Source organism: Thermococcus sp. M36 (genome assembly GCF_012027355.1).
In the GTDB taxonomy this organism is placed as follows: Archaea; Methanobacteriota_B; Thermococci; order Thermococcales; family Thermococcaceae; genus Thermococcus.
Window position 1 is genome coordinate 443395 of the sequence record NZ_SNUH01000002.1, and the last position, 57671, is coordinate 501065.

General features: G+C 54.5%; 50 protein-coding genes and 2 tRNA genes (1 of these 52 running past the window's edge). 15 read left to right on the top strand and 37 right to left on the bottom strand.

Features of this window, described 5'->3' with window-relative positions; all coding sequences use genetic code 11:
- The 5 genes in view from rpiA to psmB are tightly spaced (at most 54 nt apart) and all read right to left on the bottom strand, a layout consistent with a single transcriptional unit that may run on beyond the window.
- A protein-coding gene (rpiA, locus tag E3E36_RS10210) for a ribose-5-phosphate isomerase RpiA (RefSeq protein WP_167895268.1) crosses the window boundary here: on the bottom strand, positions 1-441 show its 5' portion. 243 nt of this gene lie to the left of the window's left edge; 441 of the gene's 684 nt are visible here — the first part of the coding sequence; it begins with the start codon at positions 439-441; the stop codon falls past the left edge of the window.
- 4 nt (positions 442-445) lie between these two features.
- Positions 446-790, bottom strand: coding sequence for a hypothetical protein (locus E3E36_RS10215; protein WP_167895269.1), 345 nt, complete (start codon positions 788-790; stop codon positions 446-448).
- A 54-nt stretch (positions 791-844) separates the two neighbouring features.
- Positions 845-2179 (bottom strand): pyridoxal-phosphate dependent enzyme, encoded by a 1335-nt coding sequence (locus E3E36_RS10220; protein ID WP_167895410.1) that lies wholly within the window; start codon positions 2177-2179, stop codon positions 845-847.
- 17 nt (positions 2180-2196) lie between these two features.
- Positions 2197-4143, bottom strand: a complete 1947-nt coding sequence (locus E3E36_RS10225) for a beta-CASP ribonuclease aCPSF1 (RefSeq protein WP_167895270.1) — start codon at positions 4141-4143, stop codon at positions 2197-2199.
- Positions 4144-4153: 10 nt separating this feature from the next.
- A complete protein-coding gene (psmB, locus tag E3E36_RS10230) occupies positions 4154-4765 on the bottom strand; it encodes an archaeal proteasome endopeptidase complex subunit beta (RefSeq protein WP_167895271.1) in 612 nt (203 codons plus the stop codon).
- Positions 4766-4883: 118 nt separating this feature from the next.
- On the opposite strand from psmB, the gene E3E36_RS10235 reads away from it, so the two are divergent.
- Positions 4884-6050, top strand: a complete 1167-nt coding sequence (locus E3E36_RS10235; protein WP_167895272.1) for an AAA family ATPase — start codon at positions 4884-4886, stop codon at positions 6048-6050.
- Positions 6051-6155: 105 nt separating this feature from the next.
- Here E3E36_RS10235 and gdhA read toward each other — a convergent pair whose 3' ends face one another.
- The gene (gene gdhA / locus E3E36_RS10240; RefSeq protein WP_167895273.1) at positions 6156-7415 is read right to left on the bottom strand and encodes a glutamate dehydrogenase; all 1260 of its coding nucleotides are present in this window, start codon (positions 7413-7415) and stop codon (positions 6156-6158) included.
- 609 nt (positions 7416-8024) lie between these two features.
- Between gdhA and E3E36_RS10245 the strand changes: the two genes are divergently transcribed.
- Complete coding sequence (locus E3E36_RS10245; protein ID WP_167895274.1) at positions 8025-9581, top strand: sodium-dependent transporter; 1557 nt, start codon at positions 8025-8027, stop codon at positions 9579-9581.
- A 152-nt stretch (positions 9582-9733) separates the two neighbouring features.
- The gene (locus tag E3E36_RS10250) at positions 9734-10468 is read left to right on the top strand and encodes an alpha-glucosidase (RefSeq protein WP_167895275.1); all 735 of its coding nucleotides are present in this window, start codon (positions 9734-9736) and stop codon (positions 10466-10468) included.
- A 13-nt stretch (positions 10469-10481) separates the two neighbouring features.
- On the opposite strand, the gene E3E36_RS10255 is transcribed toward E3E36_RS10250, so the two are convergent.
- Both E3E36_RS10255 and E3E36_RS10260 read right to left on the bottom strand, forming a co-directional pair.
- A complete protein-coding gene (locus E3E36_RS10255; protein ID WP_167895411.1) occupies positions 10482-10799 on the bottom strand; it encodes a P-II family nitrogen regulator in 318 nt (105 codons plus the stop codon).
- 70 nt (positions 10800-10869) lie between these two features.
- Positions 10870-12921 (bottom strand): 1,4-alpha-glucan branching protein, encoded by a 2052-nt coding sequence (locus E3E36_RS10260; RefSeq protein WP_167895276.1) that lies wholly within the window; start codon positions 12919-12921, stop codon positions 10870-10872.
- Positions 12922-13277: 356 nt separating this feature from the next.
- Between E3E36_RS10260 and rqcH the strand changes: the two genes are divergently transcribed.
- Positions 13278-15230, top strand: a complete 1953-nt coding sequence (gene rqcH / locus E3E36_RS10265; RefSeq protein WP_167895277.1) for a ribosome rescue protein RqcH — start codon at positions 13278-13280, stop codon at positions 15228-15230.
- On the opposite strand, the gene nikR is transcribed toward rqcH, so the two are convergent.
- Positions 15227-15643: a nickel-responsive transcriptional regulator NikR gene (nikR, locus tag E3E36_RS10270; RefSeq protein ID WP_167895412.1), complete on the bottom strand. Its 417-nt coding sequence runs from the start codon at positions 15641-15643 to the stop codon at positions 15227-15229. The genes rqcH and nikR overlap by 4 nt on opposite strands.
- 79 nt (positions 15644-15722) lie before the next feature.
- Here nikR and E3E36_RS10275 point away from each other — a divergent pair, with 79 nt between their 5' ends.
- The gene (locus E3E36_RS10275) at positions 15723-16169 is read left to right on the top strand and encodes a hypothetical protein (RefSeq protein WP_167895278.1); all 447 of its coding nucleotides are present in this window, start codon (positions 15723-15725) and stop codon (positions 16167-16169) included.
- On the opposite strand, the gene E3E36_RS10280 is transcribed toward E3E36_RS10275, so the two are convergent.
- Positions 16166-17167, bottom strand: coding sequence for a TIGR00341 family protein (locus E3E36_RS10280; protein ID WP_167895279.1), 1002 nt, complete (start codon positions 17165-17167; stop codon positions 16166-16168). The genes E3E36_RS10275 and E3E36_RS10280 overlap by 4 nt on opposite strands.
- A gap of 116 nt (positions 17168-17283) precedes the next feature.
- On the opposite strand from E3E36_RS10280, the gene E3E36_RS10285 reads away from it, so the two are divergent.
- Together E3E36_RS10285 and E3E36_RS10290 are read left to right on the top strand one after the other, a co-directional pair.
- Positions 17284-18630, top strand: a complete 1347-nt coding sequence (locus tag E3E36_RS10285) for a hypothetical protein (protein WP_167895280.1) — start codon at positions 17284-17286, stop codon at positions 18628-18630.
- Positions 18631-18880: 250 nt separating this feature from the next.
- On the top strand, positions 18881-20206 hold the full coding sequence (locus E3E36_RS10290) for a TrpB-like pyridoxal phosphate-dependent enzyme (protein ID WP_167895281.1): 1326 nt from the start codon (positions 18881-18883) through the stop codon (positions 20204-20206).
- Here the strand turns inward: E3E36_RS10290 and E3E36_RS10295 are convergent.
- A complete protein-coding gene (locus E3E36_RS10295; protein ID WP_167895282.1) occupies positions 20170-20898 on the bottom strand; it encodes a Ribonuclease P protein component 3 in 729 nt (242 codons plus the stop codon). The genes E3E36_RS10290 and E3E36_RS10295 overlap by 37 nt on opposite strands.
- Entirely contained in the window at positions 20895-21350 is a 456-nt protein-coding gene (locus E3E36_RS10300; protein WP_167895283.1) for an RNA-binding protein, read from the bottom strand. The genes E3E36_RS10295 and E3E36_RS10300 overlap by 4 nt, the downstream gene beginning before the upstream one ends.
- A 117-nt stretch (positions 21351-21467) precedes the next feature.
- Here E3E36_RS10300 and E3E36_RS10305 point away from each other — a divergent pair, with 117 nt between their 5' ends.
- Both E3E36_RS10305 and E3E36_RS10310 read left to right on the top strand, forming a co-directional pair.
- A complete protein-coding gene (locus E3E36_RS10305) occupies positions 21468-21686 on the top strand; it encodes an AbrB family transcriptional regulator (protein ID WP_342764406.1) in 219 nt (72 codons plus the stop codon).
- Complete coding sequence (locus E3E36_RS10310; protein WP_240911842.1) at positions 21683-21913, top strand: hypothetical protein; 231 nt, start codon at positions 21683-21685, stop codon at positions 21911-21913. The genes E3E36_RS10305 and E3E36_RS10310 overlap by 4 nt, the downstream gene beginning before the upstream one ends.
- 172 nt (positions 21914-22085) lie before the next feature.
- On the opposite strand, the gene E3E36_RS10315 is transcribed toward E3E36_RS10310, so the two are convergent.
- From E3E36_RS10315 to E3E36_RS10330, 4 genes are all read right to left on the bottom strand, one after another.
- Positions 22086-22550, bottom strand: a complete 465-nt coding sequence (locus E3E36_RS10315; RefSeq protein ID WP_167895284.1) for a hypothetical protein — start codon at positions 22548-22550, stop codon at positions 22086-22088.
- 10 nt (positions 22551-22560) lie between these two features.
- On the bottom strand, positions 22561-23811 hold the full coding sequence (locus tag E3E36_RS10320; protein WP_167895285.1) for a PQQ-like beta-propeller repeat protein: 1251 nt from the start codon (positions 23809-23811) through the stop codon (positions 22561-22563).
- 12 nt (positions 23812-23823) lie between these two features.
- Positions 23824-24879 carry a hypothetical protein gene (locus tag E3E36_RS10325; RefSeq protein WP_167895286.1) on the bottom strand — a complete coding sequence of 352 codons (1056 nt, stop codon included), beginning with the start codon at positions 24877-24879 and terminating at the stop codon, positions 23824-23826.
- 258 nt (positions 24880-25137) lie between these two features.
- Positions 25138-25722 carry a 50S ribosomal protein L15e gene (locus tag E3E36_RS10330; protein ID WP_167895287.1) on the bottom strand — a complete coding sequence of 195 codons (585 nt, stop codon included), beginning with the start codon at positions 25720-25722 and terminating at the stop codon, positions 25138-25140.
- Between the two features lie 127 nt (positions 25723-25849).
- On the opposite strand from E3E36_RS10330, the gene E3E36_RS10335 reads away from it, so the two are divergent.
- Positions 25850-26920, top strand: a complete 1071-nt coding sequence (locus E3E36_RS10335) for a Xaa-Pro peptidase family protein (RefSeq protein WP_167895414.1) — start codon at positions 25850-25852, stop codon at positions 26918-26920.
- On the opposite strand, the gene E3E36_RS10340 is transcribed toward E3E36_RS10335, so the two are convergent.
- On the bottom strand, positions 26907-28523 hold the full coding sequence (locus E3E36_RS10340; protein WP_240911843.1) for an amidohydrolase: 1617 nt from the start codon (positions 28521-28523) through the stop codon (positions 26907-26909). The two genes, E3E36_RS10335 and E3E36_RS10340, sit on opposite strands and share 14 nt — an antisense overlap.
- A gap of 218 nt (positions 28524-28741) precedes the next feature.
- Here E3E36_RS10340 and leuS point away from each other — a divergent pair, with 218 nt between their 5' ends.
- A complete protein-coding gene (leuS, locus tag E3E36_RS10345) occupies positions 28742-31645 on the top strand; it encodes a leucine--tRNA ligase (protein WP_167895289.1) in 2904 nt (967 codons plus the stop codon).
- A gap of 130 nt (positions 31646-31775) precedes the next feature.
- On the opposite strand, the gene E3E36_RS10350 is transcribed toward leuS, so the two are convergent.
- The 3 genes from E3E36_RS10350 to E3E36_RS10360 all read right to left on the bottom strand — a co-directional run bounded on the left by E3E36_RS10350 (position 31776) and on the right by E3E36_RS10360 (position 35027).
- Complete coding sequence (locus tag E3E36_RS10350; protein WP_167895290.1) at positions 31776-32969, bottom strand: hypothetical protein; 1194 nt, start codon at positions 32967-32969, stop codon at positions 31776-31778.
- Positions 32970-33199: 230 nt separating this feature from the next.
- Positions 33200-33757, bottom strand: coding sequence for a hypothetical protein (locus E3E36_RS10355; RefSeq protein WP_167895291.1), 558 nt, complete (start codon positions 33755-33757; stop codon positions 33200-33202).
- A 4-nt stretch (positions 33758-33761) separates the two neighbouring features.
- Positions 33762-35027: a hypothetical protein gene (locus E3E36_RS10360; RefSeq protein ID WP_167895292.1), complete on the bottom strand. Its 1266-nt coding sequence runs from the start codon at positions 35025-35027 to the stop codon at positions 33762-33764.
- Positions 35028-35352: 325 nt separating this feature from the next.
- Between E3E36_RS10360 and E3E36_RS10365 the strand changes: the two genes are divergently transcribed.
- Positions 35353-36162: a class I SAM-dependent methyltransferase gene (locus tag E3E36_RS10365; RefSeq protein WP_167895293.1), complete on the top strand. Its 810-nt coding sequence runs from the start codon at positions 35353-35355 to the stop codon at positions 36160-36162.
- A gap of 3 nt (positions 36163-36165) precedes the next feature.
- Here the strand turns inward: E3E36_RS10365 and E3E36_RS10370 are convergent, their stop codons facing one another.
- The 7 genes from E3E36_RS10370 to E3E36_RS10400 form a co-directional block, all read right to left on the bottom strand.
- Entirely contained in the window at positions 36166-37194 is a 1029-nt protein-coding gene (locus tag E3E36_RS10370; RefSeq protein ID WP_167895294.1) for a polyprenyl synthetase family protein, read from the bottom strand.
- A 70-nt stretch (positions 37195-37264) separates the two neighbouring features.
- Entirely contained in the window at positions 37265-38587 is a 1323-nt protein-coding gene (locus tag E3E36_RS10375) for an RNase J family beta-CASP ribonuclease (protein WP_167895295.1), read from the bottom strand.
- Positions 38588-38699: 112 nt separating this feature from the next.
- The gene (gene fni / locus E3E36_RS10380) at positions 38700-39824 is read right to left on the bottom strand and encodes a type 2 isopentenyl-diphosphate Delta-isomerase (protein ID WP_167895296.1); all 1125 of its coding nucleotides are present in this window, start codon (positions 39822-39824) and stop codon (positions 38700-38702) included.
- A gap of 58 nt (positions 39825-39882) precedes the next feature.
- Complete coding sequence (locus E3E36_RS10385; RefSeq protein WP_167895297.1) at positions 39883-40677, bottom strand: isopentenyl phosphate kinase; 795 nt, start codon at positions 40675-40677, stop codon at positions 39883-39885.
- Positions 40674-41678 (bottom strand): mevalonate kinase, encoded by a 1005-nt coding sequence (locus E3E36_RS10390; RefSeq protein WP_167895298.1) that lies wholly within the window; start codon positions 41676-41678, stop codon positions 40674-40676. Before E3E36_RS10390 ends, E3E36_RS10385 begins: the two co-directional genes overlap by 4 nt.
- A 52-nt stretch (positions 41679-41730) precedes the next feature.
- Complete coding sequence (locus E3E36_RS10395; protein ID WP_167895299.1) at positions 41731-42609, bottom strand: MEMO1 family protein; 879 nt, start codon at positions 42607-42609, stop codon at positions 41731-41733.
- Between the two features lie 35 nt (positions 42610-42644).
- Complete coding sequence (locus E3E36_RS10400; RefSeq protein WP_167895300.1) at positions 42645-43709, bottom strand: pyridoxal-phosphate dependent enzyme; 1065 nt, start codon at positions 43707-43709, stop codon at positions 42645-42647.
- 69 nt (positions 43710-43778) lie between these two features.
- Between E3E36_RS10400 and udp the strand changes: the two genes are divergently transcribed.
- A complete protein-coding gene (udp, locus tag E3E36_RS10405) occupies positions 43779-44615 on the top strand; it encodes a uridine phosphorylase (RefSeq protein ID WP_167895415.1) in 837 nt (278 codons plus the stop codon).
- 82 nt (positions 44616-44697) lie between these two features.
- On the opposite strand, the gene E3E36_RS10410 is transcribed toward udp, so the two are convergent.
- Positions 44698-44772: transfer RNA gene (locus E3E36_RS10410), tRNA-Cys, on the bottom strand.
- Positions 44773-44793: 21 nt separating this feature from the next.
- Positions 44794-44879: transfer RNA gene (locus E3E36_RS10415), tRNA-Ser, on the bottom strand.
- Positions 44880-44990: 111 nt separating this feature from the next.
- Here E3E36_RS10415 and E3E36_RS10420 point away from each other — a divergent pair.
- Positions 44991-46256: an Nre family DNA repair protein gene (locus E3E36_RS10420; RefSeq protein ID WP_167895301.1), complete on the top strand. Its 1266-nt coding sequence runs from the start codon at positions 44991-44993 to the stop codon at positions 46254-46256.
- Between the two features lie 66 nt (positions 46257-46322).
- Positions 46323-47447 (top strand): alkaline phosphatase family protein, encoded by a 1125-nt coding sequence (locus tag E3E36_RS10425; RefSeq protein ID WP_167895302.1) that lies wholly within the window; start codon positions 46323-46325, stop codon positions 47445-47447.
- Between the two features lie 70 nt (positions 47448-47517).
- On the opposite strand, the gene E3E36_RS10430 is transcribed toward E3E36_RS10425, so the two are convergent.
- The 8 genes from E3E36_RS10430 to E3E36_RS10465 are packed head-to-tail and all read right to left on the bottom strand — an operon-like array spanning position 47518 to position 56915.
- Positions 47518-48165, bottom strand: a complete 648-nt coding sequence (locus E3E36_RS10430) for a 30S ribosomal protein S7 (protein ID WP_167895303.1) — start codon at positions 48163-48165, stop codon at positions 47518-47520.
- 5 nt (positions 48166-48170) lie between these two features.
- Positions 48171-48614, bottom strand: coding sequence for a 30S ribosomal protein S12 (locus tag E3E36_RS10435; protein WP_014788295.1), 444 nt, complete (start codon positions 48612-48614; stop codon positions 48171-48173).
- Positions 48615-48624: 10 nt separating this feature from the next.
- Positions 48625-49062, bottom strand: coding sequence for a NusA-like transcription termination signal-binding factor (locus tag E3E36_RS10440; RefSeq protein WP_055429057.1), 438 nt, complete (start codon positions 49060-49062; stop codon positions 48625-48627).
- Complete coding sequence (locus E3E36_RS10445) at positions 49062-49367, bottom strand: 50S ribosomal protein L30e (RefSeq protein WP_167895304.1); 306 nt, start codon at positions 49365-49367, stop codon at positions 49062-49064. Before E3E36_RS10445 ends, E3E36_RS10440 begins: the two co-directional genes overlap by 1 nt.
- A 13-nt stretch (positions 49368-49380) precedes the next feature.
- A complete protein-coding gene (gene rpoA2 / locus E3E36_RS10450) occupies positions 49381-50556 on the bottom strand; it encodes a DNA-directed RNA polymerase subunit A'' (RefSeq protein WP_167895305.1) in 1176 nt (391 codons plus the stop codon).
- A 1-nt stretch (position 50557) separates the two neighbouring features.
- A complete protein-coding gene (locus E3E36_RS10455; protein WP_167895306.1) occupies positions 50558-53275 on the bottom strand; it encodes a DNA-directed RNA polymerase subunit A' in 2718 nt (905 codons plus the stop codon).
- Positions 53276-53280: 5 nt separating this feature from the next.
- Positions 53281-56649, bottom strand: coding sequence for a DNA-directed RNA polymerase subunit B (locus E3E36_RS10460; protein WP_167895307.1), 3369 nt, complete (start codon positions 56647-56649; stop codon positions 53281-53283).
- A gap of 17 nt (positions 56650-56666) precedes the next feature.
- Complete coding sequence (locus E3E36_RS10465) at positions 56667-56915, bottom strand: DNA-directed RNA polymerase subunit H (protein WP_088865748.1); 249 nt, start codon at positions 56913-56915, stop codon at positions 56667-56669.
- Positions 56916-57671 lie beyond the last annotated feature (756 nt).

A 57671-nucleotide genomic window follows, 5' to 3' on the forward strand; every position in this document is an offset into this window, starting at 1 on the left:
GGCTATGGCACGCCATGCGGCCGGGATGACCTCGATCGGGACGGGCACTCTCTGACCCAGCCTTTCGACAAGCTTGCTCTCGTCCACGAGGACGAGGAAGGTGCCGGCGCGGTACTCTATTATCTTCTCCATCGTGAGGGCAGCGCCGCGGCCCTTTATGAGGTTGAGGTGGGGGTCAACCTCGTCGGCCCCATCAACGGCTACGTCTATTGCGTCAACCTCATCCAGGCCGAGGACGGGGACACCGTTCTCAAGGGCAAGAAGCCTCGCCTGGTACGAGGTGGGGATGCCGTAGACGTCCTCAAGCTCCCCCTCCATGATGAGCTTGCCCAGGTACTCAATAAAGTAGGCAGTGGTGGAGCCTGTGCCGAGGCCGACGACCATGTCGTCCTCTATGAACTTGAGGGCCTCACGTGCAACTGCCTTTTTTAGCTCCTCCATAGGCTCACCCCGCCACCGTGCCGTTGTGGGTAAGCTGATAAAGGAGGCTCTGGTTCGAGTAGAACTGGGGCTGGAAGTTCGTGAGCACAGTGTAGCTCAGCATCGTGAAGTACAGCCAGAACAGGAACCATCCGAAGAACGCCTTTCTGAGTATGAGGCGCTCCTCTTCGATGTCGGGCGGAAGCTCCTTTATTATCGCCATGACCACCTTGTCCACAACAAGAAATAGGGCCAAGCCTACCACCCAGCCGTACTGAAACCTAGCCGCAGCCGCACCGCTGATGAGCCCGGTGATTAGTCCCCACATGTATACTGAGAGCGAAAACTTATGCTCGATAGCAAGCTTCACGTTCTTCACCTACGGTTAGCTTTTAAAGGAGCTTTTAAAATCTTTTCCGTCCCATCATTCCGAGAGCGTCTCAAGGAACCTCCTGCCCTTCTCTGTCAGGGTGTAGTAAACCCTCCTTCCCCGCCTGTACGCCTCCCGTATCAGGCCGAGGCTCTCAAGCTCGCGGAGATGCTGATACACCGCCTGATACTTAAGCGGCTTCCTGAGAGACTCCCACACCTCGTAGCCGTACATGGTTCTCTCGCCCAAGAGGCGGAGTATTTCCAGCTTCGTCCCCCCGATGGCAAACTTCTCCCTGGTCTCGGCGTAGTGCCCCTTGAGGCCAGAGCTAGTTACGATTAGGGCTATCCTGTCGTCCTTCTCGAAGTAGCCTTCCTCGGCCAGCTTGAGCAGGGCCGGAACTATCACCGCCGAAGCATACTCCGCGAATATGCCCTCCCTGGCAAGAAGCTTCTCACCGAGGTCGAGCTCGTCCTCACCGACAAGGACTGCAGTCCCGCCGCTCTCGTGTATCGCCTCAAGGGCAAGCTCCTTCATGACAGGGTTCTTAACGTAGAGGGCCAGGGCCTTCGTGGGCTCGGCCTTCGGTTCTGTCCCGAGAACCTCGCTCGCTATCGGGGAGCACTTCTCAGCCTGAACGGCGATGAGCTTTGGCATCTCCTCCAAGAGCCCGAGCTCCCTGAGCTCAGTAAAGCCCTTGTAGATGCTGTACAGGTTGCTTCCACTCCCCGTGGGAACCACGACGTGGGTCGGCTTCAGCTCCTCCCAGAGCTCGAAGGCGAGCGTCTTCTGTCCCTCAAGACCTATCAGGTTGCTCTCCGGGGTGACGTTGTACAGCCCCCTCCCCTCGGCGAGGCCCTCGGCATAGCTTATCCCTTCGTCGACGCTCTCGCCGTAGCGTAGAACCTTGGCCCCGAAGGCGACTACCTGGTTGAGCTTCCCGGACTCTATCATCTTCGGTACTACCGTGTAGGCCTTCCTCCCGGCTCTGGCAGCATAAGCGGCGAGGGAAGCTGCCGCATTGCCGTTGCTCGCAACCACAAAACCGTTTTGAGCGTAAGGAAGTCCGTAGGAGACCGCCACAGTGATGAGCCTGTCCCTGAATGAGCCCGTCGGATTCCTCGTCTCGTCCTTGATGAAGACTTTGAGACCGAGCTCTTCACCGAGCTTGGCCCTGAGAAGGGGCGTCCCCCCCTCGTGGAGGGTTGTTACCTCGGGGACGTTCGGGAGGAGCTCCCTATACCTCCAAACGCCGGGTTTTCTTTTCTCCCACGCTGAAACTTCAACGGAGTCGTAATCGTAGGTTATCCTAAGCGGCTCCCCGCAGGAGCACCTGGGGGGAATAAAGGAGGAGTAGAGCCTGCCACAGGAGGGGCAGCGAACCTCCATTCCCATCACTCCAGGGTTCACTTGAGCCTTATGGCGTCGAGGTTGTTCGGGGCGCGCGTTGAGATGCCGAACTTCTTGTGGATGCTGGTGCTCAGATCAAGGCACTTGTGGGGCTCCCCGTGGACGGTTATCACCCTCTCAGGCCTCGGCCTCAGCCTGGCTATGTAGCTGATGAGCTCCCTCCTGTCCGCGTGGCCGGAGAAGCCGTCTATGGTGTGAACATCCATGTTGACCTTGACGACCTCGGTCTTTCCGCCCTCTCCAACCAGCGGTATCTCGCGCAGGCCCCTCTGCACCTGCCTTCCGAGGGTTCCCTCTGCCTGGTAGCTGACGAATATTATGCTGTTCTTTGGATCGGGGGCGAGCTGCTTGAAGTACTCGACGCTCGGTCCGCCGACAAGCATGCCCGAGGTCGCTATGATTATCGCAGGTTCGCCGGAGTCTATGATGTCCTGCCTCTCCCTGCTGTTGGCGACCGGTTTGAATATCGGGTTGAGGAACGGGTTGTAGCCCTCGTGGAATATCTGCTCGCGGAGGTGCCTGCTGAGGTACTCCGGATAGGCAGTGTGTATGGCGGTGGCCTCCCATATCATTCCGTCGAGGTATATCGGAACCTCTATACCCCCAACGCGAGCATACTCTTCAAGAACCATCATTATCTCCTGTGCCCTGCCGACGGCCATGGCCGGGATGAGAACCTTACCCTTCCTCCGTATCGTCTGGTGGATGACCTCTATGAGCCTCTTCTCCGCCTCCTCACGCGGCATCTGGTAGTCGTTGCCCGCACCGTATGTGGACTCCATGACAAGGGTTTCAAGCCTCGGGAACCTGCTCACAGCCGGCTCGAAGAGCCTCGTCGGGATGAACTTAAAGTCTCCGGTTACGGCTATGTTGTGCAGTCCATTTCCAATGTGGAGGTGGACTATCGACGAACCGAGGATGTGGCCCGCGTTGTGGAGGGTGAGCCTCATATCAGGGGCTATATCGCGAACCTCACCGTAGTCGAGGGTTATGGTGTGCTTGATGACTTCCTTTATGTCCCTTGGTCTGTAGAGCGGCTCAACACCGTTCATCTGCTGGATCTCTATGAAGTCCTGCTGGAGGAGCACCATGAGATCCCTCGTCGGCGGCGTCGTGTATATCGGCCCGTCAAAGAGCTTGTAGCGGAAGAGGTAGGGGAGCATTCCGCTGTGGTCAAGGTGGGCGTGGGTTATGATGATTGCGTCGAGTAATCCAGCATCGAGCACGTAGCGGAACTCGGGGGCGTCAAAGTGCGGGAAGGCCTTCTTGGGGTCGCGCAGAGCGGCTATGTTCACGCCGAAGTCCACCAAAACGTAGCTCTCGTTTGTCTGAACCAGAAGGGCGCTCCTTCCGACTTCCCTAAAGCCCCCTAGGCCGGTAATCCTTATCCACTCGCTCTTGAGTTCCGGCTTGCGGTAGATGTTCCTGCCGACCTGCCTGAGGAACTTCCTCCTGTCTTTGGCTTCCGCCTGGAGTATCTGTCTTATCGAGTAAATCGTCTGGCTCTGGAGGGGAGGAGTTCTTATGACCCTAGGGGCCCAGTGAACCTTCTGGGTTATGAGCCTCAGGGTTTCCCCGTTCTTACCGATGACAAGACCCGGCTTTCTGGCCTCTATGAGAACCTCACCGACGGAGGGGTCAAAGCTTATGTTGGTTATTTCAGCCTCAGGAGGGACGAGCTGTTTAATCATCTCCTCTGCCCTCTCCGGAGGGAGAAGAACCTCCGGGTCGGGGCGGACGCTGATGCGCTTTTTTAGAACCTTGGCGAGGTTCTTGATGAGTTCACCGTCCCTCATTATTGCCTCTGGGTTCTTGACGTATATCACCAGCTCTGGTCCCTCGAACTCCACCTCTGTTATCCTGGCCTCCCTGGGAACCATCTGGCTTATTACTGCCTTTATATCACGCAGAATGTCATCAACAAATGTCTCTCTCCTTATCAAAGTCACCACCTCACTTTAGAAGAGCCTCTATCTCCTCCTTGCTCAACTCCCTGTAACCGTCTTTTGTCACGGTAACGAGGGTTATTCCATCACCAGTGAAAACATCACGCCTCGTGGCTATCTTTATCGCCCTGAGGGCAAGCCTGACACCCTCTTCAAGCTCTATGTCTTCGCTATACCCATCCTCAAGAACCGCGAAGGCAAACTCCATTCCCGAGCCTGCGGCGGTGAACCTGTCCTCGGTAACACCGCCGGACATGTCTATCGAGTACAGCCCGGGCTTCTTATCATAGCCCGCTATGAGAAACCACCCAAAGTAGGGCATAAACCTGTTGCCGTGAAGGATGTTAGAAGTCAGCGTAGCAAAGGCCCTGACGCTCATCTCCCTGCCAACCTTGGCCCTGTAAAGCCTGGCCTCTGCCCTCAGGAGCCTCACTAGCGAGAGTATGTCGCCGACGCTCCCTGCACCTGCCAGGGCAAGGTGGTCGTCTATCTGGAACACTTTGGTAACTTCCTTTGAAAGCACCATGTTGCCGAGCGATGCCCTCCTGTCCGCCGCTAGGACCACGCCGTCTTTACATACAATGCCGACCGTAGTCGTTCCCTTTAGCTGTTCAGCCAACTACAACACCCCTGGAATTTGGTTTTTTTAGAATAGAAGAACCCTACACCCGCAGTTTAGGGGAATAGTATTTAAAGGTTTCGTCCAGAATGAGGTCTGGATCAAGCGGGGTGGTATAATGAAGAAAGAGGTAATACTCCTCACGGGGCCGCCGCTCAACGGCAGGGACGAATACATAACTGAGGCATTGAATCTCGCCGGCGGGGAGAGCTATGCCTACTACCACGTTTTTGACTACATCAGGGAAGTCGGCAAGGAGAGGGGCGTTAAAATAACCCGAAAGAACGTCCTCGACTTCGCAATAAACCACCAGGATCTTATGAACGAGATACGCGATGAGGCCTTTGAACGGATAAGAAAGGAGATAGACGGGAGCGATAAAAGGTATCACCTCGTCTCAACCCCCAGTTTGTTCCGGTGGGGGAGTGGGAGCGTCATAGGGTTCACCCTCAGCAACCTCAAGCTTATCCAGCCCAACAGGGTGATAATAGTCCTTGACGATGTCCTCTCTGTCAGGAGAAGGATAATCAACGACCCCGAGTGGTTCGAGCGCTTTGGGAAGAATCCCGAGAACATAAGGCTGACCACCCTAGTCATGTGGCGTGAGGATGCCATCAACCACGTGAAAACTCTCGTCCACGAGCTGAAGAAGGATGGCTTTGAGGTTCGCTACGTTCTCCAGTTCGGCATAAGGCATCCCCCTGAAGTTTTCCTTGACCTGCTGTTCCATGAGGACGAGAAGCCCCTCGTCTATCTCAGCTACCCAATGACGGGCCACGAGGAGGAGTACTACCACAGGGTCAGAGACTTCTACAACAAGCTCACAGGGCACTTCACCGTCCTCGACCCCGGCGCTCTGGACGACTGGTGGGTGGTTGCCGAGTACGACGCCCAAGTCAATGCCAACCCATCAATAAAGCGCATCAGGATAAAGCACCTGCTGGACGGCGAGGAGGTTGAGGAGCTCGACAGGGAAGACATAGAGCAGGCGACGGACATACTGAGGAGGCAGCTCGTCGAGAGGGACTTTAACCTCGTTGATGTGAGCAAGGCCATAGCGGTTTATCACTACGCGGAAGGCGTCTCGGCTGGTGTAATCAGTGAGATGGCAGAAGCTTACAGAACTTTAGCGGCCATATACCTCTACTACCCATTCGAAAGGCGCCCAAGCCCGTTCATGGAGTTCTACGGCATGCAGAATCCCTCACGCAGGACGATGTTCAAGGATGAAGACGAGATGATAAAGGCCATGGTCGAGGAGAAGGACTACTGGGCTAAGGTCTGACCGGGACGTTCATTCTTTAATAATATATTAATTTTTTATATAACCCTCAGGACGCGCCGACATGAATTAAGCGGAACAGAAACGAATTAGAAAAAGGGGAAGAAATCACTTCTTCACCCATCCGCGCCACTTCATGGCGTCGTAGACCCTCTGGACGGCAACGACGTAGGCGGCGTCACGCATGTTGATGTTCTTGTCCTTGTGGGTGTTGTAGACGTCCCAGAAGGCCTTGGTCATCTTCTTGTCGAGCTTGGCCCTGGTGGTCTCGGTGTCCCAGTAGTCGCCGGTTATGTTCTGGACCCACTCGAAGTAGCTGACGGTAACACCACCGGCGTTACAGAGGAAGTCCGGTATGACGAGGACGCCCTTCTCGTAGAGTATCTCGTCGGCCTCCGGGGTGGTCGGGCCGTTGGCGAGCTCGGCGACGATCTTGGCCTTGACATTGTCGGCGTTGTCCTTGGTGATGACACCCTCAATGGCGCTCGGGGCGAGGACGTCGACCTCAAGCTCGAGAAGCTCCTCGTTGGTGATGTTGGTGGCTCCCGGGAAGTCCTTAACGCTGCCGTTCTTCTTCTTCCACTCGAGGACCTCGTCGGCGTTGAGGCCGTCCGGGTTGTAGATGCCGCCCTTGCTGTCGCTGACGGCGACGACCTTCATACCGTACTCCTCGCTCATGATCTTGGCCATGTAGTAGCCGGCGTTACCGTAACCCTGGATGGCGATGGTCTTGCCCTTGAGGTCCATGTCGAGGGCCTTCGCAGCCTCGCGAACGGTGTAGCTGGCACCCCTGGCGGTGGCGTCCATCCTGGCGACGATACCGCCGACTCCGGGCGGCTTGCCGGTGATGATGCCGAAGCTCGGGACCTTCCTCCTGCTGATGGCCTCGTACTCGTCCATCATCCAGGCCATGATCTGCGGGTTGGTGTAAACGTCAGGAGCCGGAATGTCGGTGTACGGGCTGATGACGTCGTAGATGGCCCTTATGTAGTTCCTGGCGAGCCTCTCCTTCTCCCTCTCGGAGAGCTCCTTCGGGTTGACGATGATACCACCCTTACCTCCACCATAGGGGAGGTCAACGACGGCGACCTTCCAGGTCATCCAGGTGGCGAGGGCCTTAACGGTGCTGAGGGTCTCGGCCGGGTGCCACCTTATACCACCCTTGGTCGGACCGCGGGCCCAGTTGTGCTGAACACGGAAACCGGTGAAAACCTTAACAGAACCGTCGTCCATCTCGAGCGGAACGCTGACCTCAACGATCCTCATGGGCTTCTTGAGCCACTCGAGAGCCTCTTCGCTTATGTCCATAAACTGGGCAGCCCTCTCAAGCTGCTGAACGGCCATCTCAAACGGGTCAATCTCGACCATTTTTCCCACCTCGGGTTTCGGTAATTTGCGAGATACCCTTAGGCATTTGCATATATAAACCTTTCGCCAAAGAAGCCCGGAGAACGCCGTGTTTTAAACAAAAAGTTATATACGGAAATTTTCGGCGAAAAGAAAAAATCTGCCGAAATTTTAAGACAAAACCAGGGTTGTACATCCAAGATTTTCAATACATTGATGTCCATAAACATGCACCGCTGTATCCGGAAATATCAGGGAGGGTCTGGGTGCCGCCCTCAGCGAGAAGTCGGTCATCATCCCATCAGCTCACTCTCGTTGCAATCATCGGGCGTTCCCACTTTGCCCCTCCACCAGTTAAATCTTTCTTCATTTTTTCGCCCCTTTGTTTGTCATTATGATTTATTATCTAGTTATTAATTGTCAATATGTTCCCACAACGCTTACGTTAGCCTGACGTACTGAAAAAATGACGAGAAAGAAGGAACCCAACTTTTAAGTTCGAGTAAATCGTCTTTTGTCGAAAAAAAGCTATTAGAAAGCTTTTTATAGAATGCATTTCCTTATACCTAATGCCCCACAGCCATACACGGGGCGGTAGAGCCCATACATTTAAGAACGGGGGTGAATATTGTGGAACAGAGGGATCAATGGGCAACTAAAATTGGTTTGATTTTAGCGATGGCAGGCAACGCAGTCGGACTTGGAAACTTCGTCAGGTTCCCGACTCAGGTTGCTGGCAACGGCGGCGGAGCGTTCATGGTTCCGTACTTCATAGCGCTGTTCTTCCTCGGCATACCGGTGATGTGGATTGAATGGGTTGCGGGTCGCTACGGTGGCAAATATGGCCACGGTACCCTCGGTCCCACCTACTACCTGATGGCCAGAGAGAGCCTGAAACCCAGGAGCGCCCTGTGGATGGGCGTCATAAGCGGTATGCTGGCGTTTTCCCTGACGGTGCTCCTCAACAGCTACTACCTGCACCTCATAGGCTGGTCCGCCGCGTACTCCTGGTTCAGCATAACCGGGGCCTACTTCGGCCAGAACACCGGTGAGTTCTTCGGGAACTACCTGAACAACCACGCCCAGGTTATGCTCTTCTGGGGCATAACTGTCATCCTGCTGGCAATAGCGGTTGGCCAGGGTGTAAGCAAGGGTATCGAGAGATGGGTCAAGATAATGATGCCGCTGCTCTACGTCTTCGCAATAATCATGGTTCTTTACATATTCATTAACAGAACCCCAATAGACCCCAACTGGAGCACAATCCAGGGATTTGAGTTCATATGGAGCCCCAACTGGACGTACCTTAAGGAGCACTTTGCGGCGGTCATGCTCGCCGCCACGGGACAGATATTCTTCACCCTGTCCCTTGGTATGGGTATCATCCAGAACTACGCGAGCTACCTCGGCCCCGATGACGACGTCGCCCTCTCGGGCATAGCAACAGTCTCCCTCAACGAGTTTGCAGAAGTGGTCCTTGGAGGTTCAATCGCCGTTCCCCTCGCCGTCGCCTACGCCCCCAGGATCGTGCCGCAGGACGTTCTCGGGCAGGGACGCGACGCTGTGCTTTCGTACATATCTCAGAACTTCGGACTCGGGTTCTCCTACACCAGCCTGCCCAATGCGTTCGTGAGCATGGGAAGCGCAGGAAAGTTCTTCGGAGCACTCTGGTTCCTGCTGCTCTGGTTTGCAGGATTCACCTCCGCCATAGCCATGTACAACTACCTCACCGCGCTCCTTGAGGAGGATCTCGGCATAAACAGGAAAGTCGGCACCTGGGTAGTGTTCCTGATATACCTCCTTGCAGGACTGCCCGTCATATACATCAGCGGATACCTTGACCAGGTTGATTCGTGGGTCAGCTTCCAGCTGACACTGCTGGCACTCTTCGACATAATAGTTGCAGTGTACCTGTTCAAGCCGGACAACTTCTGGGACGAACTCCACAAGGGTGCCTACATGACGGTTCCCGGATGGTACAAGCCAATAACAATGTACATAGCCCCAATACTCCTGCTCATACCGCTCGTCGGCATGGCAAAGGCCTTCGCAACAACCGCCCTCGGAACCCCGGCAAAGCTCGCAATAGTGTTCTTCATGCTCGTGGGTGCAGTGGAGAGCTACTACTCGATCAAGAAGAAGTACAAGGAAGAGCTAGAGAAGAACGAAATCATCATAAGGGCATGAGGTGGTGAAGATGGGAAGCTGGGCAATCTACATGCTACTGGCATGGCTTGTGATATTTGCCATGATGTTCTGGAGCATCGGAAAGCTCCTGAAGGCTGAGAAGGAAGGGGTTTAAATACCCCCACCACTCAATCTTTTTTGGAGGTGTCCCCGTGAAGAGCCCAGGAATTCTTCTGGATACCGCAGAGGTTGTGGAAACTACAGTGCCACGCGTTGAGGACCTCACAGTCCTCAGTGACAAGGAAAAGGAGAAGGTGAAGAGGCTCCTTATGGAGGCGGCCAAAAACTTCAAGGAGCTGTCAGAAAACGTCAAAAACGACAACGTCCAGCTTGCCGAGTTCTTCTACAAGAGGGCCAAAGAGCTGAAGAACAGCACCAGCGACAAGGGTATAGAGAAGATAGGGAAAAAGGCCTACATGAACCTCGTCAAGAAGATGAACCTCTATTCCAAGTCGGGGATATACGACTTTGACCCGGACATGCTGAAATCCCTGAAGAAGGCCTACCGCACGTACCTGTTCGGCATGACCGCGTTTTTTGTGCTTGTTGGTGTTTACATGAGCACGGTAATGGCCATTACGGCCCTTATCCTCGCAATACCCATAATCCTGTCCATGCTCTCCCTCCAGAGAAGGGGTTACATGGGACTTCTGCTGGCGTTTTCAGCCGCTCCCGTCCCCATAATACAGGGTGTTATGGGGGCGAGTTACGGAATCAGGGCCCTAAACGATCCCGCGGTCATAGAACAGATAGCCAGAGAGATGGGCAAAAGCATATCCTTCGTCCAGGGGTACCTTGGGTTCATGGTCGTACTGAGCGTGGTCGAGCTGTACCTCATCATCAGGGGATTGTACCTGCTCTACAAGCACAGGCACGCGTTCCTGTGAAAAAAGAAAGCCCTCAGTAGAGGGCTTCGTTCCCCCTTTCCCCCGTTCTTATCCGCACAGCATCCTCAACGGGAATTATGAAAATCTTCCCGTCACCCGGCGTCCCGCTGCGGGCGTTCTTTACTATGGTATCCACGACCTTTTCCACGTCCTTGTCCTTGACGACTATCTCAAGCTTCATCTTTGGCAGCAGGTCGTAGGGAGGCACACCTCCCTGAACACCGCGGCCCTGGACGGGATAGGCAGTCAGCGGGATTATCCCTATCTGCTTCAACGCGTTCTTAACGCGGTCGAAGTCATTCCCCCTAATAATCGCCTCGATCTTCTTCATGGACATCACGGCGTAATATTGGTCAAAGTTAAGAAAAGGGTTTCGAAAATTAAATAAAAACGCGGAACGCTCACTGAATCTGCTCAACGAACTTCCTCAGCCTCTTCAGAGAGATGCGGGTTCTTCTGGCAAGCTCTTCAAGGTCCGCGTTCTTCAGGTCGGTGACGGTGTAAACCCCCGCCCTCCTCAGCCTCGCGAGGGTCTTCGGCCCGATGCCCTTTATGGCCAGGAGGTCGCTTCCGGCTCTGGCCCCCGTTGTCTTTCCGGATTTTATCGGTTTCTCATTCCTGCTTTTCTCAGGAGTCCCCCCAATTCTGGGCTTTCTCCCGGGTCTTCCTGCTCCCCTCGAAGTTCTCATCGGCCCCGGCTCACCCTTGATAGCAACTTCCTTGACAATCTCGGTGGCGTAGGCCCTCTCGGGCATCTCCTCCCTGGGCCTCTCCAATTCCCCCTCTTCCCCGCTGGGCTTCTCGGACGGCACCTCTGGCGGTTCGACGTACTCCTCAAGCTCGGGCGGGTTTTCGCTCACGTAGTAGGCCGCGATAACCGGTCTAAACACATTGTCCCTATCCTCCAGCTCTCCGAGCAACTCGATGTTGAACTCACCGGTTTTGATGTACTTCACCAGCTCGTTTGCCAGCCTGTGGAAGTCCCTGCTGTGGACTAAAATCCTCCTCTTCCCGTACTCCTTAGCCTGGCCCGTCGTTATGAGGAACCCCCAGTCGCTCGCCTCCAGTATCAGAAGCTCCCTCGCGAGCTGTTCAATGGCTCTGTCCGCTAGTGCATCCCGGCCGTAGTAGCGGCTCGCTATAGCGACCATCCTGTCCTCGGCGCGGTAAACGTGCCCCCACATCCACTCCGTTTCCTCGTTCCACCAGGTCGAGTGGTCTGAGTTTGCCCCCCAGGAACCTTCGGGAAGCTCTATCTCGTGCCTCTCTCCGGAGTAACCCTCGAGAAACCTTGAGAGGGTTGTTGTCTCTATCCCCCTTAGAGACATCAGCTCCAGAACCCTTCCGAGCCACTTAATCCCTTCGAACCACCAGTGGCCGAAGAGCTCCGTGTCGTAGGGCGAGACGATTATTCCCTTCTCACCTGTCCTCTCCTCGAACTCCCACAGGAGTTTCTCCACCAGGCTCACGAAGTGCCGCGCATGCTCCTCAACGCGCTCCATCGCTTTATCGGGGTCGTAGAACTCCTTGTCGCCGAGCTCAACGTCCTTTCCCGTTATCCTCCAGTATTGCCCCCCGCTCTCCGGGGCCTTCCTGTGGAACTCCCGGTACCAGAAGTCGCCGGGGTAGCCGTGGCGGGCACTCCAGACCTGGTGGCCGGTCTCGCGGTTGCGGGCGAAAACTGCAACCTTCGAACCCCTTATCCAGTAGGGCCTGAGCGTGCTCTTTTCGCCCACGTAAACATCAATCCCGCCGTACTCCTTCGTTACCGGACCCTCATCAACCAGCCTGCTCTCGACAAAGAAGTACTCGATGCCGAACTCCTCTAGGAACTTCTCAATACCCGTCCGCCTGATTTTCTTCCCGCCGGGAAGCTCCCAGTCTCCAGAGGGTCTGTAGGCGCACTCCGGGAGCCATATCCCTCTCGGCCTTTTCCCAAAGTGCTTCTCGTAGGTCGCTATTCCGTTCGCTATCTGGGCCCTTATAGCCTCGTCCCTGCCGAGGAGGGGCAGGTATCCGTGCGTTGCCGCGGAGGTTATTATCTCTATGTAGCCCCTATCCTGAAACTCGCGGAACTTGCCAATGATGTCGCCGTTTATCGCCCTCCAGTAGTCGTAGACACTCCTGAAATGGTCGAGGCTCGCCCTGACTGCTTCCTCGTCGTACTTCCCCGAGAGGAGGTCTTCCTCAGTCTTCGCTATCTTCCTCTTCAGGTATTTCTCAAACTCGCTCTTTATGTATTCATCGACAAGCTGCTCGGCCAGAACCGGAGTGATGTTCATCACGAGCTGGAACCTGACGCCAGCAGCGGCCAAACGCTCGAACTCCATCAGAAGTGGCAGGTACGTCTCGCTCATCGCTTCGTAGAGCCATTCTTCGCCGAAGGGCCATTTGCCGTGTTTCCTGACGTAGGGGAGGTGAGTGTGCAGGACAAAGGTGAAGTAGCCTTTCATTGTATATCACCGGGGGTGTTATGGTGCTTGGGGTATTTAACCTTAGTGAGTCCATATGTGGTCTTATGTCTTCATATGTGCATTGAAGCGAGCCGGTGCTATTGCCGTTGTGCTCCTTGAGCCCTGCTGTCGGTTCTGTCCTCGGGCCTTGGAACCTTTTCAAAGCTCGCCTGGATTATCTATGACATCGGAATAGCGAACCTTTCGTAGGGGCTACTGAACGAGGCCCTTGACGATTCCAATTCCGATGTCCTGCGCGTGGGTATGACCATAACGGGTAGGCTCGTTCTTGTGCTCGGCCTCAGGTTCCTGTGAAAGCTTTTAACCTCCCCCCCCCAACTTTTCTCGGTGGGAGAATGAAGGAGGAGATGAGCAGCGTTGACATACGCTACATCGTGAGGGAGCTTCAGTGGTTAATAGGCTCTCGCGTTGACAAGGTTTACCACGACGGCGACGAGATAAGGATAAAGCTCCGCACGAGAGAGGGAAGGGCAGATCTAATCCTCCAGGCTGGCAAGAGGTTCCACCTCACCAGCTACGTCAGGGAGGCGCCGAAGCAGCCCTCAAGCTTCACGATGCTCCTCAGGAAGCACCTTTCAGGGGGTTTCATTGACGCCATTGAACAGTACGGCTTCGACAGGATAGTAAAGGTCAGGGTGGGGAACTACACGCTCATCGGCGAGCTCTTCAGGAGGGGAAACATCATCCTGGTCAACTCGGAGAACAAAATCGTCGCCGCCCTGCGCTACGAGGAATACAAGGACAGGAGAATAATGCCGAAGGCGGACTACCAGTACCCCCCAGCCAGGGAGAACCCCCTTGAGGTTTCGAAGGAGCGCTTCCTTGAGCTCATGAGAGAAGATGGGGAGCTAGAGCTCGTCCGTGCTTTAGCAAGGAAGCTTAATATGGGGGGCATGTACGCCGAGGAGATATCACGGAGGGCAGGGTTTGAGAAAACCACTCCAGTCAAAGAGCTGAGCGATGAGGATTTGATGAGGGTCTACAGGGCAATGATAGCCACCTTCAACGACGAGCCAAAGCCCAACATCGTCTTCAAGGACGGAAAAATGCACGACGTCGTTCCAATCGAGCTGAAAATCTACGATGGGCTTGAGAAGCGCTATTTTAAAACCTTCAGCGAGGCTTTGGATGAATACTTCGGAAAGATCACCATTGAAAAAGCCCGGATGGAGCAGACGAAGAGACTTGAGGCCAAGAAGAGGCAGCTCCTCATGACGCTTAAAAAGCAGGAGGAGATGCTGAAGGGCTTCGAGGAGGGGGCGAAGGCCAACCAGGAAATAGGCGACCTTATCTATGCGAACTACGCCCTCATCGAGAGGCTTTTGGAAGAATTCAGGAAAGCCACCGAAAAGCTCGGCTGGGACGAGTTCAGGAGGAGGATAGAGGAGGGCAAGAAGGCAGGAAACAGGGTCGCGCTCATGGTGAAGGGCACCGACCCGAAGGAGAAGGCAGTGACGATAGAGCTTGAGGGGAAGAAGGTGAGGCTGTATCTCAACAGGAGCATCGGCGAGAACGCGGAGCTCTACTACGAGAAGGCTAAGAAGTTCCGCCACAAGTACGAGGGGGCACTTAAGGCCTACGAGGACACGAAGAAGAAGCTCGACGAGGTGGAGAAGCTCATCGAGGAGGAAATGAAGAAGGAGCTGAACGTCAAGCGCATAGAGAGGAGAAAGAAGAAGTGGTTCGAAAAGTTCCGCTGGTTCGTGTCGAGCGAGGGCTTTCTCGTATTAGCGGGCAAGGACGCCAGCACCAACGAGATCCTCATCAAGAAGCACATGAGCGAGAACGACCTCTATTGCCACGCTGACGTTTACGGCGCTCCGCACGTCGTCATCAAGGACGGGCAGAAAGCGGGAGAAAAGACCATATTTGAGGCCTGTCAGTTCGCGGTTTCGATGAGCAAGGCGTGGAGCAGGGGGGTTTACAGCGAAGATGCTTACTGGGCGTATCCGGACCAGGTCACCAAACAGACCCCAAGCGGCGAGTACCTCGGCAAGGGGGCCTTCATGGTCTACGGCAAGAGGAACTGGCTTCACGGGCTACCTCTCAAGCTTGCCGTCGGTGTAATCAACTATGAGGGCGAAGACTTCGTTGTCTGCGCGCCGGTTGAGGCCATAAAAGCCCACACGGACAGGTACATCGTAATCCGCCCGGGTTCGCTGAAGAAGAGCGAACTTGTAAAGAAAATCAGGCACATCCTCGAAAAGTGGGGCTACAAGGTGAGGGAAGAGGACGTAATGTCCGTCCTGCCGCCGGGGAACGGCGATATAGTGGAGGTAGTGGACTAGACCAGCTCCCTCCCCGTTCCCGTCATGACGAGCTTGCCGTGTTTGACGCCCTTCAGGCTCAGGAGCCTGTCCGCTATCGCCTTTATCCTCTTCGCCTTTCCTTTGACTATTATGACCTCAAGGCAGTTGTGCTCGTCCATATGGACGTGGATGCTCGATACGATCTCGTTGAGATAGTCATGCTGAAGGTCGAGGAGCTCCTTCACAACCTCCGCCTCATCGTGGTTGTAGACCATGGTTATCGTCCCCGCCACTTCCCCCTCGCCTTCCTCCCACTCGTGTCTGACTATAAAGTCCCTCATTAGATCCCTTATCGCCTCGCTCCTGTTGACGTAGCCCTTCTCCTCGATTATACGATCGAACTTCTCAAGCAGTTCATCAGGAACAGAGACGCCAAAGCGCGTGATCTTCATGTCCACCACCGTAGAATCTTCACTTCAATCGTTAAAAACCTGACGAAACCCTTTTATTGGCCCCTGAGAAGGCACTTCCATGCCGATGGAAGAGCTGTACGCCATAGCCCAGAGCGAGCTGGCGAAGGACCTTGTTTTTGAGATAGATGAGGAGCCGGTGACGGTCTCGATAAGGGGCGTCCTCCTCGCGAGGACTGATTCAAAGACGTACAACTTCTCGTTTTTCGAGCTGAGCGAGAGCGAGTTCATCCTCGCGGTTCAGATGAAGGGCTTCGTCGTTTACCTTGGCTTGGAGGCCGACGAGGAGATAGAAGAGGAGGCCCTTCCTGAGCTCGTCAGGATACTGCTTCAGGGACTGACACCTGCAATAGCACTCCTAATAACCAGGGCCGAGAAGGACTACGCCGGAAAGGCTGACCTTCTCCTCGACGACGACATGAGCCCCGACTTAAAGGAGTTCTTCTACGGCCTGCTCGTCAAGCACAGGCAGGGAAAGCCGGTCTACGAACAGACTGAGGTGGCCTAACTCATGAGTTCCACAAGGACGAGAGCGGCAAGCATGAGGGCAAGCACGAACATCGTTCTCTTCGTGTAGAGCTTCGCCGCCCTCCTTTCATAGTAGCTCCTTGGAGAGACGTTGAGGACGTAGAGGCCGAGGAGAGAACCGCTGAGAAGGCCAAGCACGTTTTCAACCGTCAGTACAAGGGAGCCTCTGAAAACCTCCCACCACCCCATGGCCAGAGAGATCCCTATTACCGTCGTCGGTGGAACAAGGGCGGCCGCTATGGAAACCCCCGCGAGAATCTCCGGAATTCTGCTCACTATAGCAACTATCCCAGCGTAGCCAAGGATTATCGCTAGGAGAATGTAGACGAGGCCAGAATCGCCGCGGACGAGTATCTCGTGGGTGGGCTCGGCCGGCATCGAGCCGGCAAACTTGAGAGCCAGGGACACCAGAAGGGCCGAGAGAAATATGACACCGAGAAGCTTTAGGATTGAGGAAACTGCATCGAGGGCATCCCTGCCCTTGCCCATGACGATATTGAGAGAGAAGCCGTAGAGCGGGCCGAGGATTGGCGAGAGGAGCATGGCCGAGATTATCATGACTATGCTGTCGTTGATGAGGCCAAAAAGGGCTATAACCGAGGCCACCGCACCGAGGGTGAGCTGGATCGGGTCAACCTGGGCCTGGTTGTTGGCATTCTCAATGAGCCCCTCTATGGCCGCCAGGGTCCAGTGGCGCTTGAACTTTTTAAGAGACTTTACCGAGTTGGCGTATTTCACGGACTTCCCGCTGACGGGTGCCCAGGTTATCGATGAATGCCCCTTCCGAAGGTCAACTGCCTTCATCAGCTCGTCGACGACGTCGTTAATCACGAAATCCGGCACGAGAACGGTGAATTTGAGCGCCCGGTGCTCGTTGCTCTGCACTTCCTCGGCGTAGAACTGAAGGCTCCACTTGGTCAGAACATCCCTGACCTTCTCACCCTCACCCTCGTCGCAGTAGATTTCCAGCCGGAGCATGGCCCATCGGAGGGACTACGGGCCCGGCACTAATAACCCTTGTGGAAACACTTCAGGATAATTTGAAGCGATTGTAAACCTTATAACCCTCTACGACGTAGAGGTTATGGAGGAACATGGCGGGCAAACTGGCTGTCTCCATCGCCATCTCGGCGTTGCTCTCTTTCCTCGCGTGGATACTTCTCCAGCTCAACCACTTCCTCGGAGTCCTCCTCTTTATCTCCGCGGTTATCATACCTCCAGCGGTTTTCAGGGACTACTACAGCAAAAGGCCCCTCCAGCTGGCACCGTTTTTGATAATCTCGCTCGTCTTGATGGCCATCCTGACGCCCCCGCCCGTGACCAGCCCAAACGTCGAGTTCGGCCTCTACTTTGCTACGGGCTGCTGGGAGAAAGGGGGAGATACCTGGCCGCTGAGGGGTGGGGAGCTTACCTACTCCTGCAACGGGACGGTTGCGTACTCAACAATCCACGTCAGCGGGGCTGCTTGGAAGTCCTCAAGGGTCAGACTTCCCCTCCTCGGCCGTTCTGTAACCCTCTATGAACCACGTGGGAAGGCTAATAATGCCTACCGCGAGGCCACGGAACGCGTCGAATCGGGGGGCTACCTAAGGCTCGTGGAGAACTACGTCACCGACTCCGACATCATAGGCGATGCTCTGTTCGTTAAGGGCGAGGAATGCATATATCTGGCCGAAACAAGGATTCTTGGGGGAGGTATCGCCGTTATCTCGGCACGGGGCCCCTGCAGGGGCGTCAAGGGGTTTGCGCTCCGCTGGCACGACGATTACCTCTGGAACGCGAGCGAGCCGCCGACTTTCGTGAGGTACCGCTTCAACTGGAGTACAGAGGACGGCATCGGGGTCGGAAGGTTTCTGCCCTCGGACTGGCCCGGCGAGTGGGTTAAGAACACCTACAAAGCCATAGAAATCGAGCTCAAAGGAACCGGATACGTCAAGCGGATGGAGAGAAAAAGCGGGGACTGCAGGTGGTCTCTGTGGACGCGGGGAGGGGAATCAATCTACGTTTCCCTCCGGGAAAAAGAAATCATTGTGCTGAGAGGGAAAATGGAAGATGTTGAAAGGACCGCGAAGGAGCTTCTATGCGGGCTGAAGAACGGCCGGGAAGCTAGAGGGCCGGCGCCTGAGGAGGTGCTCAACGCCGTAATAGGGGAGCTCAACGGGAGCTTTGTCATGAAATCCTCAAGAGAACCCACCCTCTGGGCCCTCGCTGGAAAGGAGTTTTTGACATCTGTGGGTGAGAAGAACGTCAGCGTGACCCTTCTCGTGTACGGAATTCGTGGACAGTGCGACTACGCCCGCTACCTGCTCGACACTTCCGACGGAAGAACGACCTCCATCTGTCTTGAACGCGGAGGGTATTTCGTCGCCGTGGCGGTTAAGGGGAGCGTTGAAGACACCAGCTTTGTCCTATCATCAACGGCCAGACCGAAAGGCTCTTAAACAATGCGGCGTTCCATACTCCGATGCCCCATGCAATACAGGAGTGATTGTTTTTGGCTGTCCTGAAGGTTCCCTGAATCCCAACGCTAGCCCACAGATTCTCGGGCGGGATTGCTTTTGGCGGCTTTAAACTGAGGGGGCTCGTTTTTGGCGAGGCTGATGAGCCTCAGAAGGATTCAGGGTTAGTTCTTACTCTGATTATTCCCTCGTTTTTGGGACACATTTTTGAATCGTTAGAGGAGGTGTTAGAATGAAAGCCGTTCTGCCGGATGGAAAGATACCCAGGAAATGGTACAACATACTGCCAGACCTTCCGGAACCCCTGGCACCGCCGCTTGACCCGGAAACCGATGAGCCCATGGAACCGGAGAAGTTGCTGAGGATTTTCGCGGAGGAGTTAGTAAAGCAGGAGATGAGCACCGAGCGCTACATTGAGATTCCGAGGAAGGTCCGTGAGCTCTACGCCAAGATAGGGCGGCCGACACCTCTCTTTAGGGCCACAAACCTCGAGAAAGCCCTGGGAACTCCGGCAAGGATTTACTTTAAGTACGAGGGTGCAACGGTGACGGGAAGCCACAAGATAAACACCGCCTTGGCCCAGGCCTACTATGCCAAGGAGCAGGGGATTGAGAAGCTTATAACGGAAACCGGAGCCGGACAGTGGGGAACGGCTTTAAGCCTGGCCGGGGCGCTGCTTGGACTCAAGGTCAGGGTTTACATGGCCCGCGCCAGCTACGCCCAGAAGCCCTACAGGAAGACAATAATGCGCCTCTACGGGGCGGAGGTCTATCCAAGCCCGAGCGAAAGGACTGAAATCGGGCGGAGATTCCTGAGGGAGGATCCCAACCATCCAGGGGGCCTTGGAATAGCCATCAGCGAGGCCATAGAGGACGTTCTCCGCGATGGGAATGCCCGCTACGCCCTCGGGAGTGTCTTGAATCACGTCCTCATGCATCAGACCGTCATAGGACTCGAGGCCATGGAGCAGATGAGGGAGTTTGAAGAGCCGGACGTTATAATCGGCTGCGTTGGCGGTGGAAGCAACTTCGCCGGCTTGGCATATCCCTTCGTTAAGGAGGTCCTCGAAGGGAAAGCCGACTACGAGTTCATAGCGGTCGAGCCCAGGGCAGCCCCCACAATGACCAGGGGAGTTTACAGGTACGACTTCGGGGATTCCGGCGGCTACACACCAAAGATGAAGATGCACACCCTCGGTCACACCTACTACGTGCCCCCGATCCACGCCGGGGGACTGCGCTACCACGGCCTCGCCCCAACGCTCAGCGTCCTCATAAACCACGGAGTAGTCACTCCGGTGGCCTATCATCAGAACGACGTTTTCCGGGCGGCGGAGCTCTTTACGAGGACCGAAGGAATAATCCCGGCCCCAGAGAGCGCCCACGCAGTAAAAGGAGCTATAGGCCAGGCCATAAGGGCAAAAGCGGAGGGAAGGGAAGAGGTCATCCTCTTCAATCTCAGCGGGCATGGACTCCTCGACCTCAAGGGATACGAGGACTACCTCGATGGAAAACTCGAGGACTACGAACCGGAGCACTTTCCGGCGCTTGGGGGCTGAGCCCCCCAAACTTTTTTCAGAAGCCTCCTCGGATAGAAGTTCAGGCTCGCCCTCGCCCTTGGGGCGTCCATGCCTATGTTTCTCCCGAGACCCATCAGATCACCGGGTCCGCGAACCTCCCACCTCGTCTCCGCGGAGCTCGTGATGAACCTCGGCACACCGTATTTGTCCACCAGCTGCCAGGTCTTCGTCATGAAGCGGAGGATCTGAACCCTCTCGTAGGGGCCCGCAGAGAGCAGGGGCGCGAGGGAGAACCCTATGGCGACTCCCCTCCTGGCGGCCATTCCCGCAAGAGTGTGGTCAAATCCCGGATCCTTTCTCCCGAACCAGGGGCTTATGAGGGCATCAACACCGTTCTCAATGGCAAGGCGGTTCACCCTCATATCGCCGCCCTGAACGTAGAGGAGGGCACGGAGGTTTCTCTTCTTTACCTCCTTTATCAGACCCGGCCTGCTTGTAACGAGCAGGAGGGCGACCTTTTCGTACCTCTCACGGAGGAGCCTGAGCTCATCCTTGAGCTCGCCCCAGTCGGGGGGACCATCAAGAACGAGCTTCCTCGTGAAGACGACCTCATCAAACCACTCACTGGCCAGCTCGTAGGCTTCCTCGCTCCTCACGTCCATCTCAACGAAGTGGTCGCGGGAGAAGGATACCTCCCCCTCCCCATCCTCAAGGGGCGTCCCGACGCTCATTCCTCCAGCCACTCCCGAACGGCTCTGACGACCGCTTCCTTCCTCATGGGGAAGGCCTTGACCTTTATCCTGACCTGCACCACGTCCGACCCCTCATCTATTTCCGACTCGCCGAGATACGCTTTCTGCTTGTTGAAGCGGACGTAGAAGGTTCCCTCCTCATCGACCTTCTCATCAATGTGGTCCAGGAGGTAGCGCCTGTCCCCCTCGCTCAGCAACTCTTTGAAGTAGTCTATGAACAGCCTAACGGCCTTGCTCCGCTTGATTTCGACGTTGACGACCTTAATGGGGTTGCCGAAGAACCCCGTGGTCTCGTCGATATCGAAGATTATGTCCTCCTCATCTATCTCCTCGGGGATGAAGGTCGCTATCGCCTCAAGAACCTTGTCCTCGTCCTCGGTGGCGTGGATAAACGTGGTAATTCTGATGTGATGCGCCCTTATCTTTGCCATTTGTTCTCACCGGGGTTGATTCGACGCCGTGCTTTAAAAGGTAACTCACGAAACTGTTAGGCAACAATTATAAACTTGTCCCACTAAAATGATATTGGTGGGAAAACGCTGGCGAAAGTGGATTCGAAGAGGAGGTTATACATCTCGAAAGAACTGAGGAAGAGCCTTCCTCAAGAAGTCTATCTCATCAGGGTCGAGGACGGTATTCTCATAATCCCCAAACCGGACGATTCCCTAAAGGAGCTCGAAGAACTGGGTAAGAGGCTCCCCAACTTGACACTTGAAGAGCTAAAGAGGGAGATAATAAGGGAAGTCGAAAAGCTCGCAGGTAAGTGAGATGGTCTAACACCAATACCGATTTCTTCCTCGCCCTGCTGAAGCCCAACGACTGGCTTAAGGACAACGCCAAGAGAATCTACGAGAGGTATAAAGGAGATATAACTACCTCAGAAACAACCTTTATAGAGCTCCTTCTCCTCGCCAAAAGGTTCAATCTCGATCCGGTAAGGATCACCGCCGACTACATGAAGGAGCACAACCTCAACCCCCTCAATGCCTTTTAGGCCACTCACTGCGAGGGAACGATAATCAGCCCGGACAAGGCCTTCGACAGGGTGGGGATCAAAAGGATAAAGCTCGAAAGTTCGGAAGAATAGTGAATGCAGTTCAGTCTCATAGGGATATTCTCAACACCCAGCATGAGATTCAGCTAAAAAGGCCAGGAGGGTGTTAGAGTCACTCCGAGCCCCCGCCGGTATTGCCCCCGGTCACTGCCATTGCCCAGCCGATTATGAGCATCATTGAAGCACCAGCCGTAAGCGCTATAGGCAACAGGTATTCCTCGGGAAGGTATGGAGCCCTTTGGCATACTCCTTCAGGAGAGACTTCCCAGGGAGTTAGAATCGCATCTAAGGGCGTGGAGAGGGGGAGTGTGAGGAAAAACGAGAGTACCCATACTGGAAGTCCAATGCCCACAAAGCTATCTTTGCCAAGGAGCCTTCCGAGGAGGTATCCGAGGCAGAAGAAGATTGCCGAGGGAATCAGAAGGCCCAGGTGCAGGCTTCGATAGGTGGAGGCAAAATCTGATGTTCCTGCTTTTCTCATCTCGTTCATGGATATCGAGACCACTGCCCAGCCAATCACAGAGGAGGAAATAATCAAAGAGAGTGTCAGGATAAGCAACACCCTTTGGCCTCTCATACAATCACCTCTACGACTCACGTTTGGCCAACATTAGAGTGACCACGAGTATTACCGCGATTAAGGGCGCAATACCCACGTATTCTCCATTGTTCCACCGTTTCTCGGATCGGGGTTTAAATCCGGAATGTTCTTCACCAGAACGTTCCGTTCTCTGCACTACCAGCACATTCAAAGGGACGTCTGGTGCACTGAACTCCGCAGGGCGAATTTCCACTTGAACCGGCATCTCACTGAAAGGTACCAACCCCATGTAACACTTTCCTGCTTCGGCATTTTTTTCAGGATTAATCTTAAGCAGAGCCCCGTTTGAGAGAACACGTAAGGAGCCATCAACGATTTCTGCGACCTTCCCGGTAGTATTGAGATACGCTAAGGGGGTTCCATTTTCATCAATGACAAAAGTCCCCGTCGTGGTTCCAAGAGCGCACATCTTTTCGTTACAGGATACACCCCGTACTTTTATACTCCAGAAGTCGTCCCAATCTTCCTCGCGGGGACATTGATAGGAATTAAACCACTTAATTTCACCGTCCGAAGAAACCTGCAGGACAAAGTAATCGGCTATCCACGGCGCATCGCTTCCACCGCCGTAGACACCTGCAAAGACGGCATAACCCCCCAATGGTGATGATTCCTCAGGCCTATCATAATAACCCGTGTTGAGGACTTCGGCCCAGTTGAGAGTCCCGTTTAACGAAATCACCGCGAGGAAAATGTGAGACTTGGGGTCTTCGGAAAAACTGGCGGTTCCCGCTACGATGATTATCTTTTCAATGTATGTTATGGTGGTTAGTTGTACACTTCCACTGGACAATGATTCGTTGATTCGCCCCAGTGTAAGCCGGCCGGTCCATAGAACGTTCCCGTTTGAGTCCAGAACCCCAACAATGTTTCCACGGGTAAACGCAACGTTTCCATTTGGCAGAGCCGTTGCATCATCCACGCTCATGTTTTTTGCCCAGATGAGGTCCCCATCTGTACTGAACTTGGCTAGAACTTCATCGCCTACAAGAAGAACGCCATCACTGGCCGAGACAATGTTAAGAACATGAATTTCGTCTGGAATTTTGATGGTCCATTCAGGAATCCCGGTAAGGGTCATCTTTACTATGGTGCCGTTCTCTGTTAGAGCGTACATTCCCCCCTCTGAAATCACGGCATCTCCGAGCGTCCAGTTTTGAGCGAGCGCATTGTCCGGATATGTGGTGGTTAAAATCATAACAACAAAAAGAACAAAGATAGAAACTCGTCGGTTCACCTCATTTCCCCCTCAGGACTTATACTCTCTCACGCCCTTAGGGTTGACCTCAACTCCGAATTTCAGCGTATCCGTTGGGATAATCATCCAGTTGGCAACGTTGAACTTCGCTTGGGCCTCAAAGGATAGCCTGGCAGTGTTCCGCTTGGAGACAACGATAACACTGGGGTTTGCATCGAGGATTATTCCATAAGCAGGTCTTGATAGGCGTCCACTTCCAATCCTCTTTACAAAGTCGTAGTGGACGAACTCAACATTCCTTCCAATCTCACGACTCTTAACCTTCCATCTGAACGTGACACCATCGTTGGTTTCTTCACTCGTTGATGCTGAGGCTGAATAACTGAGCAAGTTCCCCTCCACGTTTATTGTTGAAGTGTATGAGTAGTATTTTTTGGGTCCCCCATCCATTTTGGGTAGCCACTTGCTTATCCATATCTCCGAAAGGGGTATTCTGGTTGGGACACTTACATCGACGGTCATTTCATCAACGGCTATGTCGCTCCTCTTGGGATTGCCAGACTGATGGATTTCCACAAGGTAGTATGTCATCCCCGATGTCGTAGAGACGTAGCTAAATTCTGCCGTTACTCCCATCTCCATTGTGCTCCCAATGGAAGCCTTTTTCCATGTGACTGCCCCAATGTCAGTCCAATCCCTGGTTCGCCCCATTACCGATATCTTCCTGCATGTTGGTCTCTGCGAGAAGTGCTTTGCGTTTTTAATGAAGTCCCTCAGGACGGTCTCCTTTTTTACGGGCCCTTCTACGATGTAGTAATATACTCTACCGTTGGTATCCCTATATACTCCCACGAACGTTACTTGAGATAACCCATGGCTGGGGACTATTCTCAGCGTCAGGTTTTTGTGATCCATCTCTGTTAGAGCCTTCACCGCATCATCTCCATAAAAGTACATCATTTTGCCCATTGGAGTTGGCAGGAGTTCAATGTCCAGCGTATCGTTGTCAGATTCCTTTGCCCCCTCCGTTGATATATTTGTTCCAGCCGCCGTCACCCCAACCATCAGCAGTCCAAGCAGGACTGCCATCAACGGCTTCCACTTCACGGGGTTCACCTCACCAGGGTTTTGCATTATGTTCTAATCAGCTTATTCTTATAAATCTTTCCTTTTACTTAACGTAAAAATTCTTTCTTTTTTTCGAGTATAAATTCGTTCCGAGTTGAGTTTTCCTGTTAGAATGAACCAAAAGAGGCCCAAGTAAAAGAGTTGCATAACGATGCAACGGATTGGAATCAAAACCTGAGGAAGGTTCAATCGGACTTTAAGCTGTTAACAGGGAGGCAATTAAAAGAATAGAGGGCATCACTTGCCCCTGCCCTTGTTGGCCCTTATGCTGGGCCTGACCTTCTCGGCGCCCTTACCCTTGTTCCCAAGTCCCCTGCTCTTCCTGCCGGCGCTGGTGAGTCCACGGAAGACCCTGCCCTTGTGGGCCTTTCCGGCTATCCAGTTGATCTTGGGGTCAGCCTTGATGACCGGGTGGTGTGGGTCGACCATTATGACCTCAAACCACCTGTACATTCCGTCCTCGCCGACCCAGTAGCTGTTGAGGACCTCAAGGTTGGGGAACTTGCGAGCGGCCTTCTCCTCGGCTATCCACTGGAGGCTCTTCTTCGGGCTGTACTTGACCTGACCCATCTTGCTCGGCTTCCTTCCGCCCTTCCACCTGGGCCTCTTCCTTCCGCCTTTCCTCACGCGAACGCGAACCATGACGTAGCCCTGCTTGGCCTGGTAGCCGAGGTTCCTAGCCCTGTCCAGCCTGGTCGGCCTCTCGATCCTCACGACGACCGGCTCTCTCCTCCACTTTATCATCCTAACCTTGAGAAGCTCCCCGACGTAGCTCTTCTTGGGGCTCTTCCAGGCTTCCCTAATGTACTTGTACATTCCCATCTTGCTCCCTCCTTCCGTGTTTGTGGTTCTCCCTTACGGGAACATCCCGCGGGCCCAGCCCGCCCAGTCGGTCGAGGTTCGAGGTTGAGTTTTTAAGCCTTGCGGAGTAGTTAACATGGTGAAACCGATGCGCCTTCAAAAACTCGTATCCCTCATGAAGGAAAGGAACTTCGACGGTGCTCTAATAAGCCCCGGAACGAACCTCTACTACCTCACGGGGCTGAGGATACACGAGGCAGGTGAGAGACTCACGATTTTGGTTGTAAGTGCCGACGGCGATTACAGGCTCCTAGCTCCAAGCCTCTACGAGAACGTGGTCAGAAACTTCCCGGTTGCCTTCTGGCGCGACGGAGAGAACCCCTACGACAAGCTCGCCTGGATCCTGGCGGAGCTCCACCTTTCCAACGGCAGACTTCTGATAGAGGACACGATGCGCGCTGACTGGCTGATAAACGTCATAAGGCTCGGCCCCTTCGAGTTCTATCCCCTGAGCTCGCTCGTGAGGGAGCTCCGCATGAGGAAGGATAAGCACGAGATAGAGATGATGGGACATGCCGCCAAGGCCGCCGACAGGGTTTTCGAGGAGATTCTGAGCTGGGATTTGGTGGGAATGCGCGAGCGGGAGCTTGCCCTGAAGATAGAGCTCGCCATCAGGGAGCTCAGCGACGGGATCTCCTTCCCGCCGATAGTAGCGAGTGGAGAGAACGCGGCCAATCCCCACCACGAGCCCGGTGAGAGAAGGCTCAGAAAGGGGGACATGGTAATACTCGACTACGGAGCGAGGTGGAAAGGCTACTGCTCGGACATCACAAGGACAATAGCCCTCGGCAGGCCGAACGAGAAGCTCGTGGAGATTTACGAGGTCGTCAAGGAGGCGCAGGAGAGAGCTTACAGGGCTGTCCGTGAGGGAGTTGAGGCTAAAGAGGTGGACAGAGCGGCAAGAGAGGTCATAGAGAAGGCCGGCTACGGCGAGTACTTCACCCACCGGACGGGACACGGCCTTGGCCTGGACGTTCACGAGGAGCCGTACATCGGCCCGGACGGAAATGTAGCCCTCAAAAATGGCATGACCTTCACTGTGGAGCCCGGAGTGTACCTTCCCGGCCTCGGAGGGGTTCGCATAGAGGACGACGTCGTCGTTCACGATGGGAGAGGAAAAAGGCTGACAAGAGCGGAGAGGGAGCTCATCCAGCTTTGAAGACCCTCTCGCCAGAGACGTAGGTTTCGAGCACCCTTATTTCCCCCAGCCTCTTTTCATTGACCTCAAACGGATCGTCACTCACGATTATGAAGTCCGCGAGCTTTCCTTCCTCAAGAGTTCCGAGTTCATTCTCAGCGTGAAGTGTGTAGGCCGAGCCGTATGTGTAGGCGTGGAGCGCCTCCTCAATGGTTAGACACTCGTCCTTCGTGTACTCATAGGCATCCACGCCCTCATACTTTCCGCGGGTTACGGCCGCATACACAGTCTCCCAGGGATTTGCCGGTTCTATCGGCGAATCAGTGCCAAACCCAAGGACAACCCCGGCTTTAAGAATGCTCCTAAACGGGTATATCCAGTGCGCCCTCTTCTCCCCAACCCTTTTCATCACCCACCAATCGGTTATCACGAAGTGGGGCTGGACAGCAGCGACAATCCCCAGCTCGGCCATTCTCTCAATTTGGTCCGGCCTTAGAATCGAGGCGTGCTCTATCCTGTGCCTCATCCTTTCGGAACCGTTGAGCGAAGAGTAGACGTCCAGTATCATGTCTATGGTGGCATCGCCTATACCATGGACGGCCATCTGAAGCCCAGCTTCGTGAGCTTCCCTCACGATTTTTTCGAGAAGTCCCTTCGAGATGTTGGGGTAGCCTTCCGTCTCGGCGTCGCTGTAAGGTTCGCTCAGCCATGCGGTCCTCGCTCCGAGAGAACCGTCGGCGAGAACCTTTACCCCGTTTATCCTGAGCTTCCCTCTTCCGAAGCCCCTCCTGATTCCGAGCTTCCTGAGGGCCTCAAGGACGTCAAGGTTCCCGAACATGGAACCTTCTTTTACCTCCCTCTTCCCAGGGTCGAGGTAAGCGAAAACCCTTATCTTAAGCTCCCCGCGCTCCTCAAGGTTGGAGAGAGCTTTGAGGGTTTTTTCTTCCACGCTGACTGTTCCAACGGCTGTTATTCCGAGGGAGGCAATATAATCTGCCGCCACCTTCACGAAGTGCTCGTAATCCTGGAGCGTCAATGTCTCCTTGAACTTCTCGCGGGCGAGCTCAAAGGCCTCCTCCTTGACGACGCCTGTAACTTCGCCGTCCCCGTCCCTAACAACGCCCGGAAGCTCCGCATCAAGGAGGCCCGCCATCTCCATGGCCTTAGTGTTCAGCACCGCCGCGTGTAGACAAACACGCGATAACATGACCGGTCTGTCTTCGACGACTTCGTCCAGATCCCAGCGCGTCGGCCACCTTTTTTCCTCAAAGAGTTCCTGATCCCAGCCGTGGCCGAGTATCCACGTGGTCTTGGCTTTTTTTGCGTAGCTCCCAAGTTTCTTCTTCAGCTTGGCTATGCTCCTTACGGCCCTCAGGTCAAGGGTTTCGAGGTACATTCCAAGCTCCTCAAGGTGGAGGTGGGAGTCGATGAATCCCGGGAGAATGACTTTGCCCCGAAGGTCAATAACCTCTCCGTTGAGCTCCTCTGCGAGTTTCCTGGCTTTCTCGCTCGAACCCGCGTAGATGACCCTGCCCGAGTCGACCAGAATAGCGTCAGCGACTTTCAGCGGTTTAAAAGAGACGTAGATCCTTCCATTGACGAACGCCTTCAAATCAACCACCATTAAAACCTGCATCGAAAGGGTATAAAAAGCCCGCGGGACGCCAAAAACCTTAAATACCCAACTCCTTTACCAAAAGCGATGCCGATGAGGGGGGAGTGTCTTCTCCATCGCTGGAATCGCATCGCTGATGGCGCCGAGGCGCCCTGATTTCCCAGATAATCCCCCTATTCTGGAGTATCGCTCACGCTCTTTTGAAAAAATTTTGAGGAGGTATAGCCATGGCTGAGCTTAACTTTAAGGCCATTGAGGAGAAGTGGCAAAAGCGCTGGCTGGAAGAGAAGGCCTTCGAGCCGAAGGCGAATGAGAAGCCCAAGGAGAAGAAGTTCTATATCACGGTCGCCTTCCCGTACCTCTCGGGCCACCTTCACGTCGGCCACGCGAGAACCTACACGATCCCAGACGTCATAGCGCGCTTCAAGCGCATGCAGGGCTACAACGTGCTGTTTCCCATGGCATGGCACATCACCGGAGCGCCGATAGTCGGAATCGCCGAGAGGATAAAGCAGCGCGACCCCAAGACGATACACATCTACCGCGACGTCTACAAGGTGCCGGAGGAGGTACTCTGGAAGTTTGAAGACCCAAAGGAAATCGTTAGGTACTTCATGAAGGCCGCGAAGGAGACCTTCATCAGGGCAGGCTTCTCCGTTGACTGGACGCGCGAGTTCCACACGACGAGTCTGTTCCCGCCCTTCAGCAAGTTCATAGAGTGGCAGTTCTGGACGCTCAAGGACAAGGGACTGGTCGTCAAGGGCGCCCACAGGGTCAGATGGGACCCCATCGTCGGAACTCCCCTGGGAGACCATGACATAATGGAGGGTGAAGACGTTCAAATCCTGGACTACGTCATCATCAAGTTCATCCTGGAGGAGAACGGTGAGGAAATCTACATGCCCGCCGCGACGCTGAGGCCGGAAACGGTCTACGGCGTCACCAACATGTGGCTGAACCCCGAGGCAACCTACGTGAAGGCCAAAGTCAAGCGCGGCGAGAAGGTCGAGACGTGGATAATCAGCAAAGAGGCAGCGTACAAGCTCTCCTTCCAGGACAGGGAGATAGAGGTCATCGAGGAGTTCAAGGGTGAGAGGCTGATCGGAAAATACGTGAAGAACCCCGTCACCGGCGACGAGGTCATAATCCTGCCGGCTGAGTTTGTAGACCCTGACAACGCGACCGGAGTTGTCATGAGCGTTCCGGCCCATGCCCCCTTCGACCACGTGGCGTTAGAGGATTTGAAGAAGGAGACCGAGATTCTGCTGAAGTACGACATCGACCCGCGCGTGGTCGAGGAAATAAGCTACATCTCTCTGATAAAGCTTGAAGGCTACGGAGACTTTCCGGCGGTTGAGGAGGCGGAGAGACTCGGCGTGAAGAGCCAGAAGGACGTTGAGAAGCTCGAAGAGGCCACCAAGAACATCTACAAGGCCGAGTACCACAAGGGAGTCTTCAAGATAGAGCCCTACGCTGGCAAGCCCGTCCAGGAGGCGAAGGACCTGATAGCGAAGGAGCTCCAGGAGAAGGGCATCGCCGAGATAATGTACGAGTTCGCCGAGAAGCCGGTCATCTCGCGCTTTGGAAACCAGGCGGTCATCAAGATAATCCACGACCAGTGGTTCATAGACTACGGAAACCCCGAGTGGAAGGAGAAGGCGAGGGAAGCGCTCGCGAACATGACTATCTATCCAGAGAGCAGGCGCACACAGTTCGAGGCGGTAATAGACTGGCTCGACAAGAAGGCCTGCGCGAGGAAAGTTGGATTGGGAACCCCGCTCCCGTGGGATCCCGACTGGGTCATCGAGAGCCTGAGCGACTCGACTATTTACATGGCATACTATACGATAAGCAGGCACATGAACAAGCTGAGGGAAGAGGGCAAGCTCGACCCGGAGAAGCTCGACAGGGAGTTCTTCGACTACCTGTTCCTGGAGGAGTTCAGCGAGGAGCGCGAGAAGGAACTTGAGGAGAAAACCGGAATCCCGGCCGAGGTTATCCACGAGATGAAGGAGGAGTTCGAGTACTGGTACCCGCTCGACTGGCGCTGCTCTGCCAAAGACCTCATCCCGAACCACCTGACGTTCTTCATCTTCAACCACACGGCCATATTCAGAAAGGGGCACTGGCCAAGGGGCATCGCCGTCAACGGCTTCGGAACGCTGGAAGGCACCAAGATGAGCAAGAGCAAGGGCAACGTGCTGAACTTCATCGACGCGATAGAGGAGAACGGTGCGGACGTCGTCAGGCTCTACATCATGGGACTGGCCGAGCACGACAGCGACTTCGACTGGCGCAGGAAGGAGGTCGGAAAGCTCCGCAGGCAGGTCGAGAGGTTCTATGAACTGATAAGCGAGTTCGCCACCTACGAGGCCAAAGATGACGTCGAGCTCAAGGACATCGATAAATGGATGCTCCACCGCCTGAACAAGGCCATTGAAGGATCCACCAAGGCCCTGGAGGAGTTCAGGACGAGAACGGCCGTGCAGTGGGCGTTTTATTCAGTCCTCAACGACCTGCGCTGGTATCTAAGGAGAACCGAGGGCAGGGACGACGAGGCAAAGCGCTACGTGCTGAGAACCCTCTCCGACGTATGGGTCAGGCTCATGGCTCCGTTCACACCGCACATCAGCGAGGAGCTCTGGGAGAAGCTCGGCGGAGAGGGCTTCGTGAGCTTGGCGAAGTGGCCCGAGCCGAACCCGGCCTGGTGGAACGAGACCATCGAACTGGAGGAAGAGTACGTCAAGAACCTCATCGAGGACATCAAGGAGATAATCCGCGTGGCAAAGATAGAGGACGCAAAGAGGGCATACATCTACACGGCTCCAGAGTGGAAGTGGCGCGTTGCTGAGGTCGTCGCTGAAAAGAGGGACTTCAAGGCAGCCATGTCCGAGCTCATGAAGGACCCGGAGATGAGGAAGCACGGCAAGGAGATAAGCAAGATGATACAGCGCCTCATCAAGGAGCGTGCCTTCGACGTGAAGCGCATCGACGAGGAGAAGGCTCTCAGAGAAGCCAAGGATTTCATCGAGAAGGAGCTTGGCATCGAAATAATCATCAACCCAGAGGAGGACAAGGGCGGAAAGAAGAAGGCCGCGATGCCGATGAAGCCGGCGGTGTTTGTTGAATAAGTTTTCTCTTTTCTCTGTTTTCACACTCTCAAATCCAGAGAACGCTGTATGTCGACCTCAAGCATTACACAAGTTCCCAAGACAAAAAGCAAAAAGAAAAGGGAAACACAGTGTTGTTATCAAAGCCACATCACTTTCGGTTTATAAACCACGGGTACATCTCGACGGTGAACTCAATTGGTGGGGCATCCACACTCTTTTCTTCGTGTAAGATAACACAGCCCCCATAACGCAATCCGCAGACACGAGCTGAATCTTCATAGAAGAAGGTAGATTTTGCCTGTATTCGGATATCACCCTCATGGAATGGAGTTCCTGACTCAACGTGAACTAAAACAACCGGGTGAGATATGAAAATCTGCCCCCAAGCTGGGGAATCGCCGAACCATTCCCTCTTTTTGAGGTCGTAGAACTCGAATTGGATCTCTGAATTTGGATCAATGTCATCTGTGTACCACTTAAAAGTCAATCCTTTGGTGTAACTTTCGCTGAAACCTGCCTGTGCATTGGGCAGGGGTCTTCCATTGACATCAATACCCACATTAAGACCCCACGTTATAACGGGGTTAGATGATGACCCGCTTCCCTCAGGCCTGAAATTTCCGAGACCTATAAACGCATGCTGGGTGTTCAACACAGTTACTCTCTCCTTGACTTCCTTAACTGCCACTTTAAAGTTTCCCGGAAAATCCTTTTCCTTCGGGACTTTGGCTTCATGAGTTAAGTAGACGTAATAAACGTATTGTCCGCTGGTACTCGAAGTCACCCAAAAGTCCCCGCCAATCTCATTGTACACCATAACGGTATCTTTTTTCAATGTTTTGATTTCCAATGATGTCCGTATAGACCGTATTCCCCCAATATACTTCCAGTTCCTTGATGGTTCATCCGCAAGGGCGCCCGTTACTTCAAGGGGCACGTCTCCAAATTTACTGGCCTCAGAGTAAAAGCTCCTCGTGAGGGTCTCAACATCAAGATTCCTATCCTCCTGCCCAAAGTAGTACAGAGGCACATAGGCACCCGTTGGAAGACGTCTGAGCGCAATTCCAACAAAAGTCGCGTTATTGAACTCGTCGAAGTCTATGCGGAGGGTAAGCTTGTCCTGGTATCGTTGAATGAACAGCTCTGCTGAACGAAGGCTAGACTTACCCGTAAAGGTTTTCACTATGATATTTCCTGTGTTGGGAGGTAAAATTGGAACTTGAATGTTTTTATCCGTTGATAGGTTCATAGGACTTCCAGTTACGGCAATGTTTGGAATATCTCCAAGCGTCCCCACCATCAGCAGTCCGAGAAGGACTGCCAGCAGGGACCTCCACTTCATTGAGCTCACCTCCGATAATGTTTTGCAAAATGATTACGAATTTGTATGTTTATAAACTTTTCTTTTTTTAAAGTAAATTTGAAACAATTGTAAAGAATTACTATTGACACGGACATGATAACCAGAGAAAACCGAGATAACAATTCAGAGCCTTATAAAGCACGTAAACAGGAGTAAATACCGCTGAAGCCGGCGGTGTTTGGGGAGTGAGTTCGAGATTATTTCCTCCTCTATTTTTTCTGCGTTCTGTTTGCCTCCTGAAGTAACCTCCGGCATTCTTTATTCATATCACTCAATCCTTGGATGATGTTCCCATAGGTCGGAGGGTACACACGGGTGAAGTTTATTATTGTATCGAGGCCGTTAGAGGCAAGAAGAACGTCCTCGTGAGTCATGTTCTCGCTTTGGACTGTGTAGTACACCACTTCGAGAAGCTCCACACAGTCCCCACCGGAAGGAAAAAGGCTGTCATTTTCATACCCCAACCAGGCACCCAAGTGATCGACATCCCTTTCCAGCCTCGAAAGCGAATATTTTGTATTGTTCAATTCAATGAGCAAGGCAAGTTTGGATTCAGTATCGAGGGGAGTGTCCATAAGGGCATTCGTTAGTTTTGCATGACGCCTTAACTCGAAAATTTCATGTATAAGCTGAGAAGTCACAAGAGTTTCCTTTATACTCTTCTGTTCTTCTCTCAAACGCCCGTTTTCGTGCGAGACTGACCAAAGCTGTGCAATCAAAAGAAAAATAATGAAAAGGTACAATGCATCCCTTACCCCAAGCTTCATAGTATCACCCATGTGTTACGTATATTGGTATATTAGTGTTTATAGTCCTCACCTTTGTGGCATAAATGTATTCCCAGTAAACTGGAACCTTGTAAAATGCATAAACTGGCGCCATGCCGCCGTCCCCTTCTTGGTATTCTATTATGACACCCTCAACGTTTATTCTATTGCCCGTATCCGATAATTCAACATTGTCAAATATAAATCTAAATGAATTAGACTCCTCTCCGGGGAATATATGAAACTGCAAAGGAAGGGGTGCCTCAGAATCCGGGATAATTAGTGACAAGGGATTAGGAACCCCTATGTACCAAGTCAATAAGTCAAATCCCCACTTTAGCAAATTAGGGGAACTTGGCTGGGGAGGTATATCTATAGGTCCAGCGATCCGATACACCCTGTCATGCACTGTAGAAGTCCATGGTGCAGTAATACCGATTTCTATCGGGTCATTGTAGTTCCCAAGTGTGAGCGGAGTTCCCATGCTAACTAATGAAAAAGAAGTTCCTCTGTCAATGTACTTCCCCTCATCCACGATTTTGATTGCCACCTTGTAGTCACCATAATCGTTTATATTGGTAGGTCCTTCGAATATGCACCTTACCCAGATATACCACTGCTCCTCATATGGTTCCACCCACTGATACGTAACTATAATGAATTCATCATCACTACGGATCACACTCTCAGTACCACCTAAAGCAATAACTTCAGAGTCTCTTGGCTTCAAGATTTTGACTTCGGGAGGTACAACCAATGGCAACCAGTAGTTCTTGTCGATGTCTATAACAGGTGGATTCATAGACTTAAAAAGTCTAGGTGCATATTCGTTGGTTGTGCTTAAAGCATATAATCCACCTTTGATATCTTTAATGAATATCTCTACCTTACCGTCATCATAAACATTGCCCTGTAGGATAGTGGCTTCGTCTTTTTTCGAGTTATTAACTAAGAGCACGTAACCTTTAAAATACTTAGATCTAAACACTGAAAATCTCTTTTTAACAAAAAGTCTAGACCTTCCATTAAAGATTATAACACTAATTGTATCTGTGCCTAATCGAATTAGCCCCGTGACATTTTTCTTTATCTCGATATTTTTAGAAGAGTATGATTTTGTGTTTATGCTAGGAGTCGGATCGTACAGTCCTTTAGCAGTAATAGTTATACCCTGGCTTTTTGAAGGCACCTCCAGAGCTGTTGCACTCTCAGCCATCACCCCAACCATCAGCAGTCCCAGTAGGACTGCAAACAACAGCTTCCACTTCATATGGTTCACTTCCTCTGTAGTTTTGCACTCATTTTTAGAGCGAACTCCTTTATAAGTTTTATTATTAGTAAAAGTAAATAGAAAAATTAGCAAAGTAATTTAATTAATACCACTTAAATTTGGACTTTCTAAGAGAAATAGAGTCGGAGTAAAGGAGTTGCATGATTATACACACAAACAAAAATGCATCCTCATAGAGCTTTACTGGAAAAGCAAAAAGACACCTAGCGGATTTCGACCTATTATAAACTCGACCCTAACTTATAAAACTTTTTCTCCGAAAACGCCTTAAAGAAAAGAGCTTTAACCATTTTCGGTGTTTTCCATGGCTCTTACTGAGGAAGCATTTAAAGAAAACGTCCTCTCAAAAATTCCGCCCCGGGACGAGTACCCACTCCCTCCAGACCGGCTCCATATCGAGATACTCGAACGCTTCCGCGTCCTCCAGCACGCACCGCTGAGGAGGGGAATGAACGTCCTTGAAATCGGGTGTGGTGCGCACGCATTAACAACAGTCCCCCTGGCTTACTTCGTCGGCGAGACCGGCAGGGTCGTTGCCGTTGATCTGAGCAGGTGGCGCTTCTTTGAGGAGATATCCTCCGTAGCTGGCCTAAAGCATAGGATAATCCCCTTCAAGGTGGACGCGAAGGAACTGCCTTTTCCGTTTAGGGCCTTCGATTTAGCCGTTCTCGTTCATGGAGTTAGAAGCCTGAAAAATGAGGAAACGATGGTTAGGGTCTTCTCCGAGATGCTCCGCGTGGCAAACATGGTTTTCATAGCGGAGAGCCTTCCCATAGCGAACAACGAGAGGCAAAGGGCACATCTTGAGCTCTACAACCTGCGCGAGGATATCTTTGAAGCGCTCTTCGGCGAGAAGGACGACCTGCACTATCTCCCGCTGAAGAGGCTGAGGGAGCTGGTGAAAACGGCAGGTGGAGAGATAATTGAAAGCGGAACCTTTGAGCCGGGCCTGCCGCACTACTTAGCTTACATCCCGCGGGAATATGTGGAGCAGATAAAAGACGGGAAAAAGCGCGCCGAACTTCTGGAGCGGTGGGATATGGCGTATGAAAAATGGAAAGCTGGTGCGGAGCATCCGCCAGTGGGATGGGTTCTGGCGGAAAAAGATGAGTAAAGCTCAGAACTCCCTCTCAACGAGGAACTCGGCGAGGAGCTCCAGATCCCTGCGTGCTTCGCTCTCGGGAAGGATCTTCAGAGCATCGTTGGCCTCCCTGACGAGGTTCTTAGCGTATTCTGCGGCGTAGTCTATGCTGCCATACTTCCTGAGGAGCTCGATGGCCTTAGCCACTTCCTCCTTAACGTCCTCATGAATCAGAGCATCGTCTTTGGCGTCGCCTGCGTACTTTCCAAAGACTCTCATAAACTCAGCCTTGTCCTCTTCGCTGGCGTTCTGGAAGAAGTGGCTGACTATGAGGGTCTTCTTGCCCTTCCTTATGTCGCTGCCGACGGGCTTGCCGAGCTTTTCCTCGTCGGCGATGAGGTCGAGAACGTCGTCCCATATCTGGAAGGCTATTCCAACGTTCCTGCCCCACTTCGAGAGCGCCTGAATGTACTCCTCTTTGTCAGTTCCAACGATAGCGCCGATCGTTGCGGAGCCGTCGAAGAGTGCTCCGGTCTTGCCGCTTATCATCTGGAGATATTCATCAACGGTGACCTCTTCCCTCGTCTCGAACTCGATGTCGAGAGCCTGTCCCTCGCACAGCTCGTTGGAGGTCTGGACGAGGACTTCTAGAATCCTCGCTTTCTTCTCGGGACTGACCTCGGCCTTGGCAACAGCCTCGAAGGCCTTGCTGAAGAGCAGGTCGCCGGCGAGGATTGCCATGTTGATACCCCAGACCTTATGGACGGTCGGCCTTCCGCGCCTGAGCTCGTCCATGTCCATTATGTCGTCGTGGACGAGGGAGTAGTTGTGTATAAGCTCGACCGCGGCCGCTGGATAGAGTGCCTTGCTTGGATCACCGCCAACGGCTTCAGCCGCCCTCAGGACGACGAACGGGCGAACCCTCTTGCCGCCGGCGAGCGGATAATGCCTGGCAGCGTCGTAGAGCTTTTTCGGTTCTCTCTCCGGAATGAGCTTGAAGAGCACATCATCAACGTCCTTTGCCATCTCCTTAACCCTTGCGAACAGATCATCATACTTTCTCATTCTACCACCCCGTGAGCAATGAAAGCAATGTCAAAAGGAAAAAGGGAGGAACGGTTTATCAGTTTTGCCCTCAGGGCACTTCAACAGTGTAGCCGTTCCTTGAAACGAAGACGTCCCTTCCGATGAGGTATCCCTCTTCCTCTGCCAGCTCCGCGTAGTGGGTGAGCATCCTGAACTCGCCGTGGGCCGGGACGATGTTTTCGGGGTTGAGCAACCTGAGGAGATAGCGGTGATCCTCCCTGCTCGCGTGGCCGCTGACATGGAGGTCTTTTATCATCCTGACACCCCTCATCCTGAGCTTTGTCTCAAGGACGTAGCGCTGGGCCCTGTTGAGCGGGTTGGGTATCGTCCCGGCGGAGAAGACAACCGTATCGCGCTTGCCTATGTCGTAGAGCTCGCCGTTGGCCATCCTCGTTAAAACTGCACCCGGCTCGCCCTGGTGGCCGGTGACTATCAGCAGGTAGTTCTCCCTGGCCTGACTGACCTCCCTCAGAACCTTCCTCACCGCGTTGGGGCTTCTGATTGCCCTGGCACCCTTCATCTTTATGAGCCCCAGCTGTTTGGCTATGCCGGTATACTTGGCCAGAGAGCGGCCGACCAGAACGGCCTGCCTGCCCATCTTGTTGGCTATCCAGATGAGCTCCTGAAGGCGAGCAATGTGGCTGGCGAAGGTGGTCGCTATCAGTCCGTCGGCCTCCATGCCCTCGTAGAGGAAGAAGTCTTCGAGGAGCATCTGCGCCACTGCTTCGCTCGGCGTCTTGGTTGGTTCAGCGACACGGGTTGACTCGGCTATAAGAACCTTGACACCCTCCTTCCCGAGCTCCTTCAGGCGTTTGTAGTCGGGCCTCTCACCGAGCGGGTTGTTGTTATCGAACTTGAAGTCACCCGTGTGGACGACCGCGCCCTCAGGCGTGTGGACAACCACCATCGCGGACTGCGGTATTGAGTGCGTTATCTGGACGAACTCTATGGCCAGGTTCTCGCTCACCTGGACTATCTCGCCGTATTCAGTCTCGTACATTGGGTTCTTGACCTCAAAGTACTTCTCGCTCTTGACCTCGCCCTTGGCGAGCTTTATAGTGTATGGGGTGCCGTAAATCGGGACGTCCGGGTAGTGAGGAGCGAGCTTGCCAACGGCCCCTATGTGATCCAGATGGCCGTGGGTGAACGCGATGGCAACGACTTTTTTGTGCTTTATTCCCGAGTCATCGGGGATGGCGCCCAGCTTCTGGAGCTCCTTGGTGGGGAACTCCTGAATGTTCACATCCTCATGTATTAAAACACGGTCTAGGCGGATCCCCATGTCTATTATAACAACCTCCCCGTTGTACTCGACGGCGGTCATGTTTTTGCCGACTTCCTCATAACCGCTAACTGTGTGGATTTTTATCATGGCTATTCCTCCTAACGCCCCCAAGCCTCTCCTGAGGCATGGGGCTGCGTTGGTCTTAGTTGTGGGCAGGGGTTTAAAAAGGTGTGCATTTCCGGGGGAAAAGAGACGGGGGTCAGAACCTCCTGTCCCGGAGGTAGACCAGCAAATCAATCCTCTGCTCCAGCCACTCCCTCGTGAATCCTGTGACCACGAGCGGGACCCTTCTGAGCTCCTCGACGTTCCTGGCACCAACGAGGAACATGGTGTTCCTGATTTCCTCGATATAGCGCCTGAGAACCTTGATGACGCCCTCAACGTCGCCCTTGACGGCAGGCCTGAGCAGCGGCAGGGCAATGCCGGCGAAGGTCGCACCCATCGCCAATGCCTTAGCCATCGTTATTCCGTCCCGCATCCCGCCGGTGGCTATTATCGGCAGCTCGGTCGAATACCTGACCTCAGCGACGCTTATCGAGGTCTTTATACCCCAGTCCCAGAACCTGAGAGCCAGGTTCCGCCCCAGCTCGTCCTTCGCCCTGTAGTACTCGACCGCGCTCCAGCTCGTCCCGCCGAGGCCGCCGACGTCGATGGCGTCTATACCGATGCTCTCGAGCCTTATCGCGACCTCCATCGAGACGCCGGCGCCAGTTTCCTTGGCGATTATCGGGTAGGGGAACTCGGCCTTAAGCTCGGCGAGGGCCTTCAGGACACCCCTGTACTGTGTATCCCCTTCGGGCTGGACGCTCTCCTGGAGGGGGTTCATGTGGATTGCCAAAGCGTCCGCCTGAATCGTCTCGACGGCCTTTAAAGCCTCATCAATGCCGTACCTGTCAGGCATTGTCTCGGCGAACTGCGGCGCCCCAAGGTTGCCGACGAGGAAGACATCAGGCGCGACGTCGCGGACGTAGTAGCTTTCCCATGTCTCGGGCTTCCTTATCATGGCCCTCTGGCTGCCGACGCCCATGGGGATGTTCAGCTCCTGAGCTGCCTTTGCCAGGGTCTTGTTTATCTTTCCGGCGAGCTGAGAGCCTTTCGTTCCGCCGGTCATGCCGGCTATGAAAATTGGGTAATCGAACTTCCTCCCAAGGAACTCGACGCTGAGGTCTATTTCCTCCTTGTCTATCTCGGGAAGGCTCATGTGGACGAAGTGAATGTCCTCAAAACCGTTGGAAACGTGAGCCTGAACGTTTCTTTTCAAGCAGTGCTCGATGTGCTCGAATTTCCTGATGACAGTGAGTTCCTCCTTATCGAACGCCTGCATTCACACCACCGATGGAAGAATGGTAGGAAAAGTTAAGAGGTTTTGGGTCCGTGACGTCCTATTCCCGGGCAATCCTCGTCCCGAAGCCATCCCCCCTAATGGCTCCGCTCAGCCTCCCCGGGACTTTGCCGTTCACGAACCAGACCTCGGAGTGCTCCGCTATCTTCTTCGCCTCCCTCAGCTTGTTGCAGATACCACCGGTGACGTCGGTTCCAGCTGAGGTGCAGTGGAGCCTCTCAAGGAGGGCAAGTATCTCCTCCTTTGGAAGGTTCTGAATAAGGCGTCCCTCCCCCGGCTTTCCGTCATAGATCCCGTCAACGTCCATGAGGAATATCACCTTGTTCGGCTCAAGCATCTTGGCGAGGTAGGTTATTATCTGGTCGCCGGAGAGGATCTCGACGCCCTTAGCCAGGTCAATGGAGACATCCCCGAAGAGCACTGGTATGAACTTCAGCTCAAGGAGCCTCTCCACCACCTCAAGGTCGCCGTAGGCGACTTCACCGTTCTCGGTTATGAAAACGGAGGAGGTCGAGACCGAGAACGCCGGCAGGCCCTCTCGGACGAAGGCCTCTATAAAACGAGCGTTGGCCCTCAGCATGGCCTGGTGGGTGAGGGTGAACCCTATCCTCTTGAGGTGAGCGGTCTCCCAGTCCCCGGGGAGGCCGTCCCTTATCCGGTACTCCTTGGCGTAGGGGTGCCCGAAGCTGCCCCCACCGTGGACTATTATGAAGCCCTCCCTCGGATAAAAGTTCACTATCTCCTTCGCTATCCTCCTCACGGTCTCCCCGTCGAAGTTCTCTGCTTTTCCCTTCTTATCGCTGAAGACGCTTCCGCCGACCTTGACGATTATCATGGCAGAACCTCCTCTATTCTGAGCCCTTCCCTGCTTATCCTCGTTATCATCGGCGTTCCGCCGGCTATGGTTATTGCCGTCGCCACCTCACTCTGCTTCTCCGGAGCTAGGGCGTACATGCAGCCGCCACCGCCGGCGCCGGTTATCTTTGCTCCGAGCGCGCCGGCAGTTCTGGCAGCGTAAACCAGCTCGCTGAGCTTCTTTGTTGAGACGCCGAGGGCATCTAAAAGTCCGTGGTTGATGTTCATGAGCCCGCCGAGCCTGGCGAAGCGTATCTCTTCGTCAAGATCGGAGAGAATGACCTCCCTGGCCCTCTCGACTATCTTGCCCATCGAAGCGAGTATCGGCTCGACGACGTCAGGCATCTCCTCATAGTTCCTCCTAACCATTGCGACGAGCTCCTTCGTTGAGCCACTTGAGCCCGTGTAGCCGACGACTATCGGCAGCTCCATGAAGGGCAGGTGCTCGAAGTTACCCTTCTCATAGTGGATGAAGCCCCCTATTGCCGAGACGGTGGGGTCTATACCGCTTGAGGCGCCCTGGACGAGGAGCTCAACCCTGTGGCCGAGCTTTCCGATTTCCTTATTGGTCAGTTCCAGGCCGAGGAGCCTTGAGACCGCCCCTATGGTCGCGACGGCTACCGCTGCAGAGCTTCCAAGGCCGGCCCCGACTGGTATCTGCGAGGTTATCGAGACTGTTACTCCCTTCCCTGTTGAGTCGGCCTCCTCCCGCACAAGCTCAATGGCCTGCCTGACGTAGCTCAGAACCTCGGCGGCCTTTCCGTAGTCGCTCTCAAAGTATATCTCATCCTCGGAGAATGAGACGGTTAAACCGGGGACGCGTATGTCCTTGGCCTCTATCTTAATCGCCCCAGTGTCGTTGAACTCGGCCCAGACATACGTCCTGAGGTCTATCGCTGCCGCTATGGCGGGTTTTCCGTAGACAACACTGTGCTCCCCAAAGAGGATAATTTTAGCAGGTGCCGAAGCGAGAACCCTCATACCCAACCCTCCTGGAAAAGGAAAGGATGGAAAGTTTATGTGGGTTTTGGTGTTATCTCCTCATCACGATGCCCGCGTAGCCGACCACAGCGTCCGTCGAGCGGCTCACCTCGAAGCTCGTCGTGTAGTGGAGAAGCTCGGCTTCAAGGGCTCCAGCTAAGCGCGAGTAGACCATTGCCGTCCCGACTCCACCGGGCCCGCACATCGTGTGGTTCATCTCTCCCAGTTCCCTGAACATCCCATTAACATCGAAGTCGAGAATCCTCCTTATTATGCGAAAATCCCACTCCTTTATCCTGTGGGGGAGCTCTTCTGCCCTCACCCTGAAAGGCACGTAGCCGTATACGGGGCCGTAGTGCATGAAGTCTGTGCTGGCTATGACGACAACGTCCCTGCCGAGCTCCTTTGATGCCTCAAAAACCGCCTTGCCTAAGCTCCCGGCCACCTCTTCGTCGTGAATTCCGAGGGCGATGGGGACTATCTTAACCTCCCTCCCGGCCAGTTCGCTCAGATACTGGATGAAGGGAATCTGAACCTCTATGGAGTGCTCGTATTTGTGGGCAAGCTCGTCAAGATCCACCATGCCGGAGATCCCTGCGATGGCCCTGGCCATCTCGGCATCAACTTCGATCTCTCCGAGCGGGGTGAGCCATTTTCCCGAAGGATAGACCGCTATCGGCGAGCCCAGGCCGGTGTGGTTCGGGCCCAGGATGACGAAGGTCTCGGGCAGGCCGTCCTCAAAGATGGCCTTATAAGTCCTCGAGGCCGTGTAGCCCGAGAAGACGTAGCCCGCATGGGGGGCAACGCCAGCGGTTATCCTCCTTTCGTTTCCCTCCTCACCTAAATCCTTGAAGAACTCCTCCAGCATCAGCACGAGCTCTTCACCCGAAGGATAGAAGCTGCCGGCGACTGCCGGATACCTTACCTCCATGATCCCCACCTCCAAAGGTTTATCGCCCTCAAGGTCTAAATACCTTCGGTCAGTTTGAGGCCTGAGCCAGTGAGGGGGAGAAGAACCCTCGAACCATCCGGGATTTCGCCGCTCTCGACCAGCTTCCACAGGGCCGCGAGGACAACGGCAGAGGTAGGCTCAACCAGAAAACCCGCCCGCTTAAGCCAGTCCAATGCTTCCACCGTTTCGGGCCCTTCAATGCTCACACAGAGACCGTTTGTTTCCTCGATCGCCCTTTTCATTTCATCAATCCTCGGAGGTTCTGGAATCGCTATGCCGTCCGCGATGGTGTTGAGGAAGCCGGAACGCTCGCAGAGACTTTCGTAGCCGCCGGCCTGAACCGCAACGAGCCGGGGGAGCTCCGCGATCTCGCCCATATCCCTTAATTCCGTGAAGCCCTTCCAGAGGCCGAGGAAAAGCGTTCCGCTCCCCGCCGGGGCCAAGACGTAGTCGGGAACACCGACCTGCTCGTAAGTTTCAAAGGCCACCGTTTTTGTACCCTCGATGAAGTATGGGTTAAGCCAGTGGGAGACGTAGGTTATCCCCTCGCGCTCTGCAAACTCTACTGCCATTTCGTGAACCTTCATCCTGTCCCCATCAACGAAGTGGAGTACCGCCCCAAGCCTCTCCAGAAGCGAGAGCTTCTCCGGCATCGTATTGTATGAGACGAATAGGTGGGCAGTTATCCCGGCCGGAAGGGAGTACAAGGCCATGCTCAGGGCCGCGTTGCCGGAGCTGTCGAGGACGACCTCCCGGATCCCTTCCTCCATGAGCTTTGCCACGGTGACGTAAGTCCCACGATCCTTGAAGGAGCCACTCGGATGGAGGTATTCGAGCTTGAACAGCCCGACGACCGGACCTATCTGGAGTGCAGCGGTCGGGGTGATAGCGGGCACTGCCGGGGGGAGGTAGTTCCCGCCCACGGGGAGGAAGTTGAGGTAGCGGCGCATGTCTAGGTACGAGAGAAGGCTACCGAAGAAGCTGAAGTGGTTCCGCCTGACTAGCAGGGTTCCGCCGCAGTCGCAGGTCAGACGAAACGTCTCCGGGTACTCCCTACCGCAGCGTGAGCAGACGAGCATCGTACCACCCAAGGTTTTTTATTTCCACGAACGATATCTATGGCACAAGTGGATAAAAAGGTGGTTGCCATGGTTGAGAAGTTCGTTTCCGCCGAGAGGCCCCAGACCGAGGAGGGTTACCAGTACCACATAGCCTGCAAGCCAGGAGATGTCGCACGTTACGTCCTCTTGCCCGGCGACCCTGAGAGGGTGCCGAAGATAAGCTCCCTCTGGGACGAGGCGAGGGAGATAGCTTTCCACAGGGAATACAGGACACACACAGGCAGGTATAAGGGCGTCCCGATAAGCGTGACGTCCACCGGGATCGGAGGACCGTCCACGGCCATAGCCATCGAGGAACTCGCGGCGATAGGTGCCGATACCTTCATCCGCGTCGGCTCTACCGGCGCCATACAGCCGGGGATGGAGATCGGCGACCTGATAATAGCGAAAGCCGCGGTGAGGCTTGAGGGGACTTCAAAGCAGTACGTCCGCGTTGAATATCCAGCAGTTGCAGACCTTGAGGTCACCCTTGCACTGATAGAGGCAGCCGAAACGCTGGGCGTCCGCTACCACATCGGCATAACCGCCTCGACGGACAGCTTCTATCTCGGCCAGGGCAGGCCCGGGCTGAAGGGCTACTTCCCGAGCTTTGCCAAAAACATACTCGACGACCTGAGACAGGCAAACGTAACTAACTTCGAGATGGAGGCGGCAACCCTTTACACACTCGCGAACATATACGGACTGCGTGCAGGATGCGTCTGTGCGGTCTTCGCCAACCGCGTTACCAACGAGTTCGGCAAGGCCGGGGAGAAGGAGGCCGCCCTCGTTGCCAGTGAGGCCGTGAAGATACTCGCCGAGTGGGACGAAGAGAAGGAGAAGGCCGGGAAGAAGGTCTGGTTCCCTGGACTGAGGAAGATCTAAGCCTTTTTCTCTTTTCTCATCCCAAGAATCTCATTAAGAGTTTAGATTGGAAACTGGATCTTCTAGTCGGCAAAAGGTGGTGTGGAGCCGGGACCGGGATTTGAACCCGGGTGGAAGGGATCTGCAGTCCCTCGCCTCGCCTCTAGGCTATCCCGGCATCTGACCCCAGAGAAAGATTTGGCGCCGCGGAGGGGATTTGAACCCCTGTGGGCAGCGCCCACCGGCTTAGCAGGCCGGCGCCCTACCAGGCTAGGCTACCGCGGCACTCCAATGCCCGAGTTATATGAGCTGGAGGGGGTTTTTAAGTTTTTTGGAAGGTACTCGAGATGCCAGCGTCGGCAAACCATAAATACCCTCCCTGAGTAACTATCCTCGATGACCCAGCTCTTCAACTCCAAGCTCTGTGCCGTCTGCAAGGGCAGGAAGCTCCTCTGCGGCAGGCCCACCTGTCCAATACTCGAGCGCTTTAGAGTAGCTCGAACCATCGAGCAGAGGCTCAATAAAAGGCATCTCTTCGGCTCTTCCCCACCAAGCATCTTCGTCGGAGAACACGGCTACCCAAAGGTCAGAATCGGCCCGCTTGTGCCGCCCATCGAGGGTAAGACGGACTACCTCGACAACCCGCTCAAGTGGGAGAACAAGACGATAAGGGACATCCTCTACTACCGCTCGCTATTGGTTATGGGCGAGACGAAAGCAGATGTCCACGTAAGGAGGAGCGGGAGAATCCTCGGCGAGGTTCAGGAGCTGGCGATGTCAATAAAGCCGGTTGACAGCGAGATACTCCTCAAGAGAAAGCCCGTCCTCAAAGTCCTTCCAAGCGAGTTCGCGCCGCCAATAGGACCAAAGGCGGAGCTTTTGGACTTTGAGCTCACGGAGAATCCAAGGATTCCGAGGAGGACGGACTACGTCGTTAGCGATGAGCTAAAGGCAGAGCAGGCAATAATGCGCCTATACAACTGGGGCTTCGACGAGTATTACATCATCAGACTTCTCTCTGCCGGACTCCTCGGAGTGGACAAAAAGCTCGTTCCCACGAGGTGGAGCATAACTGCCGTCCAGGACACGATAGGCAAGAATCTGAGGCGCGAGATTCTCCACTACCCGGAGATAAACGACTATGAGGTCTACTTCTACCGCTTCCTAGGGAACCGATACGTTGTTCTTCTGATGCCCGAGAGCTACGCCTTCGAGCTCCTAGAGGTGTGGCTGAAGGGTTCCCTCTTCGGGGCTGGCGAGCCCAGCGTTATCCATGACTACGAGGACTTCCGGGGAAGAAAGGAGTACGTGAAAGAAACAGCCGGAGCGTATCACGCCGCCAGGCTGAGCGTCCTTGAGGCACTCCGCGTGAGGAGGAGACAGGCGAGGATAGTGGTCTTCCGCGAGGTCACGCCGGAGTACTACGCCCCTGTTGGGGTCTGGCAGATAAGACTGGGCGTTAAAAAGGCTATGAACAACCTGATAGGCCGCTTTGAGACGCTTAACGAGGCTTTAGAAGCCGTTAGGAGGCGTCTTGAACACCCCTTCGAGAAATGGCTGGAGAGGAGCTACATACTCGGGAGCCTTGCGAGGCAGAAAACTTTGGACGAGTGGCTCGGAAAGAATATATACCGCCTCGGCAGAGAGAATCCAGGTGGATGACGAACACTCCATCCCACTGAAGCGTGATGACTGCACGTCAGGCTGACACCACTTGGAGGTTTTGGGATGAGGAAAAAGCTCGCGCTGATAAGCCTCGACGGCTGTGGGATCTACAACCTGAAGCACATGCCCTTCCTGAGCGAGCTTGCTGATAGTGGGAATTTCACCGTCGTTGATTCTATATTCCCGACACTCACCGATTTGGTCCACACCAGCGTCATGACCAGCGTCTGGCCCAAAGACCACGGCGTCGTCGAGAACGGCTACTACGACAGGCTGGCCGATAGAAAGGTCAACTTCTACGACTACGAGGTGGCCTTTAATCCCCACAAGGTCATTAAGGCCCCGACCATCGTTGACCTGTTGCGGCAGAAAGGTGTTAGAACCGCAGCCGTCAGCGGCTATACGATGCCCCCGTTCAGCGGGACGGACGTTAGAATCTTCCCGCCCTTCTTTGCTGGTGACAGGATGTACCGCCAGCACGGTCGCGATTGGAGGAAGGACGTCTGGGTCATGAACTCGGCCATCTACCTATACGAGGAATGCAGGCCGGATTTGCTCCTCGTACACTTCGCTTCGATAGACGGCATGGGCCACGACTATGGGCCGCTGAGTGAGGGGGCTCTAAAGGCTGTTGAGACCGTTGACACTGCAGTTAGAACTCTATGGGAGCGCCTGAAGGAAGAGTACGCCTTCATAATCTTCGCCGACCACGGACAGGAAGAGGTTCACACCTGGGTGAACCTGAAAACCTACCTCAGGAAGCACGGCATCGAGACGCTACGCGTCTCCTCTGGCGGTGGAGTTCACGTTTATCTCAGAGACCCGAACCAGGCCGAGGAAGCCTTTGAAGTTCTGAGGAAGGCTCCAGGGGTCAAAGAAGTCTTTTTCCGCGATGAGCTTCCACACCTCGACACGCCCCTGAGTGGTGAGCTGATAGTCTCCGCCAAGCCTGGCTACTGGTTCTGCTCCCACAGAATGTGCAGGGGGATTAAGGGAGTAAGCCACTGGGTTAAGGGAATGCACGGCTCGATGAACGAGCCGGTTGTGAAGGTTCCGCTCATATTGTGGGGCTTTGAGAAGGTTGAGCTTGAAAACGCCTCGCTTATGGACATAGCCCCGACTGTTTTGATGTTTTTTGGAGCTGAAAAGTCGGCGAACATGGTGGGCAAGAGCCTGATCAAAGGATGAGCAACTAATGATCTTAGTATCTTTCAGGGAACGGTAAGAATGGTAGAAAAGTGGGAAAAGCCTCCAGCCCTCAGCGTGAGGACTGGGCGATCCTCTCGATCTCTTCCTTCTTGCTGTAGGCGAAGCTCTTCGGATCCCTGTTGGCGGCGGCTATTATTTCTTCGGCGAGAGCCTGGGCGTAGCTGGTCTTGTTCCTGTAGCACTTGGCTGAAGCGCCGAGGGCGATGTTCTTGAGGGCTATGTCGAGTCTCCTGAGCGGTGAAACGTCAACGGCCATGTGATAGCGGATCCCACCGAATGCGATGGTGGTCGTGTCTTCCCTCGGGGCGGAGTTCTCGATAGCCCTTATGAGGACCTGAATCGGGTTCTGCTTGGTTCTGCGCTCGATGATCATGAAGGCCTCCTTGACGACCTCGTAGGCCTTCATCTTCTTGCTCATGAGGGAGCGGTGCTCTCTCCTCATGAAGTGGCCGCCGACCTTGTGGCCGCTGGCGCCGCTGCGCATGACCTTGTTTATGAGCCTCTCGACGATGTGAACGTTGGCCTTGCCGAAGGACTTCTTGGCGTGCCTTCCGTGGCTGTGCGGGAGTATGCGAGCGTCGAGGTTGATGTAGGGCCTGAGCGATGGGTCGTTGACGACGACGTCCTCAACGCTCCACCTTCCCATGACCTTGAGCTCCTTAGGCTGGTAGAACCTCTCTGTAAGCGGCTTGGCCATTCCCTTCACCTCCTCGGCTTCTCCTTCCTGCCCTTGACGAGCTCCTTGAGGGAGACCCTGTTGACCTTGACGACCTTGTACCTGATTCCTGGAATATCACCCATAGAACCGCCCTTGGGACCGCCGATTCCCTCGATGATGACCTCATCGTGCTCATCTATGTGGTTGATGGCACCATCACCGGGGGTGAAGGCGGTAACGACTTTACCGTTCTTGATGAGCTGGACACGGACAGCCTTACGCATAGCCGAGTTCGGCTGCTTTGCCTCAACTGCGATCTTCTCAAGGACTATCCCCTTGGCCTGCGGGGCTCCCTCGAGCGGGTCGCTCTTCTCCTTGAGCCTGAGGACTCTCCTCTTGTAGCGGATGTCGCTCCAGCGGAACTTCTTTCTCTTGAGCTTGAGCTTCCTACCGGCAAACTCTCCATACGGGGCCTTCTTTCCAGGCATGATCATCACCTCAAATTATGATCACATCATGAATGCCGTGGTGTCTCTCCATCAGCTCTTTTACGAGGTTGATGTTCTGGCCGCCCCTTCCAATGGCGCGCGGCTTCTCGCGCGGGCCTATGTCGAGGAGGGCGACCTTCTTACCATCACGCTTCTCAGTGATGTGAACCTTTTTAACCTTAACCCCGAGGCTCTTATAAATGTTCCTCAGGAACTCTTCGGGGTTCTCCGAGTGCTCTATGAGTTCAATGTCCTTCCCGAGCATGTTCTGGACGCGCTTGACGTTGGCTCCCTTCTTTCCGAGGGCGAGGCCCATCTCTCCCTTCTTGATGACGTAGATGAGCCTGTTCCTGTTGGTGTCTATGAGGCAGTCGAGGACTGTTGCCCCAGTCATGCTCTCAAAGAGGGCTATGAACTTTATCTGGTCAGTGTTGAGCTTCAGCGGCATTACTCCTTACCCCCAAGGGCAAGTATTCTGCTCTCACCGGGATCGATTATCGCAAGGGCCGAGACGGTGTGCGGCCTTCCGAGGAGCGTTCCGAGCTCGACGCTGGTTCCCTCAAACTCGTAGATCGGTATGCCGCTGAGCTTGGCGTAGTACTCGATGTCCTCCTTGATGTCGGGCCTGGCGTTCCTAGCGACTATAATCAGCTTGGCCCCACCCATCTTGGCGTACTGGATGCTCTTCTTGGCACCCATTACTATCTTTCCGGTGTCCTGTGCTTTCCTAAGCTCGAATGCAAAGTCAACCATTAACTACACCTCCCTACTCCCTTTTCGGTCTCAGGGGGAGATTCATTGCCAGCTTAACGATTCCCGTACCGACAGGCACGGGCTGTCCAATGAGGACGTTCTCAACAACACCGTTGAGGGGATCAGTGTCGCCCCTCTCAGCAGCCTCAAAGAGGTGCTGGGTGGTTATCTCGAAAGCGGCCCTGGCAAGCACGCTGGCCTTCTCCCCAACTATACCGTGCCTGCCTATGGGCAGTATGACGCCGTCGAGCGTCATCATATCGGCGACCAGCATAATGTGCCTGACGTCGACCTCAAGACCCTGCTCGCGCATGGTGTTGACGATTTCCTCTATGATGGCGTTTCTTGCTGCCTCGATGCCGAGCACCTCGGCGATCTCGTGGATGTTGTTGGTTCTGGTCCTGGTCGGGTCCACACCCGGAACCTTGAGAACCTGCTTGAAGTTGGAACCCTCGGTGTAGATGACGTACTCGTCGCCTTCCTTCCTTATGATGGTCTTTCCGACGCCCGAGAGGCCTTTAAGGCGGTGCTTTTTAACCTTTTCGGCAAGCCTCCTGAGGTCGGAGAGCTTGCTCACCTTCTTGGGGCGCATGATAATCGTATACCCGTCCACCTCAAACTCGGCGCTCTTAAAAGAGCTCTCAAGCTTTCTCTGTATCTTTTCCATGTCTAGACCGCTCTTCTCAAGCCTCTCAGGGTCAATGTCAATTATGAACTCAAAGTTGAGGATGTCTATACTGGTCTCCCTCGCGAGGTTTTCGAGTGTGGTTCCCTCTATGCGCCTCGCCACCTCAAGGGCCTTTTCACGGTCATACCTGTGCTTCTCGTCGAGGTAGACGGTCATGATCGGCGTTGACGGGTTCTTCCTGGCGTCAACAATCTCGATAATCCTCGGAAGACCGAGGGTGACGTTAATCTCAGCGACACCCGCATAGTGGAAGGTGTTAAGGGTCATCTGCGTTGACGGCTCACCGATGGACTGGGCCGCAACGGTTCCAATAGCCTCACCAGGCTCGATCAGGGCCCTCTGGTACTCCCTGACCGCCTCCTCTATTATGGCCTCCACTTCCGCCTTCTTGAGCTTGTATTTCTTGTTGTACTCGACGAGCTTATTGTAGAGCTCCTCCCTGATGTTCTCAGGAAGGTCTGCCTTGTCGACCATGCTCTTAATGGTCTTCGCTGCAACCATTTCACTCACCTCCCCTCATCTTGACGAGGGTTCTAACTATCACCCTGTCAACGTCAACCGTCTTACCCTGCCAGCTCCTCATGGGGTCAACGCCGTCCTCTCCATAGCGGAACTGGACGATGATGCCAGTCGGATCTCTAACCGTTCCGTCGTAGTCCACCTTGAGATCCTGGAGGGCATTGATCAAACGGCGCTGCATGTAACCGCTCTGTGCAGTCCTAACTGCCGTGTCGACGAGACCTTCTCTTCCACCCATGGCGTGGAAGAAGTACTCCTGGGGAGTGAGGCCGCTCTTGTAAGAGTTGGTGACGAACCCCTTGGCCCTTGCCCCAAGGTCGTTGGGCTTAAAGTGAGTCAGCACCCTTCCGCGGTAGCCGCGGTAGAGGCGCTTACCGCGGATGGACTGCTGGCCGAGCATCGCTGCCATCTGGGTGATGTTGAGCATCTTACCCCTCGCTCCGGTCTTGGCCATGATGACCGCGTGGTTGTTCATACCGAGGTAGCGCTCGGCGACCTTACCTGCGTTGTCACGTGCTTCGGCAAGAACGGCCATGATGTTGCTCTCAAGGGTCTCCTCAAGGGTTTTACCTGGAAGGGGTTCAAGCTCGCCGTTCTTGTATGCCTCGATGAGCCTGTTGACCCTCTCCTCAGCCTCCCTAATTATCTCGTGTATCCTGTCGAGGGCCTCTCCCGGGAGATCCTCGTCATCTATGGCGGTGGTGAATCCCTTGTGGGTGATGACCCATATGGCGAGTTTGGTGACCTGGTCGAGGAACTGTCTGGCCCTCTCAACTCCATATTCCCTCACGATTATGTCGAGGAGCCTTCCGTCCTCCCTTCCGTAGGCCTTCTTGTCTATGGCACCGCTGAGGAGCTTGCCGTTGAGTATGTAGGTAAAGCCGTCGTAGGCGAGCTTCCTGACCTCTTCCTCGTCAGGAATGAGCTTCTCCTCTATCAGCCTTTCAAGGGCTTCACAGCGCTCCGGCTCATCGCAGAGCTTGTTGCGGTACCAAATTGTAAGGTCATCCGGAAGGAGGATGGAGAATATTGTCTTCCCGCTCCAGAGTTCGACGCCGTTCTCAACTCTGTCCGGCTTCGGGAGCTGCATGACGTCAACGCCCGCGAACATGAGCATTTGCTCAACCTCTGAACGGGTGAAGTAGGCTCCCTCGCGCGTCAGGAGGTAGCCGCCGGAGATGTGGTCCTGGATTCCCGCTATGAGCGGGCCACCGTAACGCGGCGAGATGATGTGGTTCTGAACCTCCATGAGTATCTTGGCCTCTGCCTGCGCCTCCTCCGTCTGCGGCACGTGGAGGTTCATCTCGTCACCGTCGAAGTCAGCGTTGTACGGCGGGCAGACGGCAAGGTTGAGTCTGAAGGTCTTGTAGGGCATCACCCTGACGCGGTGGGCCATGATGGACATCCTGTGGAGTGAGGGCTGCCTGTTGAAGAGGACTATGTCGCCGTCGAGGAGGTGTCTCTCAACGGTCCAGCCTATGTCGAGCTTCTCGGCTATGAGCTCGAGGTTGTTCTCCATGAGCCTTATCCTTCTTCCCTCGGGATCTATGACATAGTTCGCTCCTGGATACTTCTCGGGCCCGTTGAGAACCATTTTCTTGAGCTTCTCAAAGTTGAACTCGGTGACCTTCTCGGGAACGGTGAGTTCCATAGCTACCGCTATCGGAACACCAACCTCGTTGATGCTTATCATCGGATCGGGGCTGATAACGGTACGGGCTGAGAAGTTGACACGCTTACCGCTGAGGTTGCCCCTGAAACGGCCCTCCTTACCCTTAAGTCTCTGGGCGAGGGTCTTGAGAGGCCTTCCGCTCTTGTGCTTGGCCGGAGGAATTCCGGAGGTCTCGTTGTTGATGTATGTGGTGACGTGGTACTGGAGGAGATCCCAGAGGTCTTCTATGATGAGCTGCGGCGCACCGGCCTCAATGTTGGACTTGAGACGGTTGTTGATACGGATTATGTCGACGAGCTTGTGGGTGAGGTCGTCCTCTGCCCTAATACCGCTCTCTAAGGTGATGGACGGTCTCATTGTAACCGGCGGAACCGGAAGGACGGTGAGAACCATCCACTCCGGCCTGGCCTTCTCCGGGTGGAGTCCGAGGAGCGGCAGGTCCTTGTCCGGTACCTTCTCAAGCCTGTCGCGAACCTCACTCGGCATCATCCTGTGCTTGTACTCGCTGCCCTCCTCGTCCTTCCTCAGCTCCCAATAGATCGTCGGTCTCTCGAACTTGATCGGGAACTGAGGGGCACCGCAGTGCGGGCAGACCATTCTCTCTTTGGCCTTCTTGTGGATCTCCTTGATGAGCCTGTCCTTGGCCTTCTTCCTGTCGCCCATGACCTCGAACTTGTGGGTGTACTCCTCTATCTCCTCGTCGGTGAGCTTTATCCTCCCGCACTCGCGGCAGGTGCTCTCAAGGACGCGGTGGATCGTTTTGGCGAAACCGACGTGGATTATCGGCCTGGCAAGCTCAACGTGGCCGAAGTGACCTGGGCAGTCTCCAGCCCTTGCACCGCAGGTCTCACACCTCAGCCCGGGGTCAATGACACCGAGGCGCTTGTCCATGAGGCCGCCTTCTATCGGGTAGCCGTCGTCGTCGTATGTGTCCGGAACCGTTATCTCGGCCGCGCTCATCTTCCGGATTTCCTGGGGTGAGAGTATCCCAAACTCAATACTCCCGATGACCTTTTTCATCGACTGCATGACCATCACACCCTGTCAGTTATGTTGAGGGACGGCCTTATTCCCATCGCCTTCAGCTCGTCCAGCAAGAGCTTGAAGGCGTAGCTCATCTCGACCTTGCTTATCCTCTCTTCCTCTCCGCAGACCGGGCAGTAGACCTTACCGCGGCGCTTGTCCTCAAGTGCCAGATGTCCGCAGGTCTCGCAGACCCATACCTCTGTCTTGTCGCTCTCTTCAAGGAGACGCTCTATGAGCAGCATCGCAGCGCCGTGGCCGATGAGGACGTCACGCTCCATCTCACCGAACCTGAGACCACCTTCCCTTGCTCTTCCCTCGGTCGGCTGCTTGGTGAGAACCTGCACCGGACCCCTGCTCCTCGCGTGCATCTTGTCGGCGACCATGTGGTGGAGCCTCTGGTAGTAGATGACGCCCACGAATATGTCGGCCTCAAGGCGCCTTCCAGTTATGCCGTCGTACATGACTTCCCTGCCGCTGTGCTTGAAGCCGAGCTCCTCAAGCTCCTTCCTGAGCCTCTCCTCAGGCTCTCCAATGAAAGCGGTACCGTCAACTCTTCTTCCCTTGAGTGAAGCCACCTTTCCTCCTATGGCCTCAATGAGCTGTCCGACGGTCATACGGCTCGGGATACCGTGCGGGTTGACTATGAGGTCTGGAACGATTCCGCTCTCGGTCCAGGGCATGTCCTCCTGCGGAACGATGAGGCCTATGACACCCTTCTGACCGTGCCTCGATGCGAACTTGTCACCGAACTCTGGGATGCGGAGGTCCCTGACGGTGACCTTGACGAGCTTGGTTCCATCGCCGGTCTCGGTTATGATCACCTTGTCAACTATGCCTCTTTCGCTCGGCCTGACGCTTACACTCGTCTCGCGTCTCTCCTGGAGGATTATCCCTCCGAGACCGCTCTGCTCCTCAAGGAACCTCGGTGGTGAGGTCCTTCCAACTAGGACGTCCTTACCCTCAACCTTTGACTCGGGGAAGATTATGCCGTCCTCATCGAGGTGGCGGTAGTACTTCTCGCCGAGATAGCCCTGTATGGTTGGATCAGGAACCTCGAAGCGGTCCGTCTGTCCGCCGAGGTAGCGCTTCTCCTCTGCTTCATAAGTCCTGAAGAACGTTGATCTGGCAAGTCCGCGCTCTATAGAGGCCTTGTTCATTATAACGGCGTCTTCCATATTGTAGCCGCCGTAGCTGAGGACTGCGACGACGAAGTTCTGGCCCGCGGGCCTCTCCTCAAAACCGACGGCCTTCATTATGCGCGAGTTGACGAGCGGAACCTGCGGATAGTGCATTAGGTGGCCCCTCGTATCGACTCTTATGCGGAAGTTGGCCGCACCGAGGCCGAGGCTCTGCTTCGCCATACCGGCGCCGTAGGTGTTACGTGGGGCGGCGTTGTGCTCAGGGTAGGGGACGAGTGAAGCAGGGATTCCAAGTATTGCCGCGGGCATGAGCTCAAGGTGGGTATGCTCTTCGGTTACCTCCCACGGCCAGGTGGCGACGTAGGCGTTCTCCTCCTCTTCAGCGTCGAGGTACTCGATGACACCCATCTTGACGAGGTCGCTCCAAGTGAGCGTGCCGTTCTTTATACCCTCCACGTGCTCGCGCGTGAGCTTTGGCCTGCCGTTTTCAACTATGATGAGAGGCCTCCTCACACGGCCGTCATCGCTGTTGACGTAAACTTCCCTGACGTCCTCGTCCTGATACAGGGCGACGTTTATGACCTCGCTTATCCTCCCGCTCCTCCTGTCATTCCTGATCCTGCTAACCAGGCTTTCTCCGTCCTCCACTGTTCCGATCAGGACGCCGTTGAGGTAGACCCTCCACAGATCTGGCCTCGGACGGCGCTCCTCTATCGGGACAACGCCGAGCCTGCCCAGATACTCCCTGACCTCCTCTTCGGGGATTCCTGTGGTTATCTGAGACATTAAGGCGAGGTTCTTAACGAGACCACAGTTCGGACCTTCTGGAGTCTCAGTCGGACAGATCCTGCCCCAGTGGGTTCCGTGAAGGTCACGGGCCTCGAAATGTGGCTGGTCCCTGCTGAGAGGCGAAGTAACGCGCCTAAGGTGCGAGAGGGTCGACATATAGTTCGTCCTGTCGAGGAGCTGGCTGACACCGGTTCTTCCGCCGGGCCAGGCACCGGTCGCCAGAGCGTGCTCGATCCTCTCGCTGAGAACGTCGGGCCTTATCGAGTTCCTTACGAACCTCTGAATGTTCTCGAAGGTGTACCGCTCGCCCTTCCTCTGGTAGGTCTTGGTCATCTGGTACTGCATGTCCTTGACGAGCTGGCCGAAGGCAACCCTAAAGAGGTCCCTGAGCAGGTCTCCGGCGAGCTTGAGCCTCTTGTTGGCGTAGTGATCCTTGTCGTCCTCACCGCGGAGGCCGAGCGAAAGTTCAAGAACCTTGAGCGCCATCATACCGAGGTAGTAGGCTTTGGCCCTTCTGTCCTTCTCCTCAACGCCCATGTGGGGCAGGAGGTTGTTGTCTATGATGTGCTGGGCCCTCCTGAGCCTGTACTCCTTAGGCTGGCCGGGAAGGGCAAGCTTTCCGATGTAGTCAAGGGCCTCCTCCTGGGTGGTTATGTCGGCGGCGTCCTCCAAATTGTCGAATAGAACCTGCTGTATCCTCGGGTCGTCGCTCACTGCTTCAACTATCTCTTTGTCGCTGAGCAGGCCGAGGGCGCGCATGACGTAGACGAACTTGACCGGCCTGGGGACGTTCGGTATGTTGACGTAGAGGGTTCCATCTTTCCTCCTCTCCACGGTAATAAGGGCCCTATATCCGTGCCTGTAGGAGAAACACTTGGCTATGACTCTGTTCTGCCTCTCGTCCCTTTCCACAAGCGTCTTGTTAGGGGCAAGGTCTTCAATAGAAACTATAACCCTCTCAGAGCCGTTGATTATGAAGTATCCTCCCGGATCCTTAGGATCTTCGCCAAGCTTTATGAGCTCCTCGTCGCTTAGGCCGTAGAGCCTGCAGGCCTTGGACTTGAGCATTATCGGGAGCTCGCCTATGCGAACCTCGACGGCTTCCTGGGCAATGCCGTTGACGACCGGGATGAGTTCAAGGTAGAGCGGTGCTGAGTACGTGAGGTTCCTTATGCGGGCGTCCATGGGATAGAGCGGTTTCCTCTGCCCCTGGGCCTCCTGGAACTCCGGTTCGCCCAGGTGCACCTTTCCAAATTTAACCTCAAAGTCGGGGATGTCCGGCTTGATCCCGCCGAACTCGTCTATAACCTGCTGCATGCCGTAGTCAATGAAAGCGTTGTAAGAGTCAAGGTGCTGCCTGACGAGTCCTCTCTCCTTCCAGTACGCCTCCATAACGAGCCAGAGGTCATCCGGAGTAACATCAACAACGGTCGGTCCTCTCGATGCCATAGTCTCACCCCACAGAATCAGTCCTCAACCACCAGGCGGTAGTAGTAATAGTATCCCGCCGTCGGGCTTTTCCTCTTGATCTCAAGAACGTCGCCGGGCTTCGCGCCGAGCGCCACAACGGCTGGATCTGAAGCCTTTATCTGCGGAAGCTGGGAGATCCTAATCCTGTACTTCCTGAGGAGTTCCTCCTTTTCCTCCTCGCTGAGGATTCTGTGCTCGGGAACCAGTTCATGGGTGAATATATCAAACTCTTTTTTCGCCGCCACCGAGAATTGCCCCCTTAACGTTTTTTAAGAACGATTACCACTACCTCCCACCTGCGGGTTTCGGTATATAAGCTTTTCGAGTGGTAACTGGCTCGTAGGGGTTTATATCGGTTACGAAAAGTTTAAGAACCGTTTTTCGCGCCGAAAAGCGGCGTTGGTGTACTTGTATGTTCACCAATACTGAGAAAGACTTATAAAGGCTCGGCGTGGGTTCGAGGTTCAAACTTCCGAGAAAACGGCCAAACGGCTAAAATTTATTGGATATTTGGCATTATTAGCGGCAAAATATTGGCATCATGCTCGCTTTTCATAAGTACTAATTGCCATATTCAATCAAAACACGGCCAAAATTGGTCAATTTTTGGCAAGAAATGGAGGGCGTCTGAGGCTTTAAATCAGGAGTTTGCTCTTAAAAGAGAATATTTATGGGAACACTTCGATTTTGTGCTTTAACCTGGATAAACAAGCTCTATCTTGCCTTCATGAGTGTTATCGCTTTAATGAGGTTTACTTCTAAAGGTAACAAGTTTAAGAGGTTCCACTTTTCGTTCCGGCGTCCTTTGGACGCCTTTTGGAGAGTGAAACCCTGAAGAGTTGACAACTAGTGAGTAAACCTATTTCACAAGCAGACCAATTTAGAATTGCACGCGATTTTTCCGTCAATGCTTGCGCAAGCAAAGCAAACTTTGCACTGCAAAGTTTGATCAAAGAGTAGACTTCCTGCTAAATTGGTTGGAGTGAGTTCGCATGTCTTTT

Coding starts and splice junctions, on each gene's coding strand:
- E3E36_RS10220 (WP_167895410.1), bottom strand. CDS start 2,179: ATGGAGGTTCGCTGCCCCTCCTGTGGCAGGCTCTACTCCTCCTTTATT.
- E3E36_RS10235 (WP_167895272.1), top strand. CDS start 4,884: ATGAAGAAAGAGGTAATACTCCTCACGGGGCCGCCGCTCAACGGCAGG.
- gdhA (WP_167895273.1), bottom strand. CDS start 7,415: ATGGTCGAGATTGACCCGTTTGAGATGGCCGTTCAGCAGCTTGAGAGG.
- E3E36_RS10255 (WP_167895411.1), bottom strand. CDS start 10,799: ATGAAGAAGATCGAGGCGATTATTAGGGGGAATGACTTCGACCGCGTT.
- E3E36_RS10260 (WP_167895276.1), bottom strand. CDS start 12,921: ATGAAAGGCTACTTCACCTTTGTCCTGCACACTCACCTCCCCTACGTC.
- rqcH (WP_167895277.1), top strand. CDS start 13,278: ATGAAGGAGGAGATGAGCAGCGTTGACATACGCTACATCGTGAGGGAG.
- nikR (WP_167895412.1), bottom strand. CDS start 15,643: ATGAAGATCACGCGCTTTGGCGTCTCTGTTCCTGATGAACTGCTTGAG.
- E3E36_RS10275 (WP_167895278.1), top strand. CDS start 15,723: ATGCCGATGGAAGAGCTGTACGCCATAGCCCAGAGCGAGCTGGCGAAG.
- E3E36_RS10280 (WP_167895279.1), bottom strand. CDS start 17,167: ATGCTCCGGCTGGAAATCTACTGCGACGAGGGTGAGGGTGAGAAGGTC.
- E3E36_RS10285 (WP_167895280.1), top strand. CDS start 17,284: ATGGCGGGCAAACTGGCTGTCTCCATCGCCATCTCGGCGTTGCTCTCT.
- E3E36_RS10290 (WP_167895281.1), top strand. CDS start 18,881: ATGAAAGCCGTTCTGCCGGATGGAAAGATACCCAGGAAATGGTACAAC.
- E3E36_RS10295 (WP_167895282.1), bottom strand. CDS start 20,898: ATGAGCGTCGGGACGCCCCTTGAGGATGGGGAGGGGGAGGTATCCTTC.
- E3E36_RS10300 (WP_167895283.1), bottom strand. CDS start 21,350: ATGGCAAAGATAAGGGCGCATCACATCAGAATTACCACGTTTATCCAC.
- E3E36_RS10315 (WP_167895284.1), bottom strand. CDS start 22,550: ATGAGAGGCCAAAGGGTGTTGCTTATCCTGACACTCTCTTTGATTATT.
- E3E36_RS10330 (WP_167895287.1), bottom strand. CDS start 25,722: ATGGGAATGTACAAGTACATTAGGGAAGCCTGGAAGAGCCCCAAGAAG.
- E3E36_RS10335 (WP_167895414.1), top strand. CDS start 25,850: ATGCGCCTTCAAAAACTCGTATCCCTCATGAAGGAAAGGAACTTCGAC.
- E3E36_RS10340 (WP_240911843.1), bottom strand. CDS start 28,523: ATGGTGGTTGATTTGAAGGCGTTCGTCAATGGAAGGATCTACGTCTCT.
- leuS (WP_167895289.1), top strand. CDS start 28,742: ATGGCTGAGCTTAACTTTAAGGCCATTGAGGAGAAGTGGCAAAAGCGC.
- E3E36_RS10350 (WP_167895290.1), bottom strand. CDS start 32,969: ATGAAGTGGAGGTCCCTGCTGGCAGTCCTTCTCGGACTGCTGATGGTG.
- E3E36_RS10355 (WP_167895291.1), bottom strand. CDS start 33,757: ATGAAGCTTGGGGTAAGGGATGCATTGTACCTTTTCATTATTTTTCTT.
- E3E36_RS10360 (WP_167895292.1), bottom strand. CDS start 35,027: ATGAAGTGGAAGCTGTTGTTTGCAGTCCTACTGGGACTGCTGATGGTT.
- E3E36_RS10365 (WP_167895293.1), top strand. CDS start 35,353: ATGGCTCTTACTGAGGAAGCATTTAAAGAAAACGTCCTCTCAAAAATT.
- E3E36_RS10370 (WP_167895294.1), bottom strand. CDS start 37,194: ATGAGAAAGTATGATGATCTGTTCGCAAGGGTTAAGGAGATGGCAAAG.
- E3E36_RS10375 (WP_167895295.1), bottom strand. CDS start 38,587: ATGATAAAAATCCACACAGTTAGCGGTTATGAGGAAGTCGGCAAAAAC.
- fni (WP_167895296.1), bottom strand. CDS start 39,824: ATGCAGGCGTTCGATAAGGAGGAACTCACTGTCATCAGGAAATTCGAG.
- E3E36_RS10385 (WP_167895297.1), bottom strand. CDS start 40,677: ATGATAATCGTCAAGGTCGGCGGAAGCGTCTTCAGCGATAAGAAGGGA.
- E3E36_RS10390 (WP_167895298.1), bottom strand. CDS start 41,678: ATGAGGGTTCTCGCTTCGGCACCTGCTAAAATTATCCTCTTTGGGGAG.
- E3E36_RS10395 (WP_167895299.1), bottom strand. CDS start 42,609: ATGGAGGTAAGGTATCCGGCAGTCGCCGGCAGCTTCTATCCTTCGGGT.
- E3E36_RS10400 (WP_167895300.1), bottom strand. CDS start 43,709: ATGCTCGTCTGCTCACGCTGCGGTAGGGAGTACCCGGAGACGTTTCGT.
- udp (WP_167895415.1), top strand. CDS start 43,779: ATGGTTGAGAAGTTCGTTTCCGCCGAGAGGCCCCAGACCGAGGAGGGT.
- E3E36_RS10420 (WP_167895301.1), top strand. CDS start 44,991: ATGACCCAGCTCTTCAACTCCAAGCTCTGTGCCGTCTGCAAGGGCAGG.
- E3E36_RS10425 (WP_167895302.1), top strand. CDS start 46,323: ATGAGGAAAAAGCTCGCGCTGATAAGCCTCGACGGCTGTGGGATCTAC.
- E3E36_RS10430 (WP_167895303.1), bottom strand. CDS start 48,165: ATGGCCAAGCCGCTTACAGAGAGGTTCTACCAGCCTAAGGAGCTCAAG.
- E3E36_RS10435 (WP_014788295.1), bottom strand. CDS start 48,614: ATGCCTGGAAAGAAGGCCCCGTATGGAGAGTTTGCCGGTAGGAAGCTC.
- E3E36_RS10440 (WP_055429057.1), bottom strand. CDS start 49,062: ATGCCGCTGAAGCTCAACACTGACCAGATAAAGTTCATAGCCCTCTTT.
- E3E36_RS10445 (WP_167895304.1), bottom strand. CDS start 49,367: ATGGTTGACTTTGCATTCGAGCTTAGGAAAGCACAGGACACCGGAAAG.
- rpoA2 (WP_167895305.1), bottom strand. CDS start 50,556: ATGGTTGCAGCGAAGACCATTAAGAGCATGGTCGACAAGGCAGACCTT.
- E3E36_RS10455 (WP_167895306.1), bottom strand. CDS start 53,275: ATGCAGTCGATGAAAAAGGTCATCGGGAGTATTGAGTTTGGGATACTC.
- E3E36_RS10460 (WP_167895307.1), bottom strand. CDS start 56,649: ATGGCATCGAGAGGACCGACCGTTGTTGATGTTACTCCGGATGACCTC.